The sequence below is a fragment of the Cytobacillus sp. IB215665 genome, assembly GCF_033963835.1.
Taxonomy (GTDB): Bacteria; Bacillota; Bacilli; order Bacillales; family SM2101; genus Nanhaiella.
In genome coordinates this window covers 57672-102168 of the sequence record NZ_JAXBME010000009.1, presented here as the reverse complement: position 1 = coordinate 102168, position 44497 = coordinate 57672, and the positions used below count along the sequence as shown (strand labels likewise).

Genomic DNA, 44497 nt, shown 5'->3' with positions numbered 1-44497 from the left:
TTAACTAAAACAAAATTAAAAGACCAAAAGATTTGTGCCATAGATCTTGGAATCACAAACTCTGCGGTTTGTTCAGTTATGGATTCAACCGGAACTGTCTTGGCTCGAAAGTTTATTAACCAGTCAAAAGAAAAAGACCGATTGTATACAATGACGAACAAATTACGCAAAGCACAAGCGATTTCCGGTTGGATATCTGCTCAGAACTTTTGGCGTAGAATCAATGGGATTCAAAAACACATTGTAAATAATACTTCTTACGAGATCGTGAAGTTCGCTCGCGAGAATAATTGCGATGTAATAGTCTTTGAGTACCTGGATAAAATGAAAACCCCTAAGGGATACTACGGTGCAAAGAAACTTCGTTTCAAGCTCCATTATTGGAGAAAAAAAGGGATTCAAAACAAAGTCACTCAAGCTGCTCATTACCTCGGAATGCGTATTTCTAGAATTAACGCTTGGAATACAAGTGCCTTAGCTTTTGATGGTTCAGGAGAAGTAGAGAGAAATCCTAAAAAAGACCTTGCCACGTTCTCGACGGGCAAAGTTTATCATGCGGATTTATCAGCTTCTTACAATATCGGAGCTCGATATTTTATTCGAGGAGTCCAAAAATCCATTTCTGAAAAGAAATGGTTGTCCCTTCAGGCAAAAGTTCCTGAATTGGCAAAAAGAACAGAACAAAACTTGTCTTCATTAATTAGTCTTAACTTGGCATTAGAGTCACCGAAGGTGGCTTAATAGCTTGTTTTGTACTCTATTTAAGACAAGGGATGCTCCATCAAATTGTACAACAAATTAGTTGGAGAGGTTCACAATAACAATGGATATATAGTCTTAATAAAAGATGCTAATTCCGTACAATTAGTTGTAGATGTTTATAACTTAGAAAAAGGAAAATACACGGTTGCAATAGTAGACAATCATGGCAATGGAGTCTTGGTTGGAGAAGGTAATGTAAGTATGAACTATGTACAATTAATAGATGAAGTAACTTTTACACCTAGTAATTCACATAAGTTACTTTTGTGGACTGTCCATCCTACAAGGTTATTTGGGGAACGATGAACCTATGAATTTAGTAATTAAAAACTCTAATGGTGAAGAAATAATTAATGAAGAACTTACGATCAAAGGGGAATAACACCATTCTAATAAGGTCAGGGTGAGTGAGTTTTAAATTTAGTCATTAAACTAGAGTCGGAAGAAGTTCAAGGTGGAACTTATGTTATATATTACTTTTTTATGGGATTACATGCTGTCTTATTTTTTATGAAAACAATTCTAAACTAAGCTATATTGAGGTGATTAAGTACTGAATTCAGTCCTTAGTCACCGTTAGATTCCTCTATCAGAGCTGTAAAATATAACTATTACAAACTATCAAAATGATTTCGTACAATAGTACGCTAGATGATCTTCTTTTTTCTCGAGTGGTTTTAATTCTTCCTTAATACTCATTGTTTGAAGGGAGAGGTATTATTCTCGCCTTCTAATCTTATGGTTCCTTCTAATACATATGTTTGCTTACGTTTTCTTACTAAGCTCATCATTCCTGCAATTAAGAATAGCAGAGCTGTTAAATAACCTAGGATTTCATTCAATAAAGATGCTACTAATGTAATGAAGGTAATTGGTACCGCGGCAATAATTAACGACGTTCCAGCTAGTAGTGGCTTCTTATTTCCTCTCAGGCTAAAGGCGGCAATTAGACCTAACATCAGACTAATAAAACCCGCTACCATAACGAGCCATGCTGTACTAGCCATGCTTTCAATAAAATCAGTTATATTGGTTACTGCCACATCAGGATAATCTAAAGCTAGCTCATCCTCCAATTCACTTAGAAATTCTTCGTTCTTTAAATAATATATCATTCCGGCTCCAATAATAGCTATTAATGCACTTAAGATGGATGCTATCCCTGAAATAATAATTTCTCCTGTTCTCTTCAAAGTAACACCTCCCTTTCTACGGTGGTTATGTGAATATATTACCATGATTATGTTAATTTATCATAGTTTGTAAAATATGATAAAATTAATTGTTGGAATATTAAGATTATTATTATAGCGGAGAATACTATATTGACCTTATATTGGAGCTTGTCTGAATATGATGATCCAGCATAATACGATATATGAAATAATAGTAATGTAGAATTTGAATTTCGCTTAAAGTCGGTAAAAAAAGGTTTAAAAGATAGCGTTTAGCACAGTATATTGTTCTCCAATATGAATATTTGACCTGAACCGTAAATATGGTATTACATGATTGTTCCTTAATATGTATTCAAATATAGGATTTATATAACATTCTTCTGTTAATTCCTATACAAGTGGAACTAGACTAGAGAATGCTACTTGAAAATTTTTGTTGGAAATATGCTCTAATATAAAATAGCGGTAATTAAGTGATGGATACGGGATTATGGTCCTTATCGTAAACTGTATGCAAATGTAATGAAATTGGCATAGTTAGATAGGTGCTTTGTCATACTACCATTGTTAATGAAGAAAAAATGCTACGGTCAGAGTTGAATCTGTGCTGAGTGAATTTTTACTATTTACATATGAGGTCATAATGGTTGTTGAAAGTATGATGAAATATTTTAGCTTTTTAACAAAACAATGACTAGTATTACTATTCCACCTAAAATAAGTATTGAAATAGGGAGAAGTATAGCAAGAGATAATGGCCAACTCCAACTTTGAATTTCTGCAACAATAAATAATATGATTCCAATACCAATTAGTATCTTCCCAGGCATGGAACGATTTTTATGAGGTAATTCTTTAGTTATCCACCAAGCGAAAATAACAATGAAAAAGGGTACTCCAATAAAGAATAAACTTTGTACCAACATTATTTTTTCTACTCCTTATTCTTATAAAAAATTGCTCTATTAGCATACATGAGATATTACCTTGAGCTTTCATTAATAACTCTAGCTACTAATAATACTAGATAATTATTAATATATATATGAAGAATTTCTTAAGATTTCTAAACCTATAATTTTTACACGGTTTATGTGACAACTAATATTAATCCATAATGATTATTGAGTCGATAAGTTTTTTTTAGCTATAAATTAGTGGGGAGTCAGGAGCACGATCAATCGATTATGCTATTGTTACCAAATTTGAACCGAAACATGCAGTTTTAAACGTTTGTCATCGGATTAGAAAATAACAGATGCCACAAACTTTAGTTGTGTATATGTTTATTTTGTAAGGAAAACAACAATTAATACGAAATAACCATATCAATAAACTGAGCTGCCAATATAGAAATAATCGCCAAAGTTAACATGAATATAGATTAGAATTTACTTTGTAAAGCCGATTTCTAGGGTGTTACCCCTGATCATATATAGTAGAGTCTCTATATGATTAACAGATATTTAAGTTTGAGTTTCTTATAAGATTTTAACTACGATATTCAACGGCTTGGAAAGATAAAATCTAAACAAGTGTGATAATAGAAGGGAGATAATAATGACTAATTCCATCTTATCTACGAAACTCAATATCCCAATAATGAGGCGCGAGTTAGTTGTACGAAGCCGTTTAATTAAGCAGCTAAACGATGGGATGTACCGGCGTTTGACTCTCATATCAGCTCATGCAGGTTTTGGGAAAACGACATTAGTGAGCGAATGGCTTGCCAACTGTAATTGTGCTGTAGGATGGCTGTCGCTAGAAGAGGGAGATAATAACCCTCACTCTTTTCTCTCTTATATTATTGCAGCAATACAGACAATAGAGGAAGATCTAGGTGATGAACTGTTGAGTTTACTCGGATCTCCCCAGCCACCCAAATTGGAAGGTATCTTAACTTCTCTTCTTAATGAAATCACTTCAATACCATATAACTTTATTCTCGTACTTGATGACTATCATACGATCCATACACAACCTATAAACGATGTCATGACATTCTTTTTAGAAAATATGCCTTCACAGATGCATTTGGTAATTACAACTCGTGAAGACCCTAAACTTCCTTTGGCACGTTTACGAGCAAGAGATCAGCTGACGGAAATACGCAACTCAGACTTACGCTTTACTAGCCCTGAAGCTGCTAGCTTCCTTAATCAAGTGATGAATTTGAAGCTGTCAAATAACAATATCGATAACCTAGTAACTAAAACGGAGGGATGGATTACTGGCCTTCAACTGGCTGGGATTTCAATGGGCGGACATGATGACCCATCAAGCTTTATAAAAACATTTACAGGAAATCACTCTTTCATAGTTGACTATTTAGTAGAAGAAGTTCTTAAACAACAGTCAGTATATATCCAGAATTTTTTATTGCAAACATCAATTTTAGATCGTTTATGTGGCTCATTATGTGATGCAATAATGCAAGATACATTTCTTAAAGGGCAGCAATCACTTGAGTTTATAGAAAAATCGAATCTGTTTATTATTCCTTTGGATAATGAGCGTCGCTGGTATCGGTATCACCACCTTTTTGCAGAATTGTTAAAACAAAAATTGTTGCATAGCAGTGATGATACCTTAGTGAGCAGTGGTATAGATATTGGGCAATTACATATACGCGCAAGTATTTGGTATGAAAAAAATAACTACGAGATTGAGGCATTTCAACATGCTACAGCTGCTGGTGATGTAGAACGAGCTGAACGTTTATTGTTGGGGAATGGGATCCCTCTTCACTTTCGTGGAGCTGTTGTCCCTGTAATGAAATGGCTTGAAACATTAACAACAGACACATTAGATGCTCATCCTACATTATGGGTTATATATGCTTCAGTACTCTCTATGTCTGCTCAATATAACGAGGTTGAACCAAAATTACTCGCTGCTGAAAGGGCCTTGCATGGACTTGAGAAAAATATGAAAACTCGGAACCTTATAGGGCATATTGCTGCCATACGTGCGCTGCTGGCTACAGCACAAAATAATGTAGACGTAATAATTTCCGAGTCTCTTATTGCACTAGAGAACCTAAGCCCAAGTAACTTAGCGGTTCGAACTGCAACTACTTGGAAGCTAGGTGTAGCCTACGAACTACAAGGAGACAACACAAAAGCGAAACAAGCATATTCAGAAGCTATTGCTACTAGTAATGCGTCAGGTAATAAAATAATTGCAATATTATCCACAATCGCCCTAGGGAACTTACAAGTAAAAGAGAACCTGCTCATGCAAGCATTTAAAACATACGAGCAAGCTCTAAAAATGAAAGATGATACGCCGTCATCATATTCGTATCATGTATATATTGGTTTAGCTCGTATTTATTACGAATGGAACGATTTAGATACAGCTATTGAATATATAGAGAAAAGTAAACAACTAGCGAAATATATAGAAAATTATAATCAAATTATTACGTGTAACCTTCTCTATGTCCAAACATTGCTTGCGAAGAAAGACCTTGAGGTCGCAACTAATATCTTAAATGAAATAAAACAGTTTGCTATTCAGTATGACTTAGAAGATCGAATGTCAGAAGTCTGTGAGACAGAGGTACTTTTATTGTTAAATCAGGGAAAGGTTCATGCTGCACGTGAATTAGCTGAAACATACAAACACCCACATAGTCAGGCAAGAGTATATCTTTCTCAAGGAGACATCGCTAAAGCTCAGCATGAGTTAAACACTTACTACCAAGAGGTAAAGCAAAATGGCATGAGAGAGAAAATGTTGAAGGTAAAGGTTTTACAGGCAATAGTTTCTTATTTAGATGGTGAAACAAACGAAGCATTGCAATTGTTAACAGACCATCTATTAGAAGCAAGCTCTGGTCGTTTTGTTCGAACTTTTCTTGATGAAGGGGAGCATATGGAACGATTATTGACCAAAGCATATGCTAATGGGATTATGCCAGAGTATATAGACCTTTTAATACAAGCATTCAAACTTGATTATGTAGCACAACAAAATATGACTCAACCTCAGCTCCTATTTGATGCTTTGAGTGAACGTGAGCTTGAGGTTTTACAGCTAATAGGACAGGGGTTTTCAAACAAAGAAATTAGTAAAAAACTATTTATTGCATTAGACACTGTTAAAGGACATAATCGAAGGATTTTTGAAAAGCTTCAGGTTAGAAGGCGCACTGAGGCTGTTGCCAAAGCACGTGAGATGGGGTTGCTGTAGAATTATTCAGGCTCAGCCCAGTTCGTATGTCGCTTACTCCTACATATTGAAAAACAACACTAAAGTGTCTATGGATTTAAAACAAATAGAAGTAAAATAAGATACAGGCTTCAAAGAATCTGCCATAAGGAAGATAAGATGATTATTGAGGAAATTATGGAAATATTGAAAACTGCCAACCTTAGTTCCCAAAAAGGAACTAATAGAACTAATGCAGAGGTTATTTGTAGGTTTTTCATAACCTAGACAACCAGTGGTCGATATTGTATTCTCTCGAGTCGTTAAATAAGTAGGTAATAATAGCTAATTTAACAAAAGGTGAAAGGAGAACAAATTAATGAAAGCATACAGAATGACTGCAGTGATCGTAGGTGTCCTCTACATTATCGGAACAGCATCAGGAATTTTAAGTAAGTTAGTTACCGGGGATCTACTTGCTGGGGAGGATTTTTTAAGCAAAATTGCTGCCAATCCTCATCAGCTTAACCTAGGCGCATTTTTTATTCTCATTATGGGGCTTTCTTTAGCGGCGATGCCTGTTTTCTTATACCCACTCTTCAAAAAAAAGAACGAAGCCCTGGCACTGGGAATGGTCGTTTTCCGAGGACCACTAGAGGGAAGTGTATATATCCTAGCGGTAGTCAGTTGGCTCTTGTTAAGCGTGTTCAGCAAGGAATTCACAGCGGCTGGAGCAGAGGAGGCATCTTTACAGGTAATTGGTAATGTCCTGCTTCAGGCAAATGACATCATGAGCCCCGTTACGACTATTGTTTTTATCATCGGGGCAATGCTGCTGTACACCCTCTTCTATCTCACCAAACTTCTCCCTCGTTGGTTATCTGTCTGGGGTTTGATCGGAGCGGTTATCTATCTGGCTGTCGACTTATTAAAGTTATTTGGACTAAACCTTAACTTAGAAATGTTGTATGCTCCGTTGGGTGTGCAAGAGATGATAATGGCACTTTGGTTGATTATTAAAGGATTCAATCAAGCGGCACTTAATGAGTTGCTGACTGCTAAGCACGGCAAATAAATGTCAATTATTATTTCAAACGAACGATAGGTAATAAACTTGACGTGAGATTATTTTGAGCTAATTGCCTTAAATAAGATTCTTTTTTCGTTGCTCTTTCATTAAAACTCGAGCAACTGAGATGTACTATATGTTTTTTTAGTCTTTAGAGAAAAGAACCGAACGTGTTAATTTTTTTAGTACAACAACAGCCTATTACGAAAAGCATGATCTGAACGGAAAAAGTAGGTTGATGAGTAGTTATGATAATAGTAAGGAGGAGATATTAATTAAAGCGATTACATGCATTAAATACGGTCCACCTGAAGTCCTTCAGCTTAAAGAAGTGGAAAAACCCATTCCAAAAAACAATGAAGTACTCGTAAAAATACACGCAACTGCAGTAACTGCAAGTGATTGTGTAATCAGAGGTTTTAACATGCCTGGCAACCCTAGCTTTCCTAAAAAGCAAATCATGGAACTGATGATGAGAATATTCCTTGGGTTTTCGAAACCAAGAAATCCTATAATCGGACTCGTATTCTCAGGGGTCGTAGAATCAGTAGGTAATGATGTTGAGATATTCAACAAAGGTGACCAAGTGTATGGATTTACAGGAAATAGCCGTGGAACATATGCTGAGTACAAATGTGTATGTGCGAAAGAAATTGAGCAAGGGGAATTGGTGCTAAAACCGAAAAATATAAGTCATAAAGAAGCGGCAGCGATAGTGTATGGTGGTGCTCTCGCAATGCACTTTATGCAAGATGGTGATATCCAAGATGGGAAGAAAGTGCTTATTTATGGCGCTTCAGGAGCAATAGGGACGACTGCGGTGCAACTAGCAAAACAATTAGGTGCTGAAGTCACTGCGGTATGTAGCTCAACGAATAGAGAATTAGTGAAATCTCTAGGTGCAGACAAAGTAATAGATTACACTAAAGAGGATTCATTAAATCAATTAGAACTTTACGATTTTATCCTTGATGCTGTTGGAAAAAACAAAAGCTCGAAACTAAAAAGTCAATGTGAAACAGCACTTAGTAATAGTGGAAAATACGTGTCTGTAGATGATGGATTTTTAAAGATACATCCACAGTATCTTATTAAACTTAACGAGTTAATTGAAGCGGGACATGTTAAGGCAGTCATAGACAGAAATTATCCATTAGAAGAGATCGTTGAAGCACATAAATACGTAGACCAAGGTCACAAAAAGGGGAATGTAGTCATAACTGTATAATATTTTTGGTATAAGGATGTTTAATAACCATACTACCCTAATAACTTAAGCTAGAACTGACCCTTTATAGCAGCTAATTCAAATTTGACTTACCGCACTGTTTTTAAAGCCAGTTGAAAAATTATCAGGAATAAATATGAACATGCTACTTTAAGTGAAAAAGACAATGACAAGTATATATTGATAAAATAATTTGTTAGTTAATTTATGAAGTGAAAAATTAGGATACTTTATTAAAATGGCGCCTCTTTCCAAAAGGAGGCGTCATTTTTATGATATGACTTGGAGCATGTATTTTACATAGCTATTGTTGATCAAGCTACTCGTTTTCTTTATTTTTGTATAGCGATATCGTGTTGTTTTGCCCTTCTACTATTTCACCTCGTTTCACAGCCCTTAAAATGCCAAGTAATGAATGCTAATAACTAATTATTAGTAAAGACTTAAGAAATTCTTCACTATTATGTATCGGGGTTCTTAAGAATCACTTAGTAATATTAGTATCAAATAAATGGTCGGTTGATATTTTTGCAATATAGAAATTTAAAAAGAATGTATCAACCTTCCTACAATAGAGACATCTAGGTCCTAAATATAACATGGGTCTGTTATAAGAGAAAATGAATTGGAGGTATCCTTATGATTGAAGTGAAAAATGTCATAAAAAAATATGGTAGAAAGCGTGTATTAAAAGATGTTTCTTTTACTGCTAAAAAAGGGGAGGTTACTTGTTTAATTGGTATTAATGGTGTAGGTAAAACTACCATTATGAAATCGATTATGGGATTAATGCCTATAGATAGTGGTGAAATCCTCATTGATGGTGAAAGGCTCCATAAAGGGAGCTATGAGAAAATCACCTTTATTCCAGATTCAATAACGATGTTACCACATATGAAAATACATGAAGCCTTTACTTTCATGGCTGATTTTTACGATTGCTGGAATCAACAACGTGCCACAGAGCTGCTTCAATTCTTTAAATTAAATGAAGCTGACAGAATCTCAGATTTATCGAAAGGAAATACAGCAAAAATGAATCTTCTACTAGGATTAGCGATGGATGTTGAGTATATTCTAATGGATGAGCCTTTTTCAGGTATTGATGTGTTTAGTCGTGAAGAAATTGCAAATGTGTTTACTAGTGAATTAATAAAAGATCGTGGCGTCATCATCACCACACATGAAATAAACGATATTGATCATTTAATAGATAAAGTTGTTTTACTAGAAAATGGAGAAGTTTTAAAAGAGTTCGATACAGAAGAAGTGAGAAAGAGCCACGGGAAATCAATCATCGATGTGATGAGAGAGGTGTATTTAGTATGAAACGTTATATGAAGTTAATTGATTTTGAGTTTAATCGTTTTATAAAATTATATGTAGTATTAATGGGGCTAACATTCTTTTCACAAATGGTCGGGGTCATTTTTCAATCAAGAAGGTATGTAAATCGAGCTAATGAACAAATATATGGAAATTTCATTCCAATGGATGTGTTTTTGCAAGAGAATGGAACGATGTCCTTTCTAAATATTTCAGAAACGCTATTTTTTAAGGCACCGATATTATTTGCTATCGTTACGTTAATACTATGTGTGTTTTTTATATGGTACCGTGATTGGTTCGGTAAAAATACATTTAGTTATCGTTTATTAGCGTTACCAACTGCACGTATTAATCTTTATTTAGCAAAGGCGACAACGATTCTACTATTAATATTAGGTCTCGTAGCATTCCAGTTATTATTGTTACTCATTGAAGGTCAAGTTTTCCAATGGATAGTCCCTCATGAGTTTCGTACCGATTTAACTTTTATTGAAATTACAACTCAAGACACATTACTAAAAAACTTAATTCCAACAACTTTCACTGAATTTCTACTTTATTACGGAAGTGGCATGACATTTGTATTTATTGCTTTTGCCGTTATTTTGTTTGAACGATCTTATCATTTAAAAGGTGTGTTCTATGGCATTATCTATAGTGGTTTATGTCTTTTCATTTTGTTGGCTCCTTTATTAATAAATAAACTTGTTTTAAATGATTATTTGTATCTCAAGGAACTATTTTTTGTGGAACTAGGAATTGGAGGAATTATCTTAGTTGGAAGTATTTTGATCGGACATTTCCTTTTAAAGAAAAAAATTATGGTTTGATAGGAGGCCAAAACTAATGAAACGATTTGGAAAAACAATTTTGCTTTGTATTGTTACTGTAATAATAATAGGAACTTTTTACATGCAATCTAGTATAGCTGCAACAGAAAATAAACTACTTGTATGGAAAAAAGTAAGTGGAAATGAGGATACAGTAAAAAATATAGAAATATTAGCAGCGGGTTATACAATAGAAACGCGTGAGCATCACAACTTGCAAATTACAAATAAGAATACAATTAATCGAAATAACACACCGTCTCTACTTGAACAATTGTCAGAGAGTTGGATACACCCCATTATTTTGGAATGGAGAGAACAGTACAACAATTTTATGCGTGGTAAAAATTCAATTAACTTAAATCACTATTATGAAGATGATAACGTGCTAGTTTATGTCGGTGATATTTGGGATTATCAATCTCGATCCAATATTTCATTTAATATTGATATTCTTAATAAAAAATCTGAAGAAGTTAGCTCAATCCAGTTGAAGTTACCAAATAAAGAAAGTTATGATTTCCTAGACGTAAGAGAGATCCAAGTACTTAATGGGATCGCTAAGGTCTTTGCAAGTGGTCAGCGGAAAGATGGAGGAGAGGATTTAACGGTTTACACGTTTGATATAGATGAGCAAGAGTTCATGAATAGTGAATTACTACTTTCTACACCGATTATACCAAGTACGATAACCAATTTCTATGCAACCATAACGATGATGAATGATTTAAAATCTGTTGAACCTCAAAAATATCTTTTAATGAAAGCAGATGCTACGATTTATAGTGAAAATGGTGAGACGGTACAATATGACGATGGTTCAGGTTCAGATCCTAATGAACTTGTTATATACAACATAGAGACAAATCAATCCAAATCATTGACTATACCAGATGAAATGTTAATATCTTCTAATTCATCTACAATTGTTGGTTCAACGCTATTCTTTACATCTCAACAAGAAGATGAATTTGGAGTCATTATGTATGATATAGAAAAGGAAGAATGGGGAGATAAAATAACTTTCGATTTTCTTAATGAACAAACTGGTTATGATATAAAATATCAGTTAATAAATGGAAAAATAAATATACTCCACTCAACAACTAATGGTTATGCCCTTTATGTTAGTGATTTATCCTCAGGAGAGTTATTATATGAAGGGAAACTTACAAGTGAAAAGTATGATCAATTGGGTATTCAAAGTTTAAGTTAATGATTTAAAGCAGCCCAATAATGGATTATTTGGGGCTGCTTGTCTTTATTACATTGATGATAGAGGTATTAACCTAAAAAGTGTAAAATAGTTTCCTTAGTAAGGATTAATTGGCATAACAGTAATTTCTTAGTTGGGGAACTAACCAAAAAAACCAGTAGAAGATAAAGAGGGGAATGTACTTATGTATTTATAGTCCCCACGCGGTTTTTAACAATCTAATTCCTTCTATTATCTCAGCTTCAGATAAGCCTCCATAACCTAGTATAACTTTAGACTCTTCATGCTTTGTAGATTCGTCGTAATATGTTGATAAAGGATATACTTTTACACCAACCTCTAGAGCTGAAGTAACTAGCTCTTCCTCTACCATTTCGTTACTAACTTCTAGAATAATATGTAGCCCTGATTTTTCACCAATGATATTTACTTGATTCCCAAAATCATTAGTAATTGATGTTATTAACGTATGTTGTTTCTTCCGGTATATTGTTCTCATTTTATTTAAATGACTGTCCCAATACCCTTCTTTCATAAATCGAAATAATGTATCTTGATGTAACCGTGAAGCTGCTTGTTTATAAATAGAAAAATACTCTTCATACCGTTCTATTAGATGTGGAGGTAATATCATATAGCTTATACGAATAGATGGAATTAACGATTTAGAAAAACTTCCAAAATATATTACATTGTCATACTTATCGAGTCCTTGTAATGATGGAATTGGTTTTCCTTTATATCGAAATTCACCATCATAGTCGTCTTCAATGATATAGCCCTTGTTTTCATGAGCCCATTTTAATAAATCAATCCTGCGTGAGATAGGCATAACCATTCCAAGCGGAAACTGATGGGATGGAGTAACGTAAATAACACTCGCTCCGCTTTGTCTTAGCGCATTCATATTAATTCCGTCTTCATCAACAGGAATTGCAGCTGTCTTATTTATTTGATTTTTTATAACTGCCATTGTTCCATTAAATCCAGGATTTTCGAATGCAAATACATGGTTTATTCCTATTATTGTGCATAATTGACTTATTAATTGCTGTGTGCCAGCTCCAATAACTACTTGGTCTGCGGAACATCTAACGCCTCTGGATGCAAAAAGATGTTTTACGATAACCTCTCGAAGTGATAATTCTCCTTGCGGGTGCCCAAAATTAAAAAGTTCTCCTTGGTCTTCATATAATGACTGGATAGTTAATTTTCTCCATAATGTATATGGGAACTTTTCTAAATCTACTCTTCCGACATTGAAATCAACTTTAATGTTTGTACTCTCTACTTTTCTATTATTGATTTGTTGTGGGTGAGGATGATTATGAGATAAAAAGATGCTGTTATCTAAATCCGTTACAAAGTATCCTTTTCTTTGTATGCTTCTTACATAGCCTTCAGCACATAACTGATCATATGAGGCCTGAATGGTGTTAAGGCTAATACCTAGATGTTGTGATAACTTTCGTTTAGACGGGAGTTTTTCTTTTGGTTGAATACTTCCTGCTATGATTTCTTTTTTAATATAATTAGTCAATTGAATATAAATAGGTTTTTCACTCTTAGTGTTTAATACGGGTGTTAATTCAATCAATGTGAATTCCTCCATTTATTTCTGGTACCATTCATTTTATGTAAACTGATACTTTTAATTATATCAATCTATGGTTAAATATGAATAACAAGTGCTAGGATCTAGTTGAACTTAATTTGAAAACAAATGTAAATGATCAAGATGAATTTTTATAACGTACATAGGAATTATTTAACATAATGTATGGTTAACTAATTATTGTAATTGTGGATGTTATTCAAACTTATGATATGAAGTACAACTTGTTCAATAAAATAGAAGGGGAGTTTGTTATGAAATATAGACCATTAGGTAATACAGGTATTCATGTATCGGAAGTAGGGTTTGGCTCATGGCAACTTGGAAATAGGAAAGATTGGGGAGAAATGAATGATGACGAAGCAATTAGGCTAGTTCATGAAGCTATTAATCAAGGTTGTAATTTCTTTGATACGGCACCTAACTATGGATTAGGAAAAAGTGAAGAGCTGTTAGGAAAAGCATTAGTTGGCAAAAGAGACCAAGTGATTATTAATACAAAATTTGGCCACCATTCGAATAATACTCAAAATTTTGATGTGAACCTATTACGTCAATCACTTGAAGGAAGCTTAAAACGTCTAAATACTGATTACGTCGATTCGATATTATTGCATAATCCTCCGTTTCACTTTCTTAATGGGGAGAGTCCTCATTATGAATTACTAGAGCGTTTAAAAGAAGAAGGGAAAATTCGTGCATATGGTGCTTCGGTTGATTCAAGTGTTGAATTATTCGAATTACTAGAAACTACAAATAGTCAAGTAATTGAAGTCATGTATAATATCTTCCATCAGGAGCCTGCTAAAGCATTTCAATTAGCAAAATATAAAGGTGTTGGCCTTATTATTAAAGTCCCACTAGATTCTGGTTGGCTTTCTGGTAAATATAATGCACAAAGTTCATTTGAAGGTGTGCGTGGTCGTTGGTCGAAAGAACAAATTGAAACAAGAGCAAAATTATTGTCTAAGCTACGTTTTCTAACAAACGATGGAACAGCGATGGTGCAAGCTGCTTTACGGTATATTTTAGCTTGTCAGGAAGTCTCGACGGTTATTCCAGGAACGAAAAGTATTCAACAGCTATATGAAAATAATTCAGCTACAGAAAAGGAAATGTCATTAGATATGGTTAAAAAAATACAACGGTTTTGGGAAAAGGAATTGCAAAATCAGCCGTTACCATGGTAGACGTTCTCATTTGATAACCTAATATTACTCTTTTTATATGTTTAATAGTTTATCTTTTTGACCCAAGCTATAATTGAAGAAGTTTGCTTCACCAAATATGTAAATTTAACAAAATCGAAAGAATACTAGGTTGAGGGGAAATGTAACATGGCTGTATGGGAAAGGTGGGTACCAGTTGAAGGGCTTCCTTCAAAAATATATAATTCCTCCCTTATAGATAATAAGGAAGGACTGACTTTAACATTTATTGATGAACATGACGAAACAGAAATAACTATGAAATTTGATGTAGGTGTATTATCTTATTCAAATACTGAAGAAGGCTCATTAATTAAAATGCTTTCTTCATTATATAACAATTATGACGAAAGATTTTATAGTGAGTGGTCTCTATTTAAATTAGGTGATTCTGAATATTTAAGTTGGTTTCTTGAAGAAAATGCTGGTTTATACGACACTATTAAAATTAGCCATTACGTATTTCTTACACCAAATGATGTAATAGAAGTTCTGTCAAAATACCCACCTACTATAGCATTAACAAAGCGTGTTTAAGGCTCTTTTCGTAAATATAGAAGATAAAAACGTCGTTTTATACAAGACAAGGTGCCTCGAATCTAAGTTGTATACGTGTATATTTCTTCGTATGAAAAACAACATTCTATACAAAACAGTTTATTACGAAAAGCAACAATTATTGCGAGAACAGCCTTGTTTAAAGTTGTAGGTGGTTTATCTTATGTAAATCTCATCTGGTAGCCCAAGTAAAATAGCTTGTTAGGATATTCTACTATAGTAAAAATTGAGATTAGTTTACACGACAACTAAGTTAAAACTTATTAAGCTATTGATAGCACTTTTCTTTCTAAATAATCATGAACGACAGAGCTCATTAATTTAGGGAACTGCATCCACATATATGCGTGCTTAGACCCTTTGATATGCTTAATTTCACTTTCTTCTACTAATGTAGAAAATTTTGTCATTATTTCTCTAGCCTTTAAGTTGTGCCACTCATCATCACTCGGTAACATGAGAATAGGACATTTAACTTTCTTATAATATTCTTCAAACTTAACATCCCAATAGTGTTGAATATATTCCTGTCTTGCAAGTAATGGAAAACAGTTAGTAAAGTACCCGTCTTCAGTTTTTGACATATTATGTTTAACAAAATTTAAGAAATGTTCGTTCCATATACCTTGCTTTTTGAAGTCATTTTTCATTGCATTAACGAAATCATCCTTTGTGTTGAAAGCTGGTCTTGTAAAATTCACCAAATCTATACGTCTTTTGTCAATTGTTTCTTTTATTATTTCTTCACTATCATTGATTAAGCCGTATGGTCCAAATTCATTGAATAAAGCCCCTTCACATATAATTGATTTGACCATGTCCGGATATGATGAAGCAAAGCTTAATGCAATTTCTGCACCTAATGAGCTACCTACAATATGACACCTCTTAATCCCTAATTCTTTTAATAACAAATACATATCAGCTGCCATATCATCAATATGATAACCTTCTTTTGGAATATCTGACTTCCCATGACCTCTTATGTCTGGAACAATTAAATTAAAATGATTTGTAAAATATGGGATAAGGCTATCCCACATATGGGAATTTCCAGAACTAAAATGTAAAAAAAGAATAGTTTCTTCTCCAGGAATTGAATATCTGACATTGATGGTGACCCTATTCTTTAGCGTAAATAATTGTTCAATCAATTTTACTTCCCTCCTAAGCGGTTTCAATATTCCTTTAATCAGAGTAAATACTTTAGACTTTCTAATTCAAAATTGATTATAACAAAGCAACTCTGACATATACTTGTCAGAGTTGTTAATGTATTTTTACTTAGGGACTTTTCGTAAACTTTGTTGTTAGTTATTAATTTATTAAAGTAAAAAAGAAGTCTTTATAGGATGAAAAATACATAATTAGTTCAATATTGAAAATACATCAATTTTTTTTGATATTTACCTTGCAAAATGTTCTCACGTGGGATATAGTATTAATTAATCAAATAAATTTGATTTATAAATGTAGAAATATTAAGCAAGATACGAATGCATTTACATTTCATGAACAATTTAAACACTTGAGGTTTGTGTAACAAATTTATTTAATGCTGACATACCGAAACAAGGATATAAATTGATTATCTCTAAATTTAAGTTGTCAGATTCGTTTTACTTGTTGTTCATTTTTTTTGATGGATACATCAAAAAAAATTGATATATATATTATTCATTAGGAGGTAATAAAGTATGAAAATTCATGTTGGTTTAAATGTAACAAATTTAGAGGCATCGATTGATTTTTATTCGAAGTTATTCGGAACAAACCCAGCAAAGACCAAACCTAACTATGCGAAATTTTTGCTAGAAGAGCCAGGATTAAATTTCACATTGCGGCCTGTAGATAGTGTAGAAGGAAACCACATTAATCATTTCGGCTTCCAAGTGTCCAAATCAGAAGAGTTAAAAAAGCATAAAGAAAGATTGGAAACTCAAGGGTTCTTCTCTAGGGATGAGAAAGATACAACATGTTGTTACGCTAGGCAAGATAAATTTTGGATCACTGACCCAGATGGCCATGAATGGGAATTCTTTTTCACCAAAGAAGACACTGAGGAAGACACTATCAATAATAATTGCTGTGCTTAATATGAAGAGGAAGGGAGAATGACTTATGAATGATTATGAGTATGAACATATGATGAAAGAACAAATGCGCAAATTAGATTTGATTAACAGAGAGGCATGGAAATATGAGCCCTATTATCCATCAAAGATGCCTCTCTCAATCAAATCCCTCTATTCTGAATTAACAAGAAAATTATTTCGAAAACAACAGCCTGTACCTTGCTGCATTAACTAACTATATTGAAACCACCAAAGGTCAGTTGGAAAGCCTGATCTTTGGTGGTTTTGTTTCATTATTTTATTGGCTTCCTTGATTCATTTGGGCTAAATCTTGCATAACGTCAGCGGCAACATCAGCCAATAGCTCTGAAATGTGAATTTCTCGAGATGTTTGCGCACCATGTTTTAATACTTTGCCTATCAAATATTGTGTTTTATCTTCACCAGCACGTTCGATAAACATTTTGCGTTCAAGGTCGATCGCTGCTTGTTCATCTTTAAGTGCTAAGTCAACAATATCCTTTATCATGTCTATATTACGATGATCAAGGAAAGTTAATGGTGGTACAACTTGCTGTAGCATTTCTTCAATAGAATCTGATGGAATATGACGTGTAATCAGACCAAAGCGCTCGGCAGTAGGTGCATCCATATCTGCACTCGTCAAGAGGAATTCTAAAGCTCTTGTACGCCCTAACCGTCGTGCAGCTTGTACGCTTCCTTGTCCACCTGGAGGTATGTTTGTACTTAACTCAGGTTGAGCGAACACCGCATTTTCAGTTCCATATACTATATCGCAAGCCATAACAAGTTCATTTCCACCACCACGTGCCGCACCGTCAACTATTGCAATCGTAATTGCGCGCATGTTTTTAACGTCCTCAATTAATTGCATGAAATTTTCCGTTCCAGTTATACCTTCTTCTTTTCGATTTATAACAAGCACATCTAAGTGAGCACTGAAGAAATGTTTATTGTTTGAACGGAAGATGACTACTTTATTATGCTCATCCTTATTTAACTCACTTATTACTTGTTGCAATTCAACAATTAGATCATTTGAAAGTAAATTTACTTCACCATGATCTATTAGCAAAGTTGTAAAGCCCTCACCTTTCTGCACGGTTACACTTGTTGTATTCAAATTGCTACCTCCCTTTTTTAATTTACTATAGTTAGTCTCTATTTCATCAAAGGAAATATAATTATTTTATTTGATTTATAATAGTGCTGATAAATGACAATAGTATAGCTTTTTTCCATATTTCTAAAGGCTCTTAAATTATGTATGAACATTTAATAGTAAGATGGGAGGTTTAGATGGGTACTGCTTAGACGAAAAACTTCAATTAATGCGAAAACAGCTTAGCTAATAGAATTTGTAATGTACGATGAATCATTCAAAATTGATAAGAAACATAATAGAAGGGAAGGATATTATATTATTTAGAAGAGACAATAGCTTATAGCAATAAATATCTTGAAAAAGTTTATATGTGGACTTTTAGAGGCAATAGTCGCGTTTGTACATAAAGTGTCAGTATTGCTAAAGATTGTGTAATGATAAACTTACCTTTTGGTGTAAATCGCAAAAGTATTTTCCCGATGTACAAAAAACAAACTACAGTGCGTCACCATCTGTTCATGCACTTAAATGTTGGGAAGGGCATATAAAAAACACCAAATATATCTTTAGTTAAAATATCTTGAATTAAAGATAAAATTAGGTTAAACTATTTATGAAAGAAAAATTATAAGGAGTGAAGCATCATGAGTTTAAGACCATTAAAAGGCAATCATCATGTTTCTGCCATAACAGCTAATATAAAAGAAAACTATAATTTTTATACAAAAACACTCGGTTTACGTTTAGTTAAAAAAACGATAAACCAAGATGATACTTCTATTTATCATTTATTTTATGCAGATGAAAGGGGAACTCCGGGGACGGATTTGACTTTTTTTGAAATCCCTAATGCAGGAAGAACTTACAAAGGAACCAATAGTATTACCTTAACAGCGTTACGTGTTAAGAATGATGATTCATTAACCTACTGGAAAGAGAGGTTTGAACAGTTAGGTGTAGATCATGATGAAATATCTCATCATTCTGGAAGAGCGACATTAAGCTTTCGTGATGTTGAAGGTCAACGATTGGTTCTTGTATCAGATGAAAATAATGAGGGTGTTCAAGGTGGGAAGCCATGGGATAAGAGTCCAGTACCTGTCGAGCATGGCATTGTTGGGTTAGGACCTATTACTTTAACTGTAGCACATGCTGAATCTACCGCAAGATTTTTAACAGATATTCTAGGCTTTCGTGAAACTCGAAGCTTTCCTTCCTATACAAAGGAGCAGGATACAAATATTCGTGTTTTCGAATCAGGTGAAGGAGGTACTGGTGGAGAGGTTCATCTAGAAGAACGAAGCGATCTTCCAATTGAGAGACCAGGAAGAGGAAGTGTTCATCACTTGGCTTTCCGTGTTGAAGATCGAGAAGAATTAAACAAATGGGTGAAGCGGTTGACAGAGAGTAGAGTGGCGAACTCTGGATTCGTTGAGCGCTACTATTTCGGTTCCTTATACTTCCGTGAACCAAATGGGATTTTGTTCGAGCTTGCAACTGATGGACCAGGGTTTGAATCAGATGAGAGCTTTGAGACTTTAGGTGAAAAGTTAGCTTTACCACCATTTTTTGAAGGTCAAAGGGAATCTATTGAGAAGAAATTAAAGCCACTTGATACTAAGGAATAAACAGAGGAGAGTGATAACTTGAAACATATATATAAACAGGGAAGCCGACCAGATTTACCAACACTACTTCTCCTTCATGGGACTGGTGGAGATGAAAATGATTTATTACCTCTTGCAGAAATCATTGAACCTAGAGCATCTATATTAAGTGTAAGAGGAAATGTAGATGAAAACGGAATGGCACGTTTTTTTGCGAGACTCCGAGAAGGGGTATTTGATGAGAAGGATCTAGTATTTCGCACAAGTGAGCTTAATAAATTTATTGATGACAGTGCTAATGAATATGATTTTAAACGAAATAATGTAATCGCGGTTGGTTATTCAAATGGTGCAAATATTGCTGCAAGTCTTATGTACCACCATAAAAATGCGTTAAGAGGCGGTATATTATTTCATGCGATGGTTCCACGACGGGGGATAACACTTCCTCATCTAAATAATCTACCAGTGTTCATCAGTGGTGGTAAACATGACCAATTAATTTCTACTAAGGAAACAAAAGAGCTTGTTAGAAATCTTGAAGAATCACATGGACAAGTTACAGAGTATTGGACAGAAGGAGGGCATGAACTACGGAAGGAAGAGCTTAACGCCGCAAAAGTTTGGTTTGAGGAAAATTTTATTTAAACGAAAAAAATAGGCTGTTGAGGAAACTCAACAGCTTTATTTTTATGATTTCACAAAGCGGATATATTATTTTGATAAGGTTGTTATCACATTAATTGTTGCTAATCTTAATAGGTTGTTTTCTAAATATTATTTACATTCCCATACTTATCACATAATTCTACTATATTCTTATAATGTAATATTTTATATTACTTACATATGATGAGGAGGGTTTTTTACATGTTAAAAAAGTTAGGTTTGCTTGCATGTGCTGGAGTTATGACAGTTGGCATACTGGGATCAACTAGTGCCCTAGCTAGCGAAAATGAAATGGGGAAGTTTGATAAAGAAACTTTTATGGAAACTTGGAGTAGTCTTACTCAGGAAGAAAGGGAACAAAAGATTTTTGATAGAGCTTCGGATATCGGTATAGATACAACAGACATCTCTCTTGAAGAAGTTCGCAATTTGCTACAAGCAAATCGAGAGCAAACTTTTTTAGATAAGGCTGTGGAAGGTGGAATTGATATATCTGACAAAGATATTGAAGAAGTAAAAGATATATTGCTAGAACATTGTAGACAGGAGCTACTACAAAGAGCTGAAGACTTAGGGATAGTAACTGATGGCAAAACGATAGATGACTTAAAAGGAGAAGTGCGCGAGGAACTCCAAGAAGTAACAAGTAACAGTGAGAGAAAACAATTGTTAGAAGAATGGTCTAGTTTAAGTGACATTGAAAAAGAGTTAAGACTAAGGGATAAGGCTGAAGAATTAGGTATCATTACTGATGGTAAGGAAATTGAGGAGATAAAGGAACTTATTAAGGAAGAGCGAGAGAAGCGCCAACAGGAAAATTAAAACTAATATAAGATCGAATAATTTATAGCTTACGAATAACAAAACGTCTGGTTCTGATTATCTAATGTACCAGCGTTTTTTTTATAGACATTTTGAAAGAAACAGTATTTAATAAAAAATGGTAATCGTATTAAGAATTAAATATATACACAACTAGAGTTTGTGGTATTAAACAGTATGACAAAAGAGAAGGTATGTTTGTTACGTTTTTAACTGAAAAGAAATCGCGCTCAAACGAAGATATGGCATCTGTGGAATGATGATAATTAACGTATTTATTGACTTCATGTAAAAAGAATTTATACAATATAGATAATTGTTATCTACGGCTCTTTTCGCAAATTTTCTTTAATATTTCTAGCAACAACTTAACAGCTAAACGAAATTTGATGCGAATATCATGGTTTAGAAGAACAGATGACACGAAATTCTAGTTGGATCACGTTTTGTTCTTGTTACGTAAAACAATAATAACTGAAAACAGTATTATGAATAAAGGAGAAATGGTAATGCAATACAGCGTAGGTGTTGAGTACGCGCTTCATAGCTTAGTTTATTTATGTTCCACCTCAAAGGTTGGGCCCATCGGAATTAAAGATTTAGCAAAAATACAAGGGCTATCAGAAACATATTTATCCAAAATTTTCACAAAATTAGTAAAGGCAGATATTATTACTTCAAGTACAGGCGTGAAAGGTGGATATGTATTAACGCAACGACCTGAAAATATTACTTTTTGGGATGTAGTTAGGGCAATTGAGGGTGAGAAACCATTATTTCAATGCAGGAGAATAGTTGACAAAAACATTTTTAACGAGCCATGTAACGAAGGCGAATGTTCTGCAGACATACCTTGTCGAATTAATCTAACGATGTTAGAAGCTGAAAATAAAATGCGGGATTATTTAAAAAGTAAAACTCTTTTATGGTTAAAAGATACATTGGATCAAGAATTACCAACTGAAACGATTGAAAAAACAGCAGAATGGTTTGATGAGCATATAAAACCTTAATTAAAATCTGAGAAATCGCTTAGCGTATTATTTTAAGTCACCTAGTTCATTAATTTAACTAACTAGGTTTTTTTGTGTTTTTACACAGTGATTGAATCTACAAATAAATATCACAAATTGGGAGTTGACAAAAACAAGAAATAATATGTATAATCCAGATAAGGGTTATCTATAAAAAGAAAAAGCTAATACCAGGTTCGTGGTGATTAGACCAATTAAAAATTAAAATCGATATTAGTGTATAGTAATTGGGGCTTCACCTAAATTTTTTTGGTTTCTATTACGGATAACTCTTATCTTAATTATATCTAAAGAAGGAGTGTTCATTAATGAAGACAAGATTTATTATGGGAGACGTTGATCCAGAAGCATATAAAGTTATGTTCGGCTTAGAAGGGTATGTATCTCATTCCTCAATTGACAAAACAATGTTAGAGCTTATTAAAATCCGTGCATCACAAATTAACGGATGTGCTTTTTGTATTGATATGCATACGAGAGATGCTAGGAAAAATGGAGAATCGGAAGAAAGAATATATGCCTTAAACGCATGGCGAGAAACGGATTTTTATACTGACAAGGAAAGAGCAGTGTTAGCATTAACCGAATCAATTACATTAGTATCAGAAAATCACGTACCTGATGATGTTTATAATGGGGTCAAGAACCTCTATTCTGACAAGGAAATTTCAGAACTAATTATGTCCATTATTACAATAAATGCATGGAATCGAATTGCTATTGCTACACGTATGATGCCGATGAAAAATAAACAGTAAATAAAGTCAAGGAATTTGAACCAGGTCAGGTGGAATGAACTCCACCTGACAGATCAATGAAAAGAAAAGAAGCACCTTTGGGTTAAAATGAAGTGGGAGACCTATTGCACTTTCAATGATCATGAATCTCTAATTTTCTCATAAACTATGTTTAATCCATGAAAATTTCTGACTTTTTGACATATTAACTGTTTTCTAAAATTTAATTATTAGTATAATAATAAATATTTAATATGTTTAAAAGGAGGTCATTATATGGATTTGTGGCGAAATAAAGAGTTTTGTATATGTACGAATAACGAGTATTTAAATTTAGATATTATTCATCGTTATTTGAGTGAAGAAGCATACTGGTCAAAAGGGATACCGATGGAGAACATCATAAAATCTATAGCAAATAGTTCTTTATGCTTTGGAGTATATAAAGGGGAAGTAGGAACAGAGGGATGTGCACAAACTGGCTTTGCAAGAATAATTTCAGACTTTTCATCTTTTGCTTACCTTTGCGATGTATTCATATTACCAGACTTTCAAAAATTAGGTTTAGCAAAATGGTTATTGGACATTATTAACAATCATCCCGAACTAACAAATGTTCGTAGATTTATGCTTGCGACGAAAGATGCTCATTCGTTATATACGAAATACGGTTTTGAGCATATTAATAATCCAGAATTCTTCATGCAAAAAGTTCGTAAACCTTCGTATCAACAATAACTTGCAATAAAACGATGTTATATTGTCGGACTTGGTTTTGATATGTGCGGTTTAATTAATGGATTGCAAGATGTATATACCAACAAAGAGAATAATTAATTATCTATTTTACAAAGAATACTTCTTATTTAGGTATTCTTTTTTTATGTTCTGATGTCTGTATATCATCATGGTTTCGTTATTTCATCTGAAGTCAAAAAAAGTCACCGAATGAAACTTCTCCAACACTTACAAGTTTCTTATAAATTTACGACGGAATTTGTCGTAGTTGTATGCTAACTTTTATTTAATAGCACAACACATTATTTTGTATAAGACTGTTTTCGTAGTGTTGTTTATCGTACGAATACGGGAAGCAATTTGTATAACTAACAACCAAACTTACGATAAAGACTTCTAATTAAGAAGGAGTGCAATTTCAGTGGCTGAACCATTAAAAAATATGTACACAGAATCATTTTTTATTCAATTTGCGAATATTGTTGAGGAAGCCTATCCTCAGTTTGACTCAAATCATTTTATGAAGCTTATTTACTGTGATGACTGGGATACAAAAGAATTAAAGCAGCGAATGAGACATATTACAATATGTTTACGTGAAATATTACCTCCTTCTTATGAGGAGGCATTAGCTATTCTATACAGCATTGCACAACAGTGTCGAGGGATTGAATATTTGTTCTTCCCTGATTTTGTTGAAGTATACGGACTTGAGCAATGGGATATTTCTATAGCAGCATTAGCACACTTTACAAAGTTCTCGACCTCGGAGGGGGCAGTAAGGCCATTTATTATTGCATCCCCAAAATTAATGATGAAACAAATGCTTCAGTGGGCTCAGCATGATGATCATCATGTTAGACGCCTTGCAAGTGAAGGGTGTCGTCCAAGATTGCCATGGAATATAGCATTAAAAGACTTGAAAATTGATCCATCACCTATTTTGCCAATACTTGAGCATCTCAAAAGAGATTCATCAGAATACGTAAGAAGAAGTGTGGCGAACAATTTAAATGATATTTCAAAAGATCATCCCCAGATAGTGAAAAAAATTGCCAAAGAGTGGTATGGTCATGATTCTCACACTAATTGGATAATCAAACATGGCTGTCGTACTCTCTTAAAGCAAGGTGACCCTGATGCTTTATTATTATTTGGTTTTGATACTACTGAAGGGATTACAGTCGATCAGTTATCTTTATCTTGCGAAAAGCTTACTGTAGGAGACGACCTAACATTTTCTTTCTCAATTACAAATACATCAAAAAGACCAAAAAAACTCCGCGTAGACTATGAAATTCACTTTGTTAAAGCAAATAACAAGACCTCAGCAAAGAAGTTTAAAATAACAGAGAATACATTTGTAGATACAAAAACCTATACGAGAACCCACTCATTTAAGGATCTATCAACTAGAAAGCATTATGAAGGATTGCATATGTTAAAAATCCTTATAAACAGTGAGGAAAAAAAGCAAGAAAGCTTTTATTTGTACAAATCTGTTTAAAGCTAGAGTACAATAAAATGGATTGTCCAATAAGTATAAAACCTTATTGGACAATCCTTTCTTCATATCTTCCTTTTGTGTATAGAAACACTGTATCTCTACTTCATTTCAGGATTATACGATAATTTTTCAATAGCTCAAAATAGCGTCTCCACTTCTTTTAAAAAAATACGTAAAATGCTTCTAAGCCTTTTGTCTTGTAATAAAGAGTAGGTTATATACAACAACCATCGTTGCAGAAGAAAAAAGGTGCTACGAAAACAAACAGCTATCAACAGTTTATCCACAATCAACATGTGCTACTGTAGAGTAGATCTACAGTTCTGTTATTAGATTTGCTTCGTTGTAGGAAAAAAAGATGATTGGAACTGATCATAAGTTGGTCGAGATAACACAAAATGATTCGGTCATTCACATATCCATACGTATTGAAAACAGCTAAAATAATTCCTAATAAACTTATGTTTTCAAAAGTGGAGGTGTGTCATGCAAAATAAGGTTGATAATCAGTCGGTTCACTTTCGTAATGATATACAGCTATCAGGTGTCTTTCAGGAAAATGAAATAAAGTCATTGAAGGGGGTTAAGTGGAAGTTTCAAACAGATGGAAAAATATATTCTTCACCAATAGTTTTTAATGACACTGTATATATTGGAAGTGAAGATAAGCATTTCTATGCAATTGATAAGAATAATGGGGAAGTAAAGTGGTGTTTTTCAAGTGGTGGAGCGATACGTTCTGCAGCTAGTATTGCCAATGGGTTTGCATACTTTACTTCCACTGACGGCTTTCTTTATGCTGTCCAAATTGATTCAGGTGAGCTATTATGGCGTTTTGAAACAAACGGTGAAGCTATGGTCGACCCATGGGATTACTTTCTATCATCACCTATTGTAAGTGAAGGAATCATCTACTTTGGTAGCGGTGATCATCATATATATGCTGTTCATGCTCTAACAGGAGATGAAATTTGGAGGTATAGAACTGGTGGTGTAGTACATGCAACACCTGCAATATACAATCAAACATTGTTTATAGGTAGCTATGATGGTTATTTTTACGCGCTACATATTCAAACGGGTAAAGAAAAATGGGTGTTTAGGACAGTAGGAGATAAATGGTTTCCGAATGGCGACATTCAAGGTTCGGCTTCTGTTTCTAATGGAACAGTCTATTTTGGTAGTCGGGATTTCAACCTGTACGCGATAGACGCTGAAACAGGCAGGGGTGAATGGAATTATAAAGTACCAGGAACTTGGGTTATTACAACGCCAACTGTGAAAGATGGGCTTGTCTTTTTTGCTTCATCAGACCATTCAAAAATGTTTGCTATGGATGCTAAAAACGGGCGAGAAAAGTGGAATTTACCCCTTCATATTAATACGTTCGGATCAAGTATAATAGCACATAATACTTTATATTTTGGAAATATGAATGGGAAGTTTTATGCTCTTAACTTACACACAGGAGAGCAACAATGGGTATACCAAACCGAATCAAGTAAGGAAGGCTTCCCAAAATGGTTAGATGATGAAGGTAAGTTAGGTGAAGAACTTAATGAACGACTACGAAATGCAAAGGATATTGACGAATATAGTATAGTGTATGATACGATTATGTCATTAGGGTCAATCATTTCAACCCCTTTCATTGAAAATGGATCCATCTATTTTGGTAGTACTGATGGCTGCATTTATGCGCTTGAATAATTGGGGTGGACATTTATTATGAGCTTGTCACAACCTACAAACTTCAGGAGTGGAGCATGAATATCATAAAGTTTCCAATACCCCCATTTCCTTTATTTGTGAATGGGGGCCAATATGTATTTAACAAAGGAGATCGTCATTTTAAAAGGACATTTCCTGTATTTGATTTACTATATGTAAAATATGGAAAAATATTTATTACTACGAATGATGTCCAATATGAATTAAATGAGGGGCAATATCTTATTATCCTTCCAGGTGAGGAGCATTATGGGCATAAAGACTGTATAGAGGGTAGTCAGTTTATATGGCTGCATTTTCAGTATGAAAAAAAGTATGACCTAGAAGAAAATGAATCAATTGATTGGTCCAACATCGTTCAGAACATCCCGTCATATATAGAACCAGCAAACCTACTCTTGAAAATTCCTCAATATGCTAAGATACGAAAAAAAGAATATATGGAAAGGTTGATGGAGCGAATTATTGCTCCTAATGACCTGCAAAACCCTGAATTATATTTATATCAACAAATATATTTTCAAGAATTTTTTGTTCAGTTACAAAAAGAAGCAATGACTGTTCCGGATACTTCTGAAAAGTTAACAGAACGAGTGATCGCTTATTTGAAAAAACACTTTCAAGAACATGTTACTTTAGATAATATAGCGAGAGATTTACTCTATCATCCAGATTATATAACCCGGTGTATGAAAAGAACAATCGGGGTGACACCGATTCAATTTCTTACTCAATACCGACTCTCTCAAGCGAAATATATGTTAACTAATTCAGATGAAACAATTAATTCAATTAGTAAAGGTGTAGGCATCAAAGATTATGCTCATTTTTCAAAGTTATTTAAGCTCCATATAGGTGTCAGTCCTGCAATATACCGAAAAGAGACTCAGCGAAAATAGTAGGGTTTTGTCGAAAGACCTATAAAACTATGAATTTGACCCGTAAGTGTGACAATTTGACCTAAAATACATAGAATTTGACCCGGAAATTTTGTAATAGATAGATAAAACAGATAGACCGGGGGAAAAATATTGATCATACATATGCAGAAAAGCTAAATTGGTAGATAGAATGTATATTTACAAATGATAGAAGGAGAGATGATATGTTGTAAAGCCCCGCACCACTCCCGTCTATATTAAAAAAGCTAGAAGCTTTATCAACCCCAGACAGAAGACCTCCACTTCAATCAAGACCGTGAGGTCTGATAAGTGGTGGGTAGTTCAATGAGAAGACTTCCGCAAAGCTACCCAAAAGGGGAGGGATTTCGGAACAGTTATCTGAGCGTTTAGCTGGATTTAAAAGGAGAACAAGAATTAGATTTTTCACTAAGCTTTCTTCCCGAAGAAGAATATCACATTTTTCATGATTTAAGGCTATTTGATGGAACTCATTAATACCAACTTGATACCCTCATTCTTTCTCAATGTTCTATCCTCATATTAGAAGTTAAAAATATTAAAGGAACCCTCTTTTGACTCCCACTTTAACCAACTTATACGAACGATAGATGATATAAAAGAGGGGTTTCCTGATCCCATTTTGTAAGTGAAAAGACAGAGTGCTCAACTAGCAAAGTGGTTGAGGATGAGCAACTACCCCATAATTTTATCGAAACGTTTGTTGTTGTTAGTACCCCTGGAACAATGCTTCAAACTTCCTCAAATAAACAATACATTTACAATAAAGTGCTCCATATTGCAACACATCCTTATAAAGTGAATGAAATACACAAATTACATCAGCAGGAAGCTCTTCAACCCAAGCTGCTAGGTAATCTTTCTAACCCATTTATTAATTAACATATGCCATTAGAGTTAGAAATACTTCTTTAACAAAACACTTCTTAATTAGAAATATAAACAGGTGTCCAATGTCCTAATTGATTCTTTCTTCCTTTAGAACGAGATTGGGGTAGATGGAGATGTTCACAATGCAGCTTGATCTCAAAAGATGCCCATGTACAAACTTTAGAAGACTACACTCTCTTAATAAACTGGACGATAACCAACTCATCTGCTAGAGAGTTTTTGCTAGTTTCACGAAGTACAATTTAAAAAATATATTGTCCTCGATGAAGCTACCTCATAACGATCTCAAAAGGGGTAGGAATTATTACTTGAGCTAGCTAATCAATCTTGAATTTATTTCTATTGTGAAGTGTCGACATATTAGTTCTTTAATATGAGATCTGCCTTTTTCTCTGGAAGTTCATTTTGTAAGTAAAATGCTTCTGCTTTCCAATACCTATTTTTAAACTTCGTGATGTTTCTCTGTGTATTTGTACTTTCGCGAAGAAATCTATGATCCCTCGGACAATCTAAATAAACAACATAATCATAAAATTCCCGCCATTCGAACCGTTGAAGGAAAACCCCTTCAATAATGATGACACAATTTTTGGGAAGTGAGATGCTTCTCACAGTGCATGAGTCTGATTCACTTTCATAATAAGGAAGTTTGAGCTCGGTTGCATTTTTAAGTTGTTTAAAAAAATGCTCCTTTAGCCAAGCTTTGTTCCATTGTAAATGATAATACTCGTACCACTCTTCTTGCCCAGTATCGTAACGGTTTTTCCGCTCAACGATGTGGTCATCAATGTGGAAGAGATGATATGGAATATTTAATTCTTGCAAATGATGACTAAGCTTACTTACAAGCGTAGTTTTGCCAGAGCGACTTAAGCCATCAATGCCTAAAATAAATCGATTGTTGTATTCGGTAGTAGTAGGTAGTTGTATTAATGAATTCACATTATGATCCAAATTAAAAAACCCCTTTAAGCTATTTTCTAAATAATTGAGGATGTTCAATACGCCTTTATCTAAAGGTATGATTATTAACAATCAGTACACCCATCACATTCAGTATTGATACAATTAGGACATGATTTATGCTCACTCGGCATACGTCACACTATGTTTGAATTTTTATTTTGCACGTATTAAGTTGCATTTTAAGAAATTATGTAAAACTAAAATCATAATAACAAAGTTTGCAAAAATATTCCTTCTTCACTTTACATAAATAAAGGATGTTTTCGCACGAATTGTTGCTTTTTGTATTAAGACATAAGCACATATACATCTAGCGATGGTGGCATCTTTTTTTTCTACTTTTAATAATCTCTTTGGGATCAGACCCCATTTTATTGTCCATTATTAATAACGAAAAGAGCTTAAATAAAAAGTCAGTAAGGGCTAACATGAAATAAATATAGCCCTTACTGACTTTTAAGTTATCTCGTTCTTGTCACTCGATTAAAAATAGGATCTTTAAGCTCAAATTCATAAGTGAGACCGTTGACGATTCCTACAACGTGATGACTATCATAAAGCTCTAACATAAATGCTGCCATTTCTTTGGCAGTATGATATTTAGGAATAACTCCTTCATATTGAAAATCTTCAGCATCAATAGATCGTTTACCAAATTCGGTTTCAGTTGCAGCTGGAGCCAAAACCTTTGCTTGCATTTTTGCATTCTGATCTTTTAATTCTTGAGCAAGCCCTTCAGTAAATGCACTTACGTAAAATTTAGTTGCACAGTAGGTTACAGCATCTGCAACAATTGTATAGCCGCCACCTGAAGATATGTTGATAAGCTGTGTACCTTCTACATTTGAGTAGTCACGTACGTACAGTGAGGATAGTATCGTTAATGCTTCAATATTTAAATGAAGCATTTTTGCTATTTTATTTAAATTTTGTTCACCAATTCCTGCAAAATTTCCAAATCCCGCGTTGTTAATCCATGTTTCTATGTCTAAATTTTGGAGGTCTTCATATAGTTTATGCGCGTTTTGAACTACCGATAAGTCAGCTATTCGTATGATAACGTCTAAGTCCGGAGCTACCTGTGCGATTTTGGACTTCAATTCTTCCAACTTGTCTTCTCTTCTAGCTACAATAACTAAGTTTTTTCCTCGAGCGGCAAATGCCAAAGCTGTTTCATATCCAATTCCAGAACTTGCACCTGTAATGACGGTATATTTCATTTATCAAATTCCTCCTTGACTCATTTAATTTGACTCTTTTCACATAGAACTAAACAATAAAACCATATACAACTAGTATTCCTGGGATGTTTTATTCTATAAAATGATATCTTTGCATTCTAGTTTAGGTATTATAGCAACAAAGTTTACGAAAAGAGACTTTATTTTTTTAACTGCAATGTAATTATATTCCTTAGAGCTTACTCTAAGTCAAATGATTTTTGTTATTCGAGATTTTGGAAAATAGCCACTTAACTATATTGAGCCACTCAATTGAGGATGGTGCAGACGAGCAATAATTGAATTGATATTATAACTAATAACGACTATTATTATGCTATACGATATATCGTATAGCATAATATAATGTAATGATAAAGGTGATAATTTTGAATGAAAATGAGCGAGCACCAATGACTGAGGCGATGTATTATGTTCTCCTGGCTATACATAAACCACTTCATGGTTATGCAATCATGAATGCGATTAGAGAAGCTTCTGGCGGAAGAGTGAATATGGGACCAGGAACACTCTATGGTATTTTGAAGCGTATGGAAAAAGATAAACTCATTGTTTTAGAAGACTCCGATGGAAGGCGCAAAAACTATCAAATTACTTCAAGTGGTCGTATAGCATTCAAGCAAGAATATATGCGTCTTACTAAAATGGTAGAGGATGGGGATGTATTATTTAGAGGGGAAGGTTCAAATGAAAAATAAGCTAAAAAAGAAATTCTTATGGGTTGAAAGTTGGTATATTGAGGAGCAGGAAGCATGGTTTTCTAAAATGGCCTTGGAAGGATGGAGGCTGATAAATATTGGTCATTTTTTTGCGACATTTGAAAAAAGTGAACCAGCAAAAGTGAATTACAGGTGTGATATATTCAAAGTTAACGATCAATACTATAACAGAATTGACTTTTATAAACAGGCCGGTTGGGAACATATCGGCTCACGTGGATTCGTTCAAATATTTAGAGGAAGTGATGATGTTACATCTGAAATTCATACAGACGCTAGTGAACTAGCAGAAACTGTATCTATACTTAAAAGGGATATTACTAAAAGGTTTTGGATGGTTCTATTTCTTTCAATAATTATTATTATATTACAGATGAGTACATTATTTATCGATCCTGTTGACAATTATGTAGAAGATAACTTCATAGATGCAGCAGTGATGATACTTATTTACGTTAGTGTTTGCTTTAATATGATTACTGGCATGTTACATTTGTCAAAACTAATGAAAAAAATTAAAGCGGGGCATTTATTTGACCGTAAATTGGATTACAAGAAGAAAATGAAACGGAGTAAAATGATAGGAAGTGGTACGATTGCGCTTGCGACGATTTGGCTGATTTATACAGTGGGTAATACTATTATGTACATTACTCAAGAAAGATTCCCTGAAATCCCCAATAAAGAACTACCAATCGTTCACATGTCAAATATAATTGATAATTTTGAGTATGCTACAAGGAATGGTGAGATTGATAGACGGGCAAATTATTATACAGAACAATCAAGTATTTTAGTACCTAATTATTATGAACTTGAAGAACAAGTTTTAGTCTCTAATACGATGTGGGATGACAAAAGTGGCGTTTATCGTCCATCACTCAATTCCTACGGGTATGAAATAAGGAGTGAATGGTTGGCTAAAGCATTTACGCAGTCTTTAAAAGATAAATATACTGGTAACTATTATGGGTTTTACGAGCAACAATTTCATAGTGAATTTGATGAGCTATGGCTTAGAAAAACCGATACTAAATCTGATTTTATTGTGAGAAAGGGTCGTTTTGTTTATCGGGTTGTATATCGTGGAATGGAGTCGACTGATGACATAATAGACCTAACTTTTGCCAAAGTGCCAAATTGATACGAAAGATTCCCTTGACAGCTTCAGTTTAGAAGATATCAAGGGAATTTTTTAACAACATAGAAGCAGATGATCATTTGTTTATGTGTTCCTTTGTTTGTTCTTTCTTTTTCAATTCGTCCCATTCACTTAAATAAAGCATATCACTTAAATCTAGCGGGTCACCTTCTAATAACGAGATAAACTCTAAACTGTTTCCGTCTGGATCATAAAAATAAACTGAAGCAGCAGGCATCCAAGTAAATACGATTGGTTCAATCGGTTCTCTACCAAAAAAATCTTCAGCAAGCTTAATATCTCTGTTATCTAACCATTCTATTGATGTTTTTAGTTTTGCTAATTGTACGCCGAATGCAAAATGTCGCTTTGTAATTTCTTGCCCGGCTGGTACTTCCCATAGACCAAGCATTTGTTCCTTATTTCCGATAAAAAAGAACGCGCATTTTCTTTCACGAATTCGATGTGCTAATTGAAGTCCTAGCTTTTCAAAAAACGCAATGCTTTGATCTAAATCTTTCACTTGTAAATGGGTTTCGTATATACTCTGTATCATCTAAATCACTCCAATTGTTTTTGGTAATTTAGATTTTACAGTTATGTATGCTTATCTCACACGGTAGGAAGAAGTAAAGTAATCTACAACTTCTGACCGATTTGAGTTTAAAAGTTTCTAACCCTTAGTACATACTTTCCACCAATATTGCCATAAGGGGAATATACTTTTACCGTATAAACACCTGATCCATACTTACTTAAATCCACTGCATATAACCTCTCTTGTGATTTAGCTGTTTCTGATTTACCAATGAGAGTACCGTCAGGAGCATATACTTTGTATTTATAGTTATAGCTATTATGCAGGTTATTTAACCAAAAGTTACACTCCGAACCTTTTTCAATATCTAAATTTACGGTATAAGTTTTGTTATTCTCAGTAAGCACATCTTCTACTTGAAGTTCTGCTTCAGCAAATTGCTGACCTGATGTATTCCCCAACTCCACACTCTCTTCTAATAATGTTGATGAAGAAAACAAAATGATAATAATACATATTGCTCCAATCAAACCTGTTATTGGGAGTAAGTTGTACTTTAATTTGCGCTCTCTCTTTTTATTACTTATTTCACTTTCTATTCTTTTCCTAAGTTCGAATTGTCTTTTAGGATCCCAAGAAATACTTTCATCTAAATTTTTTACATCTTTAAAGAGGTTATGATCATGTTGATTACTCATAAACCCATTCTCCCTTCGACAATTCTTGTTGAAGTGCTTTTAGAGCTCTAAGTAAAGTTGATTTAACTTTACTCTCACTCCAACCTAATATTTCACATGTTTCTTTTGTAGACATCCCCTCAATTTTTCTAAGTATGACCACTTCACGATAACTTGGCTTTAACTTACCAAGGGCTTCATACAATTCTTGAAAGCTTTCATTAATCATAATAGCGCTTTCTAATGTATTGTTAGCTTCTTTCTCTCGGTATTGATGACTAAAGTGCTCAAAAATATTGAGTTTTTTCCGTCTCATATAATCCATTGTAATATTGTGGGCAATCCTGAATATCCAGCTTTCAACTTTTTCTTTATTTTTTAACTGACCATATGAGTTATAAACTCTTATAAAAGTCTCGTGGGTTAAGTCTTCAGCTGTATGGTAGTCTTTAGTTAATGTAAAAATGAACTTTAAAACCCGCCTACTATACAAGTCATATAGGGAAAGCACTTCATTTTTCTTTTCATCTCGTTGCACTATGTTCCCTCCCTAGTTATTGTCGATCATTCTACATTGTAAATGGTTTGTTTAATATATTTATATGAAACGTATAGCTTAAAATATCCTATGCTTATTATTATAATCTTCTTCGTTCAATTTATATAAAAATCTTTGTTTTTCGCTACATTAACAGTTAATTCATATATTACATAGCCGAAGCTGTCAGTGTTCGGTAATTATGTTATTGAAATGTAAATAATAAAGGCTCTTTATTTACGTTGTCGTTATTTATACACAAATTTCGACAGTAATAAGAAGTCTTATATGATTATTATTATATTTTAGAAAGGTATCCGTGTTTATTGAAATGAAAAACAATAATCAATGCGACAACAGCTTTCTTTAACAATACAGTCACAATGGTGTAACGAATTGTCATTTTATGCGTCTTACATATGATAATTGAATTGTTATAAGAGGAAATAAAAGTTGAAAATATAGCATTCAATAACTAGCTAAACTTTTGAAGTATTCAACGTCACCCAAAGTCTAATTGATCATACGTTTGAAGATAAAAGTAAAATTACAAGCTGTTCATCCAAAATAGTAATACTTTATGCGGTAAAATTTATTCATATAAATTGATAACTTCAATGAACATTTACTGCTATAAAAGCAACTAAGAGAACAGGAGATTAGCAAATGAACAATAAATTAATCAAGATCATTATTGTTTCTATGGCATTGACGCTCGGTCATCTAAATCAAGAGGTAAAGTATATTATTGTTGGCTTAGTTTTATTAGTCGCTTTGGAAATTTATTTTACATTAAGAAAGGGCAAAATTAAAGATGATTCTGAGTAAAACAGTTTTTATAGATTATATATAATTGGTCGATAAAAAATAGTTATTTGACCGATAACATTCATACATTAATATCTTATTTGTTTGTGAGTACTAAGCTGTCCGGTGTAATATAAGAATAGGGGGGATGTCATGTATACAATCAGTGAGGTCGCAAAAATATTAGGAGTCAGTGCTCATACATTAAGGTATTATGAAAAAGAGAAAATCATAGAACCAGATCGCAACAAGAATAAAGATAGAATGTATAGTGATGCACATCTTAATTGGCTTCGATTTGTGATGAAGCTAAAACAGACACAAATGCCAATTGCAAAAATTAGAGAATACGCACAATTGTATATTGAAGGAGAGCATACAACGATCGCCCGCTTACAACTGCTCGAAGAACATAGGAGTGAGATTCAAAATCAAGTGAAAACCTTGGCTGACACGGAGAAGATGCTTGAAGACAAAATTAACTCATATAAAAAAATGGTTAGTATGAAACATCTCAGCTCCGTTGCTACTAAAACAAAATCTGAGAAGGATTGACAGGCTCTTTTCGTAAAGGTTGTGCTACCATTACCAAAGTAGAACCACAGGAAGTGGTTTTAGACGATGTGGGGAAAGATGTCACAAACTTTCGTTATTACGTGGTAAACTACAACCAATACGAAAGCAGCCTTACGAAAAGCAACAATGAATGTGAAATCAACCACATGAAAAAAACAACAGACATGCTCCCTGTTGTTTTTTAGCTTATGATCTTTTCATAACAATATTTAAATCACATACAACTAACAACGTTGATTCTTAAACGTCAAGCTAATGATGTTGCCAAGGTTAAATGTATAAAACCTTGGTGAAAACGGTTAGAGTTACATAATAAAAGTTATTCCGCTTTCTGGATATGGTCTACGTGCAGTACTTTCTTTTCACTAGAAGATTGCGATTGTGCTAGTTTAACTAAATAGGGTGCGATATTTGCAGGATCATCACCTGTTGTCACCAAATTCGTTTTCATCGCACCAGGGTTAAAAACGTGTGATGTAATCCCATTTTTATGTTCTTCATCATCTACAGTATAGGATAATGCTTCAATGGCCGCTTTGCTTGCAGCGTAGGCACCAAAACCAGCAGCACCTTCCTTCGCTAGGCCTGAAGTAATGTTGATGATCTGTCCTGACTTTTGACTTCTCATAATTGGTAAACATTCTCGTATCATTAAGAATACACTTGTAGCATTATTAGTTATTTGGTACTCCCATGAATCTAAGGGGCTTTCGAAAATGTGATATTGTTCAAATACTGCCGCGTTATTTATTAATATGTCGATCCGTTCAAATTTAGCTGTAGCTGCCTGTACAAGCATTTTTACATCAGATTGAGATGAGACATCTGCACGGATAGGCAGAACTTTAACATTATACTGACTTGTGATGTAGCGCTCAACCTCTTCAAGCTTAGCATACTCCCGTCCACAAATGACTATATTAGCTCCACATTTAGCAAAGGCAATTGCAGTTTCTTTCCCTAAACCGCTCCCAGCACCAGTAATAATGACAACTTTCCCATTCATATTTTGCATATCCGTTCCCCTTTTTCATAAATTCCGGAATTCTTATGTGAATGATAGTATATTACACATCGTTTAAAAAGTCAATTTATTCTGAAAATTTATAACATGTTAACAACAGCTATGATCATCATGAGTATTAATCCTACACATTTAGGGTATTTTCATTGACTGAACTGGCAATTTATTGTAAGATATATCCAAACAAACCGTCGGTCGGTTTGTTTGAAAAGGAGGCTAATAAGTTGGAGTTAAAAGATAAGATTATACTAGCAGCGTTTGACTTGTTTGCGGAAAAAGGGTTTGAAAAAGCAACAGTATCAGAAATTATTAAGTTAGCTGGCAGTTCAAAGGGGGGATTTTATCATCATTTCAAATCGAAAGATGAAATTCTTGAAGCAATCACCTCGCGTTATATAGATGAATTAAAAGCTGATTATGAGAAGCTTCTTCAACATCAACAACATTCAATTATTGAATTATGGAATCATATTTTTACACAGCTGATTGAATACAAGCTTGGTAAAATTCCTGATTGGCCAAAAATGAGAAAAATCTTTTCATTTAATGGAAATCATATCATTCTTAAAAATTTTGCAAACCAATTTGAAGTAATGACTACGGAACTATATACACAGCTCATTTTGCAAGGTGTTCTAGAAGGAATTTTTCATGTTAAACACCCAAATATGCTGGCTGGATTATGGTCTAGAGAAATGATTAGGATAGTTTCTATATGTAGAAAGCTTATTTTTTCTTCCAATGTCGAAGCATATAAAGAATTTGAAATGTTGTTAGCTTTTAATGAAGATCTTATCAATCGTGAATTAGGTGTTTCTCGTAATATGATTCAAATTAAAGAAGTAGCCCTTCAATACGTTCAGCAATCTAGAAAGCGGCTTGAGCATAAGGAGGAATTTGATGATTAGATGGTTTCATGAAATAGGAGAGGGAGATTTTCAAGCTGTTGGAGGCAAAGGGTACAATTTGAGCAAAATGTATAATCGAGGCTTAAAGGTACCAAATGGCTTTGTTATTACTTCAGATGCATATAATTCATACATTCAAAAAAATTTCATAGGAGAAAAAATTAGCAGGATTGTAAAAGAAGAGACGTCAACGAAAGAAAAATCCTTGACTATAAAAGCATTATTCACAAAAGAGATGTTTTCAATAGAATTACAAAAGCACGTTGAAGATCAATTGACTAAAATCTCGAGTGGACGTGTAGCTGTTAGAAGTAGTTCAACTGTTGAAGATTTACCTGGAATGAGTTTTGCTGGGCAATATAGCACATATTTAAACGTTACAACAAAAGACATTATTGACAAAGTTCTATTATGCTGGCAGTCCCTCTGGAATGAAAGAGCTATTGATTATAGAACAAAGTATGATGTTACGTCAGATTTTACTCATAGTGTCGTCATTCAAGAGATGATCAACTCAAAGTTATCCGGAATCGTATTTACAGCAAACCCAATTACAGGGAATAGGAATGAGTTATATATTAATGCATCTTATGGGCTTGGAGAAGCAATTGTAAGTGGTGAAGTGAATCCAGACCAGTATACGGTAGCAAAGCCGGATGGAAAGGTACTGATAGAAGAACTATCTTCAAAAGAACGTTTGTGTCAATATGGCGAAGATGGGATTGAATATGTACCAGTAATAGAGCGTCTAAAGAACATTAGTTCATTGGAAAATCAACACATCGAATTGATTGTGAAAGAAGCCGTTAAGGTGGAGAGGTATTTTGGTAAACCTCAAGACGTTGAGTTTGCTTTTGATCATAACGATGAATTATATATTGTTCAATCAAGAGATATCACTTCATTATTCCCGATAGACAGTTTTGTTCAAGATGAAAAACTTAGAGCATATTTATCAGTAAGTACAGTTATGTTAGGAATGAAGGAGCCTTTTACACCGTTAGGATTTGAACTGTTTGGGCATATGGTTCCGACGATTGTAAACGTGATGACAAGTCGTAATAAGCCTTTGGATGGTGGGTTTGTAAAAGAGGCTGGTGGAAGAATATTTGCTGACATCACTTATTTATTAGCAAATAAATTTGTTGGAAAGCAATTTGCGAAAGCTTTTGCTGGAAACGATCTTCCACTTGAAGGTACGATGAATGCTGTATTGAAACATCATGGGAAACAGTTTACAAACCAAGGAATCAAATTTAAAATACCTTGGGGCATTATCAAATATGCTATTAGTATGGTTAAGCCATATGTTGAAGCTAATAAAATCGCTTCTGAAGACAGATATGAACAGATGAAGAAAATAGGTCATGCTGTAGTTGAAGAACATATGAAGCTTGCATGTTCTCTCCAAACAGTTGAAGAGAAGTTGGATTTTATTAAGGATACACTTGTCAACGCATTCAAATTATCTCAGAAGCAAGCCTTATATTGTGTAGCATTTGCTAATTTCTCAAAAATTAGTAAGAAGCTCTCGAAAATGTTAGGTGATGATTATGATATCGTTCCGCTAACAAAATCATTCCCAAATTGTATAACTGTTGAATTAGGTATGGAACTTAATTATTTGGCAAAGTACTTTGATGAAGAGGGGATAGAACCAACAAAAGATCACCCTAAAGTGAGACAGTTTTTAAAGGAATTTGGACACAGAAGTACGATTGAATTAGATTTTGGTGTAAAGAGATGGTCAGAGGATCCAACATATATCATAAACTTAATAAAATCGTATATGGTAGATCAAATGTACAATCGGAACATTGACGAAGTTCTTGGGAATGCGCAAAAAGCAGATCAGTTAATTAATGAAATATTTGAGAGAATTAAAGTATTAAAAGGTGAAAGAAGAGCTAGGAAAATGAGGAAGATGATCATTGATTATCGAATAGCTGCTGGAATGAGAGAGTATCCAAAATTTGATATCGTAAGAATGTTGGCACTAGCGAGAGAGGTTATGTTAGAAGTAGGTCAGTTGTATGAGCAGCGCGGCTTAATTGATGATGCAGGAGATATCTTTTTTTTAAGGATGCAGGATATAAGAAGTAGGAAGCAATTAAGGTCTACCATTCTAACGAACAAAGAAATATATATAAGGGAGTTTGCTAGAACAACGATCCCTCGCATTGTATTAAATACTGGATCAACATTTTACTCGGCTCAAAATGTTGATCCGCATAGCAAAATCCTGCAAGGTGTTCCTTTATCAGCAGGTATTTACGAGGGGAAAGTAAGGGTTATTTTTGACCCAAATAAAGCTGAGTTATTAGAAGGAGAGATTCTTGTTACTGAAAGTACGAACCCTGCTTGGACACCGTTGTTCATGACTGCAAAAGGGCTTATCATGGAGTATGGTGGACCTGTTAGTCACGGTGGAATTGTAGCAAGAGAATATGGCATTCCTGCAGTTGTCGGTATACCTTCTGCAACAGCAACATTGAAGGATGGACAAATGGTTAGAATTAACGGTGAGACTGGTACGGTTGAAATAATAAAACAATAAGATATGAATAATTAACTAACTATGAATTTAGCTTTGTATTCCTTAAGTCTATATTCATATTTTACACGAACGTTCTTATCGTAACTTTGCGGCTGCTTTTTAGAAATCACAAGAGCAAATGAGTTTTTATTCCATTGTAACGCTTTAAAAAAGTATGAGAAAATGCCATTTTATAAGTGCTCATTTCTTAGAATAACAACAACTGTTGTGAAAATATCCTAAGACAAATGAGTCGTAGGGTGAGTAAACCTGAGCTAATTGCTTCATTTTGAACATCACAAGCACGCTAAAATTTTACTAGAATATGTGATAGAGGGTACCATCAAATGATAGCACCCTCTTAAAACCTACTTTTTCTTGTTCTTATCTTCTAATAATTCAGCAATGATTTTTCCGTGGTCTGTATTGTCAATGAAGCCTGCAAATAATTCCTTTTGAGGACCATATGCATATACTGGCACTTCTTCACCAGTATGTCCACCTGTCGTCCAGCCAGATAGAGAACGAGTATTTACAATAACTTCGATAGCATTGTCAATAACAGTAAATGTATCTTCTTCAGCATTAGCAGCAGTTTTTACAGATTGTATTTCTTCTTCAGTTAATTCTAAATCAATGTACTTGCTTAAGGCTTTTTCTACTTCTAGTCCTTCAACAATTTCATTAGCAATGTAATCAGGAGTTTTCTTAAATGCATTGATCGGCTCAACGAAGAAGTTATAAACACCGTTAGCTCCGATAGAGAATCCTCCAGTTGAATGGTCAGCTGTCACAACAACAAGTGTGTCACCATCTTTTTTAGCAAACTCAATCACTTCTTTAAAGGCATTTTCAAAATCTTGCATTTCACTCATGGCTGCGACGATATCATTATCGTGACCCGCCCAATCTATTTGACTGCCTTCTACCATTAAGAAAAAGCCGTCTTTATCCTTGCTTAAGCGCTCAATTGCTGTTTTTGTCATATCTTGTAAAGAAGGAATATCAGCAGTACGGTCAATCATTTTGTCCATACCTTTCGGAGCAAATAAACCTAGGATTTGGTCATTTTTATCTTTTAACAATTCATCACGTGTTGTAACATAACTATATCCATCCTTTTGGAATAGCTTAGTTAAGTTGCGGTCTTCGCGATCGAAGTATGATGTACCGCCTCCGAGCAAAACGTCCACTTTATGCTCTTCGTTAATGAGGTCATCATAATAATCATCCGCGATTTGATCGTAATTCTTTCTAGATTCATCGTGAGCAGCATATGCGGCTGGTGTAGCATGATTGATTTGTGATGTAGCTACTAACCCTGTTGCCATACCACCTTCTTTTGCTTGCTCAAGAACTGTTTTTACATCTGATTTATCATTATCTACAGCAATAGCGCCATTATATGTTTTTATACCACCAGACATTGCTGTTGCAGCTGCAGCAGAATCAACAACATTTTCTTCATGATCGTCTGGGTATGTAGTTTGTAATCCTACTAAATATGGATCAAAAGCAGTTTTTTCATATTGCTCTGTGTCTGGATTATCATTCATATAACGAAGAGCTGTCATATAAGGAACACCCATTCCGTCACCGACCATAAAGATCACATTCTTTACTTTGCCATTTTTTGATGAGGCTGCATTAACAACTTTTTCTTCACCATGCAAAAGACCGATACTGCTTACTGTTAATGTACTAACAAGTGCCACAGGTAACAGTGACTTCTTCCAATTCCATTTTTTCATAACATTATTTCCTCCCTATATGTTTGATCACATAATAGTTTAAGAGAAAAATGTAAAAGAGGTATTGATAAATTACTAACATTTAGTAAATAAAATGTAAATTGGTAAAATAATGGGATGTCGATGATCGAATAATGACTAATGGTGAAACGTACTTTAAAAGAGAATACTAAGCTAGGAGGATTACCTTTGTTTAACTGTAATGTTGTTAGTAAATACTTGTAATTCATCATCTTGCTTTCAAGTTTATTGAAAAAAGGCAAGAAAAATTTTTTTAGCCGTATCTTTTTTTTATCGTTATTCGTTTTATATATTGAGAGGTGCAAAAAGGAGGAGTAGATGTGTACACAAATGCTAAATCTTGCACGAACTTGGACGATCAACATACAGCCTTGTCATTAAATGAATTAGAAAAGAATTATGAGAAGCTAACAAAATACTGTTATTTTCTTTCTCAAAATAGTTGGGATGGGGATGACCTTGTACAAGAAACTTTGCTCAAAGCACTTCAGCGGTATAAGGATTTGCCTGATGTGAATTCCGCATTGTTAAATAAAATAGCTTATCATCAATGGATTGATAGTTGTCGAAAAAGACAGCGTGAAACAATTGAATCTACTCCGGAAACGATAGTTACTGACGTTGATCACTTAGAGCATTCTTTAGATATCATCCAAAAATTAGTGTCAAAATTAACACCGAAGCAAGCGGTCGTTTTTATCTTAAAGGAAGCATTTCAATATCAAATTACTGAAATTGCAAACATTTTAACAACGACAGAAACGGCTGTTAAAAGTATACTTCATCGTGGAAAAAAGCGGATAAAAAACATTTCACTTGATGACCCATTGTCACTAGTTCATTGCTTATGGCCAGAGCAAGAACAAGAACAGTTAATCACTTCTTTTTATTTGTCATTAAAAATGCAAGATCCTGAAATACTTATCCGCGTGATTCCAAGTATTGATTCTCTAAGTAGTGATAGTGAAAAGCCTGTATGTAATAGTAAGTTGATACGTCCAATATCCTCTCGGGCAGGCATAGTTTCTATGGCAGCATAGATAAATATGATGATGGAGGAAAGAAATGAGTACAATACCTTATGTCATTGAGCAAACAAGTCGTGGAGAGCGTTCCTATGATATATACTCAAGGCTTTTGAAGGATCGTATTATTATGGTTAGTGAAGAAATCAATGACCATATGGCTCAAAGTGTAGTAGCACAGCTATTATTTTTACAAGCTAATGATGAAGAGAAAGATATTTCCCTCTATATTAACAGTCCAGGTGGTTCGACTTCAGCAGGCTTTGCGATTTTTGATACGATGCAATATATCCAACCTGATGTACGAACGATATGCACTGGTATGGCGGCATCCTTTGGTGCAATGCTTTTACTTGGTGGAACAAAAGGGAAACGTTATGCGCTTCCAAATAGTGAAGTCATGATTCATCAGCCTTTAGGAGGTGCTAAAGGTCAAGCGACAGATATAGAAATTTCAGCTAACCGAATTGTCAAGCTTCGATCACATATTAATCAAATCATTGCTGATCGTACAGGGCAATCACTCGATAAAGTGTCTAGAGATACAGATAGAGACAATTTCATGAGTGCAAAAGAAGCAAAGGAATATGGGCTTATTGATGACATCATTAGCTAATCAGCAAGTATATGAGAAATTTCTTGACACCAAAATAAATATCCATTAATATACTTTTTAATAAAAGCACACAAAATTTGATGACGAGAACAAGTAAACTAAATGAACCGTCCTCCAGAGAGCTAGTAGGTGCTGAAAGCTAGCGTTCGGACTTTAGTTGAACAATCATCTCCGAGAAGTCAAGCTGAATGAAGTAAGCTTGAACGGATTTCCCCCGTTAATAGGAACACGTATGATTGTACGTTGCTAAGTGCTATTGACCGGCGTCGATAGAAAAAGGGTGGTACCGCGGATACCCCGTCCCTTATAGGGATGGGGTTTTTTGTGTGCTTTTAGGCTCTTTTCGTATCCATTGTTACGTTTATTAAAGGCTCTTTCATAAGCTTTGTTGTTATTTTTACTAAATAT

The 44497-nt window shown here is 34.1% G+C and carries 40 protein-coding genes, 1 pseudogene and 1 other annotated feature; of the genes and pseudogenes, 29 read left to right on the top strand and 12 right to left on the bottom strand.

The features are described from left to right. Positions 1 to 741 (top strand): annotated as a pseudogene (locus SLH52_RS12720) (RNA-guided endonuclease TnpB family protein); the annotation flags it as partial. A gap of 45 nt (positions 742 to 786) precedes the next feature. Continuing rightward, entirely contained in the window at positions 787 to 1068 is a 282-nt protein-coding gene (locus tag SLH52_RS12715) for a hypothetical protein (protein ID WP_320209653.1), read from the top strand. Positions 1069 to 1457: 389 nt separating this feature from the next. Here the strand turns inward: SLH52_RS12715 and SLH52_RS12710 are convergent, their stop codons facing one another. Both SLH52_RS12710 and SLH52_RS12705 read right to left on the bottom strand, forming a co-directional pair. Continuing rightward, positions 1458 to 1955, bottom strand: coding sequence for a DUF4064 domain-containing protein (locus tag SLH52_RS12710; RefSeq protein ID WP_320209652.1), 498 nt, complete (start codon positions 1953 to 1955; stop codon positions 1458 to 1460). A gap of 656 nt (positions 1956 to 2611) precedes the next feature. After that, on the bottom strand, positions 2612 to 2866 hold the full coding sequence (locus tag SLH52_RS12705; RefSeq protein WP_320209651.1) for a hypothetical protein: 255 nt from the start codon (positions 2864 to 2866) through the stop codon (positions 2612 to 2614). A 634-nt stretch (positions 2867 to 3500) separates the two neighbouring features. Here SLH52_RS12705 and SLH52_RS12700 point away from each other — a divergent pair. The 6 genes from SLH52_RS12700 to SLH52_RS12675 all read left to right on the top strand — a co-directional run bounded on the left by SLH52_RS12700 (position 3501) and on the right by SLH52_RS12675 (position 11767). Further along, positions 3501 to 6137, top strand: coding sequence for a LuxR C-terminal-related transcriptional regulator (locus tag SLH52_RS12700; protein WP_320209650.1), 2637 nt, complete (start codon positions 3501 to 3503; stop codon positions 6135 to 6137). A gap of 337 nt (positions 6138 to 6474) precedes the next feature. Continuing rightward, positions 6475 to 7170, top strand: a complete 696-nt coding sequence (locus tag SLH52_RS12695) for a DUF4386 domain-containing protein (protein WP_320209649.1) — start codon at positions 6475 to 6477, stop codon at positions 7168 to 7170. Positions 7171 to 7402: 232 nt separating this feature from the next. Next, the gene (locus SLH52_RS12690; protein WP_320209648.1) at positions 7403 to 8392 is read left to right on the top strand and encodes an NAD(P)-dependent alcohol dehydrogenase; all 990 of its coding nucleotides are present in this window, start codon (positions 7403 to 7405) and stop codon (positions 8390 to 8392) included. 639 nt (positions 8393 to 9031) lie between these two features. Further along, on the top strand, positions 9032 to 9721 hold the full coding sequence (locus SLH52_RS12685; RefSeq protein ID WP_320209647.1) for an ABC transporter ATP-binding protein: 690 nt from the start codon (positions 9032 to 9034) through the stop codon (positions 9719 to 9721). Then, positions 9718 to 10551 (top strand): hypothetical protein, encoded by an 834-nt coding sequence (locus SLH52_RS12680; protein ID WP_320209646.1) that lies wholly within the window; start codon positions 9718 to 9720, stop codon positions 10549 to 10551. The genes SLH52_RS12685 and SLH52_RS12680 overlap by 4 nt, the downstream gene beginning before the upstream one ends. 16 nt (positions 10552 to 10567) lie before the next feature. Next, positions 10568 to 11767: a hypothetical protein gene (locus SLH52_RS12675; RefSeq protein WP_320209645.1), complete on the top strand. Its 1200-nt coding sequence runs from the start codon at positions 10568 to 10570 to the stop codon at positions 11765 to 11767. A 190-nt stretch (positions 11768 to 11957) separates the two neighbouring features. Here SLH52_RS12675 and SLH52_RS12670 read toward each other — a convergent pair whose 3' ends face one another. Beyond that, a complete protein-coding gene (locus SLH52_RS12670; RefSeq protein ID WP_320209644.1) occupies positions 11958 to 13364 on the bottom strand; it encodes a PLP-dependent aminotransferase family protein in 1407 nt (468 codons plus the stop codon). A gap of 272 nt (positions 13365 to 13636) precedes the next feature. Between SLH52_RS12670 and SLH52_RS12665 the strand changes: the two genes are divergently transcribed. Both SLH52_RS12665 and SLH52_RS12660 read left to right on the top strand, forming a co-directional pair. Next, positions 13637 to 14572, top strand: coding sequence for an aldo/keto reductase (locus tag SLH52_RS12665; protein ID WP_320209643.1), 936 nt, complete (start codon positions 13637 to 13639; stop codon positions 14570 to 14572). Positions 14573 to 14719: 147 nt separating this feature from the next. Then, positions 14720 to 15127, top strand: a complete 408-nt coding sequence (locus tag SLH52_RS12660; protein WP_320209642.1) for a hypothetical protein — start codon at positions 14720 to 14722, stop codon at positions 15125 to 15127. Positions 15128 to 15411: 284 nt separating this feature from the next. Here the strand turns inward: SLH52_RS12660 and SLH52_RS12655 are convergent, their stop codons facing one another. After that, complete coding sequence (locus tag SLH52_RS12655) at positions 15412 to 16302, bottom strand: alpha/beta hydrolase (RefSeq protein WP_320209641.1); 891 nt, start codon at positions 16300 to 16302, stop codon at positions 15412 to 15414. Positions 16303 to 16845: 543 nt separating this feature from the next. On the opposite strand from SLH52_RS12655, the gene SLH52_RS12650 reads away from it, so the two are divergent. Together SLH52_RS12650 and SLH52_RS12645 are read left to right on the top strand one after the other, a co-directional pair. Then, complete coding sequence (locus tag SLH52_RS12650) at positions 16846 to 17244, top strand: ArsI/CadI family heavy metal resistance metalloenzyme (RefSeq protein WP_320209640.1); 399 nt, start codon at positions 16846 to 16848, stop codon at positions 17242 to 17244. A gap of 25 nt (positions 17245 to 17269) precedes the next feature. Continuing rightward, the gene (locus SLH52_RS12645; protein WP_320209639.1) at positions 17270 to 17458 is read left to right on the top strand and encodes a hypothetical protein; all 189 of its coding nucleotides are present in this window, start codon (positions 17270 to 17272) and stop codon (positions 17456 to 17458) included. A 63-nt stretch (positions 17459 to 17521) separates the two neighbouring features. On the opposite strand, the gene SLH52_RS12640 is transcribed toward SLH52_RS12645, so the two are convergent. Continuing rightward, a complete protein-coding gene (locus SLH52_RS12640; protein ID WP_214481151.1) occupies positions 17522 to 18367 on the bottom strand; it encodes an enoyl-CoA hydratase/isomerase family protein in 846 nt (281 codons plus the stop codon). Positions 18368 to 18993: 626 nt separating this feature from the next. Here SLH52_RS12640 and SLH52_RS12635 point away from each other — a divergent pair. From SLH52_RS12635 to SLH52_RS12595, 9 genes are all read left to right on the top strand, one after another. Further along, a complete protein-coding gene (locus SLH52_RS12635) occupies positions 18994 to 19977 on the top strand; it encodes a ring-cleaving dioxygenase (RefSeq protein WP_320209638.1) in 984 nt (327 codons plus the stop codon). An 18-nt stretch (positions 19978 to 19995) separates the two neighbouring features. Then, a complete protein-coding gene (locus SLH52_RS12630) occupies positions 19996 to 20604 on the top strand; it encodes an alpha/beta hydrolase (protein WP_320209637.1) in 609 nt (202 codons plus the stop codon). Between the two features lie 222 nt (positions 20605 to 20826). Further along, positions 20827 to 21447 (top strand): hypothetical protein, encoded by a 621-nt coding sequence (locus SLH52_RS12625; protein WP_320209636.1) that lies wholly within the window; start codon positions 20827 to 20829, stop codon positions 21445 to 21447. A 509-nt stretch (positions 21448 to 21956) separates the two neighbouring features. Continuing rightward, complete coding sequence (locus SLH52_RS12620) at positions 21957 to 22460, top strand: Rrf2 family transcriptional regulator (RefSeq protein ID WP_320209635.1); 504 nt, start codon at positions 21957 to 21959, stop codon at positions 22458 to 22460. Positions 22461 to 22789: 329 nt separating this feature from the next. Beyond that, the gene (locus SLH52_RS12615; RefSeq protein WP_320209634.1) at positions 22790 to 23239 is read left to right on the top strand and encodes a carboxymuconolactone decarboxylase family protein; all 450 of its coding nucleotides are present in this window, start codon (positions 22790 to 22792) and stop codon (positions 23237 to 23239) included. Positions 23240 to 23494: 255 nt separating this feature from the next. Beyond that, a complete protein-coding gene (locus SLH52_RS12610) occupies positions 23495 to 23956 on the top strand; it encodes a GNAT family N-acetyltransferase (protein WP_320209633.1) in 462 nt (153 codons plus the stop codon). A gap of 442 nt (positions 23957 to 24398) precedes the next feature. Next, a complete protein-coding gene (locus SLH52_RS12605) occupies positions 24399 to 25463 on the top strand; it encodes a DNA alkylation repair protein (protein WP_413785522.1) in 1065 nt (354 codons plus the stop codon). 486 nt (positions 25464 to 25949) lie between these two features. Next, positions 25950 to 27173 carry a PQQ-binding-like beta-propeller repeat protein gene (locus SLH52_RS12600; protein ID WP_320209631.1) on the top strand — a complete coding sequence of 408 codons (1224 nt, stop codon included), beginning with the start codon at positions 25950 to 25952 and terminating at the stop codon, positions 27171 to 27173. Positions 27174 to 27229: 56 nt separating this feature from the next. Next, a complete protein-coding gene (locus SLH52_RS12595; protein ID WP_320209630.1) occupies positions 27230 to 28093 on the top strand; it encodes a helix-turn-helix domain-containing protein in 864 nt (287 codons plus the stop codon). 1272 nt (positions 28094 to 29365) lie between these two features. Here SLH52_RS12595 and SLH52_RS12590 read toward each other — a convergent pair. Further along, positions 29366 to 29959 (bottom strand): kinase, encoded by a 594-nt coding sequence (locus SLH52_RS12590; protein WP_320209629.1) that lies wholly within the window; start codon positions 29957 to 29959, stop codon positions 29366 to 29368. A 473-nt stretch (positions 29960 to 30432) separates the two neighbouring features. Beyond that, positions 30433 to 31191, bottom strand: coding sequence for an SDR family NAD(P)-dependent oxidoreductase (locus SLH52_RS12585; protein WP_320209628.1), 759 nt, complete (start codon positions 31189 to 31191; stop codon positions 30433 to 30435). Between the two features lie 389 nt (positions 31192 to 31580). Here SLH52_RS12585 and SLH52_RS12580 point away from each other — a divergent pair, with 389 nt between their 5' ends. Further along, positions 31581 to 31910, top strand: coding sequence for a PadR family transcriptional regulator (locus SLH52_RS12580; RefSeq protein ID WP_320209627.1), 330 nt, complete (start codon positions 31581 to 31583; stop codon positions 31908 to 31910). After that, the gene (locus SLH52_RS12575) at positions 31900 to 33075 is read left to right on the top strand and encodes a DUF2812 domain-containing protein (RefSeq protein ID WP_320209626.1); all 1176 of its coding nucleotides are present in this window, start codon (positions 31900 to 31902) and stop codon (positions 33073 to 33075) included. Before SLH52_RS12580 ends, SLH52_RS12575 begins: the two co-directional genes overlap by 11 nt. A 73-nt stretch (positions 33076 to 33148) precedes the next feature. On the opposite strand, the gene SLH52_RS12570 is transcribed toward SLH52_RS12575, so the two are convergent. From SLH52_RS12570 to SLH52_RS12560, 3 genes are all read right to left on the bottom strand, one after another. Next, positions 33149 to 33628, bottom strand: coding sequence for a VOC family protein (locus tag SLH52_RS12570; protein WP_320209625.1), 480 nt, complete (start codon positions 33626 to 33628; stop codon positions 33149 to 33151). A 107-nt stretch (positions 33629 to 33735) separates the two neighbouring features. Beyond that, a complete protein-coding gene (locus SLH52_RS12565; protein WP_320209624.1) occupies positions 33736 to 34308 on the bottom strand; it encodes a hypothetical protein in 573 nt (190 codons plus the stop codon). Next, complete coding sequence (locus tag SLH52_RS12560; RefSeq protein WP_320209623.1) at positions 34301 to 34825, bottom strand: RNA polymerase sigma factor; 525 nt, start codon at positions 34823 to 34825, stop codon at positions 34301 to 34303. The genes SLH52_RS12565 and SLH52_RS12560 overlap by 8 nt, the downstream gene beginning before the upstream one ends. A gap of 666 nt (positions 34826 to 35491) precedes the next feature. On the opposite strand from SLH52_RS12560, the gene SLH52_RS12555 reads away from it, so the two are divergent. Continuing rightward, positions 35492 to 35653 carry a hypothetical protein gene (locus SLH52_RS12555; RefSeq protein WP_320209622.1) on the top strand — a complete coding sequence of 54 codons (162 nt, stop codon included), beginning with the start codon at positions 35492 to 35494 and terminating at the stop codon, positions 35651 to 35653. Positions 35654 to 35785: 132 nt separating this feature from the next. Next, positions 35786 to 36187, top strand: a complete 402-nt coding sequence (locus SLH52_RS12550; RefSeq protein WP_320209621.1) for a MerR family transcriptional regulator — start codon at positions 35786 to 35788, stop codon at positions 36185 to 36187. Between the two features lie 340 nt (positions 36188 to 36527). On the opposite strand, the gene SLH52_RS12545 is transcribed toward SLH52_RS12550, so the two are convergent. After that, positions 36528 to 37223: an SDR family oxidoreductase gene (locus SLH52_RS12545; RefSeq protein ID WP_320209620.1), complete on the bottom strand. Its 696-nt coding sequence runs from the start codon at positions 37221 to 37223 to the stop codon at positions 36528 to 36530. A 233-nt stretch (positions 37224 to 37456) separates the two neighbouring features. On the opposite strand from SLH52_RS12545, the gene SLH52_RS12540 reads away from it, so the two are divergent. Further along, entirely contained in the window at positions 37457 to 38140 is a 684-nt protein-coding gene (locus tag SLH52_RS12540; RefSeq protein WP_320209619.1) for a TetR/AcrR family transcriptional regulator, read from the top strand. Then, positions 38133 to 40697, top strand: coding sequence for a PEP/pyruvate-binding domain-containing protein (locus tag SLH52_RS12535; protein WP_320209618.1), 2565 nt, complete (start codon positions 38133 to 38135; stop codon positions 40695 to 40697). The genes SLH52_RS12540 and SLH52_RS12535 overlap by 8 nt, the downstream gene beginning before the upstream one ends. A 347-nt stretch (positions 40698 to 41044) precedes the next feature. Here the strand turns inward: SLH52_RS12535 and SLH52_RS12530 are convergent, their stop codons facing one another. Further along, positions 41045 to 42427 carry an alkaline phosphatase gene (locus SLH52_RS12530; protein ID WP_320209617.1) on the bottom strand — a complete coding sequence of 461 codons (1383 nt, stop codon included), beginning with the start codon at positions 42425 to 42427 and terminating at the stop codon, positions 41045 to 41047. A 341-nt stretch (positions 42428 to 42768) separates the two neighbouring features. On the opposite strand from SLH52_RS12530, the gene SLH52_RS12525 reads away from it, so the two are divergent. Then, positions 42769 to 43488 carry a sigma-70 family RNA polymerase sigma factor gene (locus SLH52_RS12525; RefSeq protein ID WP_320209616.1) on the top strand — a complete coding sequence of 240 codons (720 nt, stop codon included), beginning with the start codon at positions 42769 to 42771 and terminating at the stop codon, positions 43486 to 43488. A 25-nt stretch (positions 43489 to 43513) separates the two neighbouring features. Continuing rightward, complete coding sequence (gene clpP, locus SLH52_RS12520; protein ID WP_320209615.1) at positions 43514 to 44089, top strand: ATP-dependent Clp endopeptidase proteolytic subunit ClpP; 576 nt, start codon at positions 43514 to 43516, stop codon at positions 44087 to 44089. Between the two features lie 71 nt (positions 44090 to 44160). Further along, positions 44161 to 44397, top strand: a binding site (T-box leader). The last annotated feature ends 100 nt before the right edge of the window (positions 44398 to 44497 follow it).

What these genes read in the sequence shown, in the direction of transcription:
- SLH52_RS12705 (WP_320209651.1), bottom strand. Translation starts at nt 2,866, where the DNA reads ATGTTGGTACAAAGTTTATTCTTTATTGGAGTACCCTTTTTCATTGTT.
- SLH52_RS12700 (WP_320209650.1), top strand. Translation starts at nt 3,501, where the DNA reads ATGACTAATTCCATCTTATCTACGAAACTCAATATCCCAATAATGAGG.
- SLH52_RS12695 (WP_320209649.1), top strand. Translation starts at nt 6,475, where the DNA reads ATGAAAGCATACAGAATGACTGCAGTGATCGTAGGTGTCCTCTACATT.
- SLH52_RS12690 (WP_320209648.1), top strand. Translation starts at nt 7,403, where the DNA reads ATGAGTAGTTATGATAATAGTAAGGAGGAGATATTAATTAAAGCGATT.
- SLH52_RS12685 (WP_320209647.1), top strand. Translation starts at nt 9,032, where the DNA reads ATGATTGAAGTGAAAAATGTCATAAAAAAATATGGTAGAAAGCGTGTA.
- SLH52_RS12680 (WP_320209646.1), top strand. Translation starts at nt 9,718, where the DNA reads ATGAAACGTTATATGAAGTTAATTGATTTTGAGTTTAATCGTTTTATA.
- SLH52_RS12675 (WP_320209645.1), top strand. Translation starts at nt 10,568, where the DNA reads ATGAAACGATTTGGAAAAACAATTTTGCTTTGTATTGTTACTGTAATA.
- SLH52_RS12665 (WP_320209643.1), top strand. Translation starts at nt 13,637, where the DNA reads ATGAAATATAGACCATTAGGTAATACAGGTATTCATGTATCGGAAGTA.
- SLH52_RS12660 (WP_320209642.1), top strand. Translation starts at nt 14,720, where the DNA reads ATGGCTGTATGGGAAAGGTGGGTACCAGTTGAAGGGCTTCCTTCAAAA.
- SLH52_RS12650 (WP_320209640.1), top strand. Translation starts at nt 16,846, where the DNA reads ATGAAAATTCATGTTGGTTTAAATGTAACAAATTTAGAGGCATCGATT.
- SLH52_RS12645 (WP_320209639.1), top strand. Translation starts at nt 17,270, where the DNA reads ATGAATGATTATGAGTATGAACATATGATGAAAGAACAAATGCGCAAA.
- SLH52_RS12635 (WP_320209638.1), top strand. Translation starts at nt 18,994, where the DNA reads ATGAGTTTAAGACCATTAAAAGGCAATCATCATGTTTCTGCCATAACA.
- SLH52_RS12625 (WP_320209636.1), top strand. Translation starts at nt 20,827, where the DNA reads ATGTTAAAAAAGTTAGGTTTGCTTGCATGTGCTGGAGTTATGACAGTT.
- SLH52_RS12620 (WP_320209635.1), top strand. Translation starts at nt 21,957, where the DNA reads ATGCAATACAGCGTAGGTGTTGAGTACGCGCTTCATAGCTTAGTTTAT.
- SLH52_RS12615 (WP_320209634.1), top strand. Translation starts at nt 22,790, where the DNA reads ATGAAGACAAGATTTATTATGGGAGACGTTGATCCAGAAGCATATAAA.
- SLH52_RS12610 (WP_320209633.1), top strand. Translation starts at nt 23,495, where the DNA reads ATGGATTTGTGGCGAAATAAAGAGTTTTGTATATGTACGAATAACGAG.
- SLH52_RS12605 (WP_413785522.1), top strand. Translation starts at nt 24,399, where the DNA reads ATGTACACAGAATCATTTTTTATTCAATTTGCGAATATTGTTGAGGAA.
- SLH52_RS12600 (WP_320209631.1), top strand. Translation starts at nt 25,950, where the DNA reads ATGCAAAATAAGGTTGATAATCAGTCGGTTCACTTTCGTAATGATATA.
- SLH52_RS12595 (WP_320209630.1), top strand. Translation starts at nt 27,230, where the DNA reads ATGAATATCATAAAGTTTCCAATACCCCCATTTCCTTTATTTGTGAAT.
- SLH52_RS12585 (WP_320209628.1), bottom strand. Translation starts at nt 31,191, where the DNA reads ATGAAATATACCGTCATTACAGGTGCAAGTTCTGGAATTGGATATGAA.
- SLH52_RS12575 (WP_320209626.1), top strand. Translation starts at nt 31,900, where the DNA reads ATGAAAAATAAGCTAAAAAAGAAATTCTTATGGGTTGAAAGTTGGTAT.
- SLH52_RS12570 (WP_320209625.1), bottom strand. Translation starts at nt 33,628, where the DNA reads ATGATACAGAGTATATACGAAACCCATTTACAAGTGAAAGATTTAGAT.
- SLH52_RS12565 (WP_320209624.1), bottom strand. Translation starts at nt 34,308, where the DNA reads ATGAGTAATCAACATGATCATAACCTCTTTAAAGATGTAAAAAATTTA.
- SLH52_RS12555 (WP_320209622.1), top strand. Translation starts at nt 35,492, where the DNA reads ATGAACAATAAATTAATCAAGATCATTATTGTTTCTATGGCATTGACG.
- SLH52_RS12550 (WP_320209621.1), top strand. Translation starts at nt 35,786, where the DNA reads ATGTATACAATCAGTGAGGTCGCAAAAATATTAGGAGTCAGTGCTCAT.
- SLH52_RS12545 (WP_320209620.1), bottom strand. Translation starts at nt 37,223, where the DNA reads ATGCAAAATATGAATGGGAAAGTTGTCATTATTACTGGTGCTGGGAGC.
- SLH52_RS12535 (WP_320209618.1), top strand. Translation starts at nt 38,133, where the DNA reads ATGATTAGATGGTTTCATGAAATAGGAGAGGGAGATTTTCAAGCTGTT.
- SLH52_RS12530 (WP_320209617.1), bottom strand. Translation starts at nt 42,427, where the DNA reads ATGAAAAAATGGAATTGGAAGAAGTCACTGTTACCTGTGGCACTTGTT.
- clpP (WP_320209615.1), top strand. Translation starts at nt 43,514, where the DNA reads ATGAGTACAATACCTTATGTCATTGAGCAAACAAGTCGTGGAGAGCGT.